The organism is Coxiella endosymbiont of Amblyomma nuttalli (assembly GCF_018107685.1).
Classification (GTDB): domain Bacteria; phylum Pseudomonadota; class Gammaproteobacteria; order Coxiellales; family Coxiellaceae; genus Coxiella.
Genome location: NZ_CP064834.1, coordinates 634,387 through 692,057, shown reverse-complemented (window position 1 = coordinate 692,057; position 57,671 = coordinate 634,387). Strand labels below are relative to the sequence as shown.

Below are 57,671 nucleotides of genomic sequence, written 5' to 3'. Positions count from 1 at the left end.
ATCATCGAAAGACTCCGTTTTTATGATAGGGTGATTATAACCGAAATTTCTTAAGATAGGAGAAATGATGGTCTGTTTAACGGTAGGTACACTAATCGTCCTTATAAAATCACCTAATTGCGTCATTGTTAATCCTTTAAAGCCACAGGGATTAATATAGGAAAATGGTGTCAGATCCATTGCAATATTAAATGCCAATCCATGATAGCTTAATCCTTTACGCACACGAAGACCAATAGAGCAAATCTTTGCTTCCTCTATATAAACTCCTGGTGCTTCCTCCTTTCCTTTAGCTGAAATTCCCCACCGTTGCAAATATTCAATAATAATGTTTTCAATTGTTCGAACAAACGTGCGTGTGTTCAAACCTAGTCGATTAAGATCACACAATAAATAAGCTATGAGCTGACCAGGTCCGTGATAGGTAATCTGACCGCCGCGATCAGTCTGGATCAGGGGAATTTTATGAGGATGTAGTATATGCTCAGACTTGCCAGCAAGTCCTTGTGTAAAAACAGGTAAATGCTCAAGTAGCCAAATTTCATCAACAGTACTGGATTGTCTAGAAGTAGTGAATTTTTGCATAGCTTCCCATAAGGGTTGGTAAGGGATTAAATTGTCGAATTGTCGAATGATAACGTCGTTCATCATAGTAGAATATTTTACTAAAGTATTATCTTACTGAGGATAAGATTAATAGACCAAACCACAAGTAAGGATAAGTACAATTCACAAGGACAATTGCCTGGATGTAAGAGACGTCCACATTAATTCAATAATTTCGTTGGAGGTCAGTAAGGAAAATCAGTTAAATGTAGAATTATTCGGAGTAAGAGATGAAAGCCAGGCACGTTTTATCATGCTTTATCATACCTCTATTATAAAGTATTGATATATTATTGGTATCCGTCGCTACTCTTAAAACAAATTAAAGAGGTATAGAGAAGCGACAAGCAAAGATTTTTATAAATCTACATCTGTTTATCTCTCTAGAGTTAGATTGTTCTTTACATGAAAGTATAGCTAATGTGAGTACAATAAATACACTGCAATTATCCTCACGAGTTTAGTAAAATATCAATAGATTATCTAAGACACCGCTTCTTAAAATGTCGTTGGTATATGCAACAACTTTAATAGCAATGAAATCACAAGGGAATTTAATTTATATTAAATCAACTTTCGTGAAGACTTAAAAAATTTCTTTAAAAAATAAAGCGATATAATCCCATATTCGCGAGAATATGTTTGCTAGAGAATCGTTTTGCAATGCAATTAACGGTGCTTGTATAATAGGTTTGCTACAAAGTGTCACAGTAATTTTTCCACAGACTTGACCTTTTAAAATAGGAGCACGTAAATTTTGATCTATCTGAAGGCTAGCCTGTAAATTTTTATAATCATTGACAGGCGTCGTAACATATAACGGATTTTCTAAGCCAAAACCAATATATCTTTCTTTGCCAAGCCAAATACGTCTTTTAGTAACAGCTTTATTAGCACTGAAAAGTAATTGTGTTTGATAGCAACGAAAACCGTAATCTAGCAAAGCCTCCGAATCATCAATACGTTCGTTATCTGTCTGAGCACCCATGACAACAGCAATTAGTCGCATGTCGTTACGTTTTGCTGACGAAATTAAAGAATAACCCGCCTCATTTGTGTGGCCAGTTTTTAAACCATCAGTTGAAGTATCCCACCATAATAATCGATTACGGTTGGGTTGTTTAATATTATTGTAGGTTAACCATTTTTGTGAAAAAAAATGATAATATTCGGGAAAATTATTAATAATAGCACAAGTTAAAAGCGCCATATCGTAAGGTGTTGAATAATGATCGGGCCGTGGTAAACCCGTGGAGTCAACGTAATGCGAATTTTTCATACCAAGATGCCTAGCGGTTTGATTCATCATCTGAGCGAAAGATTGTTCCGTTCCAGCGATACATTGAGCTATAGTAACGCACGCGTCGTTACCAGAAGCGACTATGATTCCCTGAATTAATAAACTAATAGGAACTGCTGATCCTTCCTTCAAGAACATACGTGAACCACCTGTGCGCCATGCTTTAATGCTAACAGTTGCTTTATTATCTAAATGAATTTGACCGCTTTTGAGTGCCTGGAAAGCAATATAAAGAGTCATCAGCTTGGTTAAGCTGGCTGGTTGGAGTCGTTGATTCATATTTTTTTCAGCAATAACTGTGCCAGAATTAGAATCCATTAATATGTAGCCTTTGACACCAATGTTAGGAGGAGGAACAACGCAAGGTGGCACTGCGAATTGTTGTGTAGTACAGTTTATCAGTGCTAGATTTTGCTGACCGGTATTTGCTGCATCAGTTGTTAATACACTGATGAATCCCATACAAAAAAATAGTGTGGTAATGGACTTCATTAGTTTGTTCCGCAACAGGTTGCCATGAAGATCGAGTTTTAGTTGATCGTATCGTAGATAGCTTTATAAAAAAAGATGTTACTAGACTTTTTTGTTACACACATTTTTCTCAAAATCCATATGGTACACTGATTATGTTTAAGAATAAGGATACAATAGCAGATAAGATCGCTATTTTATATTCATGACGTCAATATATAAGCTCTTAATTTCGTAAGTTGCGAATGATGCATACGTATTCTGTATATTTTTATTTATTTGATTGGGAATTCACGTGAAAGTAGCAGAATCAGTGGGGGAGGTAACAGTAATCAACACCAAAAAGCACCGAATAGTGTCCCAGGAATAGTCTAACAATGTTAAACGAACCTAGTTATGGTTGTCAAAATGATTGCTAGTACAAATGGAAAGTGATATGGTTTTCTTTTTTATGAAAGTTTTCTCTGAAATGAATCTATCCGTAGTAAATATAGTAAATAAGATGGGCGATAATAAAGAGTGGTAGAGTATTTCGTCCTGAAGAAGGAAGAAAATCTTACAACTAAACCAGTGCTCTTATTCTTAATTAACGGTAACTATATCAATTAATTTGTTCTATTACAGCATCTAAAGTAACAACTAGAAAAAATAAGATCAAATGTTGTTTGTGCTTGATCCTCGAAAATGCGTTATCATCTTAAAGGAACAATGAACTATTAGTAATCTATACAAAGATTCTAACGAGATAAAATATTGTAGAACTTAATTAGGTTAACTTTCTACAATAGGAACCAAAATGAGTACCATTAGGTGTAGATATGGATTAACTTTGTGGGTATACAGATAATCGGTGTTTTAATCTTGATAAATGAGGATGTGCAATGGCTATTGAGCAAACATTGTCGATTATCAAACCTGATGCAGTTACTAAAAATATTATTGGTGATATTTATTCCCGATTTGAAAAAGCAGGTCTTAAAATTGTTGCCGCTCGCATGCAGCGTTTGACTATAACACAAGCAAAGGTATTTTACGCGATCCATAGAGATAGACCTTTTTACAGCAAATTAGTTGAGTTTATGACGCAAGGTCCAATTATGATTCAGGTTCTGGAAGGTGAAAACGCCATTACCAAAAATCGAGAATTAATGGGAGCGACTGATCCTAAAAAAGCTGTTCCGAAAACAATTCGTGCTGACTTCGCTGAGTCTATTAGTGCTAACGCTGTTCACGGTTCTGATAGCCGTGCCACGGCAAAAAAAGAGATCGCTTTCTTTTTTAAATCAAAGGATATTTTTAGGTAGATGAGCATTCATTTAATGAATTTTATAGAAAATTATCAGGCGCGTATTAATCAGAATCTTCGAGGATTTTTGCCTGATCATACGCGAGAGCCTTGTCGATTACATGAAGCGATGCATTATGCGGTAACATCGGGAGGAAAAAGAATTCGACCGTTATTAACCTATGCTACAGGACTTTGTTTTACAGGCGATCCTGTAAAAATGGATAACTCAGCTGTTGCTGTGGAATTAATGCACTGTTATTCGTTAGTACATGATGATTTACCTTGCATGGATAACGACGATTTTCGTCGTGGACAACCAAGTTGTCATAAAGCGTTTAATGAAGGAACAGCCATTCTAGTAGGTGATGCATTGCAGTGTTTAGCATTTGAAATACTAACTCGAGAAAATAATCCTCGATTAATTGCTATTTTGGCACGCGCTGGAGGATCTTGTGGTATGATAGGAGGTCAGCAATTGGATTTAGAGGCTAAAAATAAAACGATTTCGGAAAAGCAAATCAAAACTATACATCGCTTAAAAACAGGCTCTTTGTTTAGAGCAGCCGTTGAACTGGGTGCGCTTTCAGTGGGTTATGAGGAGGAAGCTATACTTTCTTATTTGCGTGAATTGGGTACATTAATTGGGCTAATTTTTCAACGGAAAGATGACATCGAGGATCAGGCTATCGGCGAAATAAGAGTGCAAGCTACTGTCTCAAAAAATCTTACTCATTTATTCAAACAAACAGAATCATTATTAGGTAAAATAGAGGGGAACACCCGATTTTTTAATTTAATTATTGATTTTCTTAAACCTACTTATACAGGACATCTTACTTAGATGCAGTGTGTTATTTTGCTAGATTTTGCTAGCACTAAATACAAGATAATTAGTAACCTTACGATGCTCCCATCAATGTTTTTTTTGTAATTTTGCGTTTTGTTACAATGTACATCGCTCACTTTAACCTTAATTCGGGAACATTATCTTTAGAAATATTTTTGTAATTTTGCGTTTTGTTACAATGTACATCGCTCACTTTAACCTTAATTCGGGAACATTATCTTTAGAAATACTACTGCTACGAATAGGTATGTAAGGAGTTGCCTCTGCCTCCGGAATTAATAAATTTTTCCCAATACCAATCATATCACTTTTCAATTTATTTATACGACGAATCTTTGCAATACTAGTGTGATAACGATTGGCTAAAATACTTAATGAATCACCAGAATGTACACGATGATATGCCCATTTCTCCAAAAGTCGTTTGTGATAACGACTGGCTTCTAACTCTACAAGGCTTTGCTCTAAATGATTTGCTTTATCTAGTGGTACCAAGAAATTGTACGCATCATGAAGAAAAGTGGTTGAGCGGCGAAAACCGGGGTTTAATCTACGAATGAGATTTAATGTAGAATCCGATAATGTAACCAACTGTCTTAAATTCATTCGAGTTTTTAAGGATATCATGGTAAAAAAAGGACCATTTTTAACTGGATTTAGTTGTAAACCATAATACTGGTGATTTTTAATTACATCAGCTAAAGCTAGCAATTTAGGTACGTATTCCCGAGTCTCGTAAGGTAAAGGTAGAGACCAAAAATCTGTAGGACGTCTATGAAGGCGATTATAACGAATAGCGACTGCTACAGTTCCTTCACCCGCATCGTAAGCAGCGATTGCCAAAAGCCAGCTGTGAAAATAATCATGCAGATACTCGAGATAATTCAGTGCAGCATTAGTTGACGCAACTACATCACGACGCCCATCGTACCACCAATTAATAAGAAGACTAAATCCGGTCGCTGTTCCCGGCATCAATTGCCAAAGACCAGTAGCTCCCCGTTTTGAATAAAGGAAAGGATTGTAATTGCTTTCAATCATCGGTAAAAGCGCAATCTCAGGCGGGATACCCCGTTTCTTTGTTTGTTGAAAAACATAATAAATATAAGGTCTTGCATTTTTAGTTAGCTCAGAAAGATAATATTGTTGCTGACAGAACCACTGAATTTGTTTACGTACATAATAGTTATTTGTGTACTGCTCTGCAAGAACAAACTGTTGGCTGATTGCTGTCCAAAAATTCTGTTGATGATGAGACAAGAGATCGCCGGTATTCCACGTTCCACCTCGAGAAGTGGACATTGCGATGGTGGTAACACTAATAAGATAAAAAGCTAGTAGTGCAATGGCTGTGTTAAATATCCATTTCTGCATTGGACGGATATTACGGATAAATGGCTTGAGAAGCAAGAAAAATTGATCAAATATTCATCATTATATTCTATAGGTGTATGTACACAGCTAATTAACATGACTAAATAAACGCCAAAAAACGTCAAATAAAGTGATTTGAAAAAACCTTTAACTTCTCATCCTAAGTAAAAGTAAGAATCTGGAATGCAGCACAACTTTTCCGCTAATTCTGGAAAAAATTTATCTTATGATGATAAGAATTATTAATTTTAGTGTACTAGTGGTTACAACAATTAAGTAGATAAAATAGATCAAAATATGAATTGTTACAAATATATGTAAGATGTTTGTTCCTGTTCCAACTTAATCAATTGGAAAAGCAATTACATATTGAAGCAGTTTGGATAGCGGTCCGTGTAAAAAACGATATTGGATGCAACTAGCGATAGAGCTAAAGCCGCTTTAGTTGTCTTAGTGAAAACTCATTTTTCCAACACCTCAGAGCGGTAAAAATAGCAATGATATCAGTTAATGGATAGCCACAATATGCTTGTACACGTTTCTGGACACTTTTTTCATGACAACGAAGAAATGGGTTAGTCTCAAGTTCTAGTTGAATAGTCGAAGGGGGCGTGGGCTGATTGCGACTTAATTTTTGTCGGGTTTCAATAATACGCTTTTTGAGCTTAAAATTATCCGGCTCTACTGTCGCTGCAAATTGCAAATTTTGGTCTGTATATTCATGACCACAATAAACTTTGGTCTGTGGATCTAATGAGGCCAGTTTCATTAGTGAATGATAAAATTGCTCTGGAAAACCCTCAAAAATTCGGCCGCAGCCAGCCATAAATAGGGTATCTCCTGTATAAACCCATTGGTTTCCCCAATAAACAATGTGGTCTAGGGTATGTCCTGGTATCTCTAGTACTTTAAAAGTTAGCTCTATCTCTGACAATTCCACCGTATCTCTATCACGGACAGAATAATTACAAAAAGGAATTGTATCTTTCGAAGGGCCATAAATAGGAACAGAATATTTTTCTACTATTCGTCGAATACCATTGGTATGATCCCAATGATGATGTGTAATCAGAATTGCGGTTAAGATAAAATTTTTTTGTTCGAGGAAGTGAAGGACAGGTTCAGCTTCTCCTGGATCAACGATAACTGCTCTCCGATTCTTTGAATGTACGATGGTCCAAATATAGTTATCATTAAGAGCAGGGATGGCAAAAATATTGTGAAGCATTAAAAAAACATTTCCTCGATAAGATTAGTTAACCGAGCTTCGGGCAGTATAAAACAAAAAGGTATAATTTGCGATATGGAAAACCGTTTGGAAGTCATGCAAAAGTGGTATCAGCGGGCCTCTGATTCGTGGGTATTAACGTTAGAAAGTAAAGAAGTAAACCACCGTATATTAAAAAATATTAAAGGTGTTTATTTGGTGTAAATGAGAGGATCTTTAGATGTAACGCATTCTGCAAAAAGTTTGATTTTTACACATATTCGATTAACATCACAATTTATTAATGATTCGATATTGTCGATTCAAACGAGTTGGCGCGAATTACCATTGTTACCTAATAGCATTGATGTTATTGTGCTCGTGCATCTTTTAGAATTTATCGATTATCCTGTTAAATTACTACGGGAAGTTTTTCATGCACTAAAACCTAATGGACAATTAGTTATTTTAGGTTTCAATCCCTGGAGTTTATGGGAAGCAAGAGAAACTTTTGTCCAACGTATTCCCTGGAAAGGAAAATTTTGGTCACGTGCACAAGTTAAACGATGGTTAACTAATTTCAATTATTCCATTCTATAATAGTAAAACCTCCTATTATGGTTATGGATCGCCCTCTCAGAAAAAATTAGGACGACAAATGCCGAGTATTTATTGAAACAGCAGAACAGCTGGCTTTCCCTGCCAGTGGAGGTATTTATTTATTGGTGGCAAAAAAATATATTCCCCAATCCAACCAGAAATTCTATGGGTAAAAAGATATTTCTTGGTGCAAGGGTGATTGAGTCAATAACAAAAATGTAATGTGATTGAAGATATAATATGGGCAAGGAAGAAAATATTGTGTACCTATATTGCGACGGTGCTTGTCAAGGGAATCCAGGACCAGGTGGATGGGGGGTGTTGTTGCGTTACAATCAATATGAGCGCCACCTCTATAATGGCGCTGCGAACACAACCAACAATCAGATGGAAATAACAGCTGCAATCGAAGGATTAAAGGCATTAAAGCGTCCTTGTCATGTGATCGTGACTACTGATTCTCAATACTTATATCGAGGTATCACGGAATGGCTTCCCGTCTGGAAGGACCGACAATGGAAAACTAGTAATAAAAAATCTGTTAAAAATAGGGCACTGTGGGAAGCACTTGAGTATGAAATTAAGCGTCATACTATAACTTGGTATTGGGTAAAGGGCCACAGTGGTCACGTTGAAAATGAAATTGCTGACCAATTAGCCAATTGCGGCATGGATACAATTTTAGAAAATTTTACTAAGACAAATTTATAGAGTAGATAGGAAAAGAAATAACAGTGCGACAAATTGTTTTAGATATAGAAACAACAGGACTAGAACTTGAAAATGGACACCGTATTATCGAAGTAGGTTGTTTAGAAATGATGGATCGGCAATTGACGGATAATCATTTACATTTTTATATTAATCCTGAACGTTCCATTAAACGTGATGCTGCTCAAATTCATGGTATTACCGAAAGTTTTCTGATGGATAAACCTTTGTTTACAGATATTGCAACTGATTTAGTTGCTTTTCTAAAAGGTGCAGAATTAATTATCCATAATGCACCATTTGATATCAGTTTTTTGAATCAAGAATTAAAATTGACAAAACAACCTTTCCAAACTATTACTGATTATTGTGCAGTTATTGATACATTAATTTTAGCCCGTCAAAAACATCCGGGCCAGCATAACAATTTAGATGCACTTTGTCGCCGTTATCACGTGGATAATTCCAATCGTCATTATCACGGAGCTTTGTTAGATGCTAGATTATTGGCCCAAGTTTATTTGTTGATGACTGGCGGTCAAGTCGGGTTATTTGAGCCTCAAAGTTTTTCTACTGTGAGAGAATCTGTTCGAATCCGCCGTCTCGACGTTAATCGCGCTCCTTTACGAGTAATTACAGCTAATGATGAAGAAATAAAATCCCACCAGGATTTTTTACAAGCCTTAAAAGAAAATGGTACTTGTCTTTGGTCTGATAGTGGTGATTAATAAGAAATAAAAAACAATATATCTGGACTGAATATCATTATCACACGCTCAATATATCAAAAATAACACTTATAGTTTAGTTGTTCATGGTCTCTTATAGAGGCTAGAGATTAAATGCATCAGTTAATTATATATTCATTGACGCACGATATAGAATTGATTGTCTTGACTCTTCTGCACCTAAAGTGTTCAAAAGTAACGGCTACTGATTTTGAAATCAATCAAATCAAAACTTATCGAGAGTTCTGAAAAATTCAACTTACGGTTCTCACGAAGATGTATCTTATCCTTGGTTATTGTTTATTGAAAACAACTATCTATGTAACAGCAGTGTGCAATATAGTCGACGTGCACTGCAATCGTTAATCCGAGTTTTTTTATGCGCTATGCGAAGGTGAAATCGAGAAGCAGATAAGGTAATGTAAAACGTCAGCTTCCCAACCTTCGCTCTGGATCCTATTCGAGAGATCGTTTTTTAATTGTTGATCGGAGTGTGCATTAACATTAAATAGTCTAACAATAACCAATATCCCGTCGATAATAACAACTTTGCCAATTAATTTTTTTAACTGTTTGGTAAGCTTTTTGTCGTGCTTCATGTAAATCATTCCCCAAAGCAGTGATAGAAAGAACGCGCCCACCATTGGTAACAATGGTGTGATTGTTTTTCCGCGTGCCCGCGTAAAAAATTTTAACATCGGCACTTAACGATTGATTCAATCCCTCGATAATATTTCCTTTTTCATAATGGTTGGGATAACCACCAGCTGTCATAACTACTGTTAAAGCTGTGCGGGAATCCCAAATACTTTTCGTGCGATCTAATTTACCAGAAATCGCCGACAAAATTAATTCTCCTAAATCAGAACGCAAACGCATCATGAGTGGTTGGGTTTCTGGATCACCCAGTCGTACATTAAACTCCAATACTTTCGGTTCATTATCTGCTGTAATCATTACTCCTGCGTACAAAAAGCCAATATAAGCAATGCCTTTTGCTTTTAATCCTTCGATAGTAGGGCGCATAATCGTTGTCATTATTTTTTCTTGTAAGGCTTTAGACAATTGAGGAACAGGAGAGTAAGCACCCATACCGCCTGTGTTGGGACCGCGGTCATTGTTATCACGTCGTTTATAATCTCGTGAGCTAGCCAGTGGTAAAATATATTCACCATCAACCATAGCAATAATACTCACTTCTTTACCTATTAAAAATTCCTCAACAACAATTTCCTCGCCTGCCGTTCCGAATTGTTTCTCTTCCATCATCGCAACAACAATCTTTTTCGCTTCATTTAACGAATGTGCAATGGACACGCCTTTTCCACCTGCTAAACCACTTGCTTTAATAACAAGAGGAAAAGATTGTTGTTTAATATGCAGCAGCGCTTCGTCTTTATTTTTAAATGTAGCAAATTTCGCAGTAGGAATATGATGGTGCTGCATAAAAGATTTGCAGAAACTTTTAGAAGTTTCTAATTTGGCAGCAACTTGAGTGGGTCCGAAAATATTTAAATTTTCTTGATAAAATTGATCAACAATACCCGCATCTAGTGGAACTTCAGAACCAACGAGCGTTAAACCAATATCATGTGTTTTAACAAATACAATCAATGCATGAATATCGGTAGAGTCAATAGCAATATTCTGAGTTTTATTTTCAGATGCTGTTCCTGCGTTTCCAGGTGACACCCAAATTTTTTTGACGCGAGACGACTGGGCCAATTTCCATGCCAATGCATGTTCTCTTCCGCCATTGCCAATAATAAGCACGTTCATACCACCATACTCATACTATTGCAGTTGCCCTCCAGTCGTCCTTACTCATCTATTGATAGATTGAAGATTAAGTAACTCTATTTCGAGTTTTCACAATGTGCAATAATTTATATAAACTAATAGTTATTTTATATAAAAAGTTGATAATTGAGCTCGTTTTAATTTTCTTGACATATTTTGCTTGCTTTTTAAAGAGTTCGTCATATATATTCTTCTCGTCGTTTTTAATGAAAGACAGTTAAAGTGATTGTTAATCGGACCTATTGAACCTATACAAGATAATACTTGCAAAAGGAAAAGAAGTGCAGTTGCATTACTTATTCCTTCCGCACGTATTGGAAGGAGAATACAATGATTTCTTATCCCGCATCGAAAAAAATTTATTGTTATAGTCAGCGTTTTCCTGATGTTCGAGTGGGTATGCGTATAATTCAATTAACAAATGGGGATTCATTAGCATTATATGACACATCAGGAGCTTATACGGATCCTGCAATAATAACAAAAGTACCTTACGGACTCCCTCCATTGCGTGCTTCCTGGATTAAAAACCGACAAACAATGACGCAATTAGCTTTTGCAAAGCAGGGTATTATTACGCCGGAAATGGAATATGTTGCTATTCGAGAAAATCAACGACAGGAAATAAGCTTTGCGTTTAATCAGGAACGCGAACAACGTTTGCAAAGCATCTCGTTCGGAACACAACTACCCTGTCAAATCACCCCTGAATTTGTACGTGAAGAAATTGCGTGTGGGCGAGCCATTCTCCCTGCGAATATTAATCATGTGGAGTGTGAGCCAATGATTATTGGACGCAATTTTTTGGTTAAGGTAAATGCGAATATTGGTAATTCAGCTATCAGTTCTTCTATTGAAGGAGAGATAGAGAAATTAATTTGGGCAGTACAATGGGGTGCTGATACTGTTATGGATTTATCGACAGGAAAACACATCGAAAAAATAAGAGAACTTATTCTGCGACATTCACCTGTTCCTATTGGTACAGTTCCTCTTTACGAAGCGTTAGAAAAAATAGACGGAGATATTTCTCAACTTAATTGGGATATTTTTAGAGAAGTATTAATTTCTCAGGCAGAACAAGGCGTTGATTATTTCACCATCCATGCAGGTGTTTTACGACAATTTATTCCTCTAACTGAAAAGCGGGTTACCGGAATAGTCTCTCGTGGAGGTTCTATCATAGCTAAATGGTGCGTGTTACATCGACAAGAAAATTTTCTTTATACACATTTCAGAGAAATATGCGAAATTATGCGTGCTTATGATATTAGCTTTTCTTTAGGTGATGGACTGCGTCCAGGTTCTATTGCTGATGCAAATGATGAAGCTCAATTTGCAGAACTAAAAACTCAGGGAGAATTAAATCGTATTGCCTGGCAATATAATGTACAGGTCATGAATGAAGGGCCAGGACATATTCCTTTACATCTTATTCAAGAAAACATGGTCAAACAAATGAATTATTGTCAGGAGGCACCTTTCTATACACTAGGTCCACTAGTCACAGATATCGCCCCCGGTTATGATCATATTGCCAGTAGTATTGGTGCAGCGTTGATTGCATGGCAAGGCTGTGCACTTTTATGTTACGTCACACCTAAGGAGCATCTTGGATTACCAAATAAAAACGACGTTAAAGAGGCCTTGATCGCTTATAAAATTGCAGCGCATGCTGCAGATTTAGCTAAAGGACATCCAGTAGCACGATTGCGTGATGATTTATTATCATGCGCACGATTTGAATTTCGCTGGGAAGATCAATTCAATTTAGCCTTGGATCCAGAAACAGCATGCGCCTTTCATGATGAAACGCTGCCGAAAGCAGCAGCAAAACACGCGCATTTTTGTTCATTGTGTGGTCCTAAGTTCTGTGCTTACAACATTAGTCAAGATGTTCGCGATTCATTAAAAACAGAACGTTTAAGAACGGATGTAATATAAGCATGCGAGCGGGAATTGTTGGCGCTGGATTAATAGGGCGTCTGTTAGCTTGGCAATTAGGTCTCGCAGGTTGGCACATTACCCTGTTTGATAGGGGGGGGAAAGACGGACGGAAGAGCGCGGCCTATGCAGCCGCAGGTATGTTATCGCCACTGGCCGAGTGTGAAATGTCGAATCGAGTTATTTTCGATCTAGGCACATATGCTTTAAAACAATGGCCGTTATGGTTATCTTTATTGTCACAGCCTGTTTATTTTCAGCAGAGAGGCAGCATCGTAATTGTTCATTCCAATGATAAGATGGAAAAAGAACGTTGGAAGAAACAAATACAGCATAAAATACAAGTAGCTTATATTAAGCAATTGTCCCGGTCTATTCTTCAACAACTCGAGCCAGAATTAAATTTTGCAGAAGGGTATTTCTTACCACAAGAAGCCCATTTGGATTCACGTGCACTTTTAAAAGCACTAGTCAAAGATTTAAAAAAGGTGCAGTGGTATGAAAGAACGTTTGTAGAAAAAATAATACCTTATCGCGTGTCTACAGCAGAGAGACAATATTCGTTTGATTGTGTGTTTGATTGTCGTGGTATCGGAGCTGGTGATCGATTTGATGATTTGCGTCCGGTACGAGGAGAATTAATTTATCTATACGCACCGAACGTTAATTTAGATCACCCCATTCGATTGCTGCATCCCCGCTACAATGTTTATATTGTTCCACGTCCTAATCATAATTATCTTGTCGGTGCGAGTGAGATTGAATCGGAAGATGATTCCCCTATTTCAGTTCGTACATGTTTAGAATTATTATCCGCAGCTTATAGCGTTCATTCTGGATTTGCGGAGGCAAGAATTTTAGAAACAGTAACGGCTTTACGTCCAGCACTGTCTGACAATTTACCGCGTATTTATTGCGAGCCAGGTTTAGTAGCTATTAACGGTTTATATCGTCATGGTTTTTTGCTAGCACCTGCTGTAATTAGTGAGGTTATGCGAAAACTAAAAGGAGAGGTGAAATGAAAATGAAAATGATTGATGTTTTTTTAAATGGGAAACAACAGATGATTACATCAAAAATGACGTTACAAGCATTATTATCTGAAAAAAATTTCACCGGTACCTTTGTGGTGGCAATTAATGAAACAATAATCAATAACACCAATTATGAAAAAATTATCGTTCAATCGGGCGACCGAATTGAAGTGATTACTGCTATGTGCGGAGGTTAATCATGTGGACTATTGGTGAAATCCAACTAGATTCAAGATTACTTTTAGGCACTGCGCAATATCCTTCTCCAAAAATCATGTGTGAGGCCATTAGTGCATCAAAAACTGAAGTGATTACTGTATCACTGCGCCGGCAGTTATCCACACAAAAAAAGAACTATTTTTGGCAGTTACTACAATCGCTAAATTGTTATCTGTTACCCAATACAGCAGGATGCTATTCCGTGAATGAAGCGGTACTGACAGCACAAGCGGCCCGAAAATTATTTAATACCTGTTGGATTAAATTAGAAATTATTGGTGATGAATATACTCTGCAACCGAATCCGTTTGAACTTATCAGAGCTGCCGATATCCTGATTAAAGAGGGATTTGAGGTATTACCATATTGTACGGAAGATATGATTTTATGTCAACGTCTGGTAGATGCCGGTTGTCGTGTTTTAATGCCATGGGCTGCTCCTATCGGAAGCGGGCGCGGGTTAGCTAACCCTTACGCATTATATCTCTTACGAGAAAGATTTCCTGATATCTCATTGATTATCGATGCAGGTATTGGTAAACCATCGCATGCGACAAAAGTCATGGAAATGGGGTTTGATGCAGTGTTATTAAATTCTGCCGTCGCGTTAGCCTGTGATCCTGTTTCAATGGCCAAAGGATTTGCCCATGCTATTAAAGCAGGCCGTTTAGCCTATAAAGCTGGAATGATTGGGCCTAGAAATGTTGCAAAAGCAACAACACCACTACTAGGAAAACCTCTCTTGATAAAAGAAAATGAGTAAAAAACCGGTCGTATGGTCTATTGGTGGATCGGACTGTTCTGGGGGTGCGGGGTGTCAAGCTGATATCTTGACTTGTCAAGATTTTGATGTGCATGTAGCAACCGTTTTAACTACCATTACCGCGCAAAATGCAAAGACTGTCTTTAAAGTTAGTTATTGCGATTCTGAATCCATTCAGTCTCAAATTGCAGCATTAAAAACACTACCGCCAACGGTTATTAAATTAGGTTTACTCGGAACCAAAGCCACCATCTTAATCGTTACTGCTTACTTACAGAATTATAGTGGAACAGTTATTTGTGACCCTGTTTTTAATTCGACTTCTGGTGTTTTTTTGAATCAGACTGGGATTATTGATATCTTAATAAAAATGGTTTTTCCACGATTGAGTTTGCTTACCCCTAATATTCCTGAAGCTGAGATATTAATTAATAGAAAAATAAATTCATTAGAAGAAATATCAGTGGCCGCTCATGAGTTGTTGAAATACGGTGTGAATGCTGTATTGTTAAAAGGTGGACATCTAAACTATCAAAAAGCTTGTGATTTTTTCACAAATGGCAAAGAAGAGTTCTGGTTAGTACATGCTAAAATGAATGGAATCAATGTACGTGGCACAGGTTGTGCATTAAGTTCAGCCATTAGTAGTGCTCTTGCGTTAGGCTATTCATTGAATGATGCGTTAGTAATAGCAAAAATGTACATTCAACAGAGCATCCGGAATCATTTTAAAATTAATACAAATATACTACTTGGGCGAAACGGATTTCCAAAGAATGTGATCGATTTTCCATGGGTAATGCCAAAAATACATTTTCCCCGAGTGCCTTTTTTACATTGTGGCAGATTAGGTTTTTATCCGATTGTTGATACTGTTGAATGGGTACGACAATTATTATCTTGGGGTGTTCATACCATACAGCTGCGCATTAAAAATGGTCAATTATCCGTGGTGAGAGCCGCTATAATAGAGAGTGTTCGTTTAGCCAAAGAATATCGAGCAAAATTATTCATTAATGATTATTGGCAACTCGCAATTGAAGAAGGTGCTTATGGTGTTCATTTAGGGCAGGAGGATTTAGAAACAGCTGATGTTTCAGCTATTCGTAAAGCTGGCTTACGATTAGGAATCAGCACACATTCGCTTTATGAACTGGCTAGAGTCCATGCGATTCAACCATCTTATATCGCTTTCGGCCCCATTTATCAAACGACTTCTAAACCTATGATTTTTTCACCGAGAGGTTTGTCTTGGCTTCAATATTGGTGCAAAATTTCCCCTTATCCCGTAGTAGCTATAGGAGGAATTAATTTAGAGCGATTAGAAGCTGTTTTGACTGCTGGAGCAGAAAATATATCAGTTATCTCAGCCGTGACGAAATCAATAATGCCACAAAAAACTGTCTTTTCCTTCTTAAATAAGTTAGCCTGCTATGTAAATAGCGCTTAGACTCATTTTTCTAATAACTCTAATAACCTATGGAATAAATATAAAAATAAATTTCCTACAACGTTTATAGTTTAGTTGTCTTTGTGCACTTGTACTACCGATTACTACGGAAAATTCTCTAGTGAATTTGGGTATTAAAGAGAAAGTTCTCGGTACTGCGAATTATAGGTACTTACACCATGAGATTTTTGATCGGCTATTATGTTGAGAATATTGATGCAACGATATTGTTTCAATGATTCCAATACTATATTCGTACATTAAATTTTTTTAGGAATCTGAATAGAATTAAGAATGTTATTTATGAATGGTAAAATGAAATCTATGACTATGGATATATAGGATTCGACTTAGTATATAAGCTTGTGGGTTATTTAGTTGTGCACTATTAGGATTGATTGGTGATTTCTTTTTGAATATCCCTTATCACACGTTTGAAATTTCGATCACATGTTTGGAATTTCGTCACCACATCTTTGAGAAATGGTGGTTTTATTGAATTAACTAACTATATCATCAAGACATCACTTTTTGGCGGATTATTATTTTTCTGTTCATATTTATACTCGATTTAACGTTAGATACTTTATCACTAAGCGATACAATCAAGATTCTATGGATTTCAAACCCCGTCGAGCAAATCCCAATGTCAAAAAGGATTATGGCAAATTCAATTGAGAAATAACTAGAACACTATACTATTGAAAATAAATTCATCCTATTTTTGTGATGTTAGTCGGTCTTGCAGTAATTTTCAAACAAATTACATGGATACGCATACTATCCTCTTAATTATATCTTACCATTTTACGATAATCGGCTTCTATATCGGTAAAATAGCTGCTATGCTCGACATGACTGATACTGGATTGATTGACTGATACGCACTTTTATTGCATTTGTTAACTTCATTATGATATCAACAGCTTGTTTATTTTTAAGCAGTTGTCTTTATCATAGAATTCATAGAAAACATATCTCCACATGCTTACACAAAATTAGAATTGTGTTTAGTGAAATTTTTCTATTCAAAAGTGCACTTAAAATTCAGAATTTCTAGTTGTATACATTAGGCTTCCAATGCAATGGAATTTTGTATTTTTACTATTTTGCTTTTAACCGATTGTGTAATTTTTCGGCAAGTGCATGTTTTCACTTATTATATTGTCAATATTATCACATTACTTTAAACCTCTATGGTCTGAAATATGATCTGACATATTAATCTACAATAAAATTCAACAATTGGTAGTGTGCCATCTAATTTGTGAATTTGAAAAATTAAACAATCACATACAATAAATTTAGACTTTCCAGGTAAATGCACGGAGCGACATTGCTCAATAAACATGATCAGTGGTTTACATCACGGTCGGTATTTTTATAAAATAATGATCTCGCTATAAAGTCATGATTACATGTTAAGTGAATATAGAAATTGATTGTGCTCTGATCATATATTCATACATAAAAACTACATATGCTCATCACGTTACGATTCTTCGGCGGCATGTATACGTTAACTGTGACGTTAGTTGTAGCAACAAGCAAGCTACAACTAGAACTAATATGGAACAGTGATTAATTTCCATTTGCAATACATGAACTTATCCTTTACATTATTTTAACACTTTGGAGAATTAAGCAATTTTGATTAAATTATATCCAAATTATCAATCTCGCTGGATTTATTTCATGTACAAGCGATATTAACACTTTAGATTATGACTTATTCATTACCATTAAAATCATCAACTTATTAGAAATAATTAAATAAATGTAACCAACATTGATTATCGAATTACTTTCTTTGATCCTCATGTAGTATCGACACAAAATTTCCCCATCCATACAGATTGTTTAATCGTTTCTTTAGTGGGGATATATGAGATTAATTGAAAGATGGTAGTCTTACAAATGAACGGATAACTACTGGCCATTATACTAAACAACAAAAACAAAACAACAAAAACAAATCAGAATTTCATTGATGAATCAATTTTATATCTCAACAGGACCATTTGTGAAATGATAAAGCTACTTTCTCAGCACTTAACTTGAAAGCTACGTCGCCAAACTTTTTGTAACAATTTCATAAACATTTGTCGAAAGTCTCCGTGCTTGGGAAATTCGAGTGATTTCTGCTTTCATTAATGTTTGGTGTTTTTCATCCATGATTTGCCAGCGCGTCAATGGTTGCAGAATTCTTGCTGCGACTTGTGGATTCATGGAGTCGATCTTCAAAACATAATCTGCAATTAAACGATAACCTTCCCCATTGGTATCATGAAAACGAATAACGTTAGCACTAAAAACAGCCAGTAAAGAATAAACATTATTAGGATTTTTAATATTAAAAGCAGGATGTTGAGTGAGTTTTCTCACTGTCTCGAATGTCGATGGTAAGGTCGATGAAGCTTGCAAAGACAACCATTTATTGACAATGAGCGGTTGTTCTTTCCATTTTTGATAGAATTCCTTCAATATCTGATCACGTTCTTCACAATCGTGATTGATCAACGCTGAAAAAGCACCTATCGTATCTGTCATATTATCGCTATTTTTAAATTGTTCATAGGCTAGCTGATAATACAGTTTATCGTTAGTTTCTGTTAAATAATTCAGACAACGATTTTTTAAAGCGCGTTTCCCTACATCAGTATAATGATATTTATAACATACTGATTGATGACTTCTATAAATGCTTTTTAGGTCATCGACAAGCACTGTAGCTAATGCTTTTTTCACAAATTGACGAGACGTAAAAAGCGCCTCAATATCCATTTTTTTAATACACTGCATTAGATAAGATTCACTAGGTAACAAAAGCAAAGTCGCTGCGTACCAAGGATCTTTATGAGACCATTCAATGATTTCCTGAAAGATTTTTACGAAGCGATCGTCCATTTTTAGTGGTTTTTTTTCATGATAATCATCCATCAATTTAAATATGAGTCGTTTTGCAAAGAGTTGCTCTGCTTCCCAACGGGCGAAAGGATCGATATCATATTGCAACAAATATAATAATTCCTCGTCGGTATAAGGATAATTTAATTGTACGGGTGCAGAAAAATGACGCAGCAATGATAAAATTGGTTTATGTTTTACATTGATAAATCGAAATACAGTTTCTGACTTTTTAATTTCAAGCACTCGTGTGCTTGTCATTGCTTTGTTTTCTCCTTCTAACTGTGTAGGCATGTCTCCACATGCAGGCCCCACAAAACCTAGAGACAAAGGAAGATGAAACGGCAATTTTTTAGATTGATCTGGCGTAGGTAGACACGTTTGTTTCACTATCAAGGTCAATGTTTTGTCTTTTGCATGATACTCGCTATTAATTTCAAGTACAGGAGTCCCAGACTGATCGTACCACCGCTTAAATTGTTCAAGATGTTTACCAGAAGCATCTTCCATCGCTTGAATAAAATCTTCCGTTGTTACCGCCTGCCCATCATAAAGCGAAAAATAAAGGTCCATTGCTTTACGGAAAGTTCCCGATCCTAATAAAGTCTGGAGCATGCGGATAACTTCAGCGCCTTTGTTGTAAACTGTAGCTGTATAAAAATTATTGATTTCAATATAAGAACGTGGGCGAATAGAATGCGCCATTGAAGATGCATCTTCCAGGAATTGCACATCACGCAAAATCTTAACAACGTTAATGCGCGATACACTTTTGGAAGTAACATCTTCACTAAAAGCTTGCTCCCTAAACATTGTTAGTCCTTCTTTTAAAGTAATTTGGAACCAGTCACGGCAAGTTACTCGATTGCCAGACCAATTGTGAAAATATTCATGTCCAATAACTTCTTCAATACGAATATAATCATCATCAGTCGCTGTCTTTGCATTAGCCAAAATATTTTTGGTATTGAAAATATTTAGCCCCTTATTTTCCATCGCTCCCATGTTAAAATCGCTAACCGCTACCATATTGTAAATATCAAGATCGTACTCACGACCGAACTTCTCTTCATCCCACCGCATGGATTTTTTCAATGCCGTTAGTGCGAACATTCCCTGGTCTTTGAATCCCTTTTCCAAATAAAGTTGTAATGCCACTTTTCTACCCGAACACGTAATAAAATTATCTTTCAAGACATCAAAATCACCAGCCACAAGAGCAAATAAGTAAGAAGATTTTTTTGAAGGATCCTGCCAACATGCACGATGCCGTTTGTGGTTTAATATTTTTGTTTCAATTAAATTTCCGTTTGACAATAAGTAAGGATACTTAATTCTATCAGCTGTAATAGTAGTAGTATATTTTGCCATAACATCAGGGCGATCTAGAAAATACGTGATTCGTCGAAAGCCCTCCGCTTCACATTGCGTGCAAAAATTACCACGTGACTTATAAAGTCCATTGAGTTGCGTATTTTCCTGTGGTTTAATCACAACTTTAGTGTCTAATACGAATTGATTAGGGACAATAGGAATAGTTAATGAAAATCTATCAATCATGTAATCTGATGGTGGTAGTTCGTACCCATTGATAGCTAGACTTTTTAATATTATATCTTCGCCATCGAGAGTCAACGGAGCTTCTATTCTAGTCGAGGCTGGATTACGTCTAACATTAAGAACAGCTCTAACGTACGTTTCTTCTTCGAAAAGATCAACATAAAGATGAACGGTATCAATTAAAAAATTAGGCGGGCGATAGTCTTTAAGATAAACGGGTTGCGATTTTCTCTCATGCATCACCAAATCTCCAAAAGGGATATGGCATTGTAATCTCAGTAGTAAGACATATCAAGATTCATCTACCGATTGATTAATTTGCTTCTATTTTTAGCTTTATTTTATCAATATTTTTGCTCAATTTATCGCTGTTTTCCTCTTGAGCTTAAAAATTTCGGTGTTTATAATGAGTAGCTAGAACTTGATAGAAAGGATTTTCCCACACTACATTATTCATAAAGCAACTGTATAAGAGTAGTAAGGCCTTAAAGGAATTGTAACTATGGAGCCGATATGCTAGTACAAGAACCTGAAGTTAGACCGATCAATACTAGTCAGTTCTTTGCGTCCAGTGTGCAACAATCACTACAAAATTATTTTGCGCAGCTGGACGGTGAAGATCCTGCGAATCTTTATAATATGATCTTGGCTGAAATGGAACTGTCTCTTTTAAAAGTAGTAATACGCCATACTAATGGAAATCAAAGCAAAGCAGCTAAGCTTTTAGGGATTAACAGAGGTACATTACGAAAAAAACTGGCTATCTATCAAATCTATGAACCTCGCCGATAACGTTAACGTCAAACTACCGGTTAAGCGTGCATTAATTAGCACTTCTGATAAAACTGGCCTTATTGAGTTTGTTTCGCAGCTCGTTAAGCGTGGTATTGAAATAATGGCGACCAGCGGTACAGCGAAATTACTTAGAGAACATCAAATTTCGGTTATTGATACCGCGCAATATACCGGCTTTCCTGAAATTATGGGTGGACGTGTGAAAACGTTACATCCAAAAATATATGGGGGTCTATTAGCTTGGCAAAATGTTGACAATGAAGCGCTTAATCAGCATGCAATTAAAGTTATCGACTTACTGGTTGTTAATTTATATCCTTTTCATAAAATGATAGCAATGCCTTATTGTTCAATTGAGCAAGCTATTAAACAAATTGATGTGGGTGGACATAGTATGTTACGAGCTGGCGCAAAAAATTTTTCGGCAGTGACCGTCATTATTGATCACGATGATTATTCATTGATTTTAAAAGAAATGGAGATGAATGAAGGTTCAACTCTGCTTTCCACTCGTAAGCGGCTCGCGCAAAAAACATTTGAACATCTTTCTCGTTATGATGCTCAGATTTCAGCTTATCTTTCGGAAAACGAAAGCGAATTATTCCCATCTCAATTATCACTTTCTTTTCAAAAGAAAACTCGTCTTCGCTATGGGGAAAATTCCCATCAATCAGCAGCTCTTTATAGTATTATACCGCCTGTATCTTCTAGCCTAACCGAAGCAGAGCTTATTCAAGGCAAACCGCTCTCATTCAATAATTTTTTAGATAGCGATTGTGCTTATCGTTTTGTTTATGAAGGTACTGAAATGATGCCTACATGTGTTATCGTTAAACATGCCACCATTTGTGGTGCTGCTTGTGCTAAAACGCAATTATCCGCTTATGAAAAAGCTTATGCTACGGATCCTCTCTCTGCTTTTGGAGGTGTTATTGCTTTTAATACTTTGCTTGAAAAAAAGACCACAGAACAAATCCTATCACGACAATTTGTCGAAGTGATCATTGCACCCAGTTTTTCTAATGAAGCACTAGTACTGTTGAAAGCAAAACCGAATTTACGCCTATTAATCGGAAAATCACTGGAAAACACAAAACTCAGTTATTCTTTTTATTCTATTAGTGGTGGACTTCTTGCGCAGGAAACCGATATTACTACCTTTGATCCCACAATGATTCATGATGTCAGCCAACGCCACCCAACAAGAGAAGAATTACAGGATCTCTATTTTGCATGGCAAGTGGTAAAATACGTCAAATCCAATGCGATTGTTTATGCGAAAGATAAGGCCACTTATGGTATTGGAAGTGGTCAAACCAGTCGAGTGTTTGCTGCAAAAATTGCCGTAATAAAAGCTGAGAATGCTGGTTTATCGTTAAAAAATGCCGTAATGGCTTCAGATGCTTTTTTCTCCTTTAGTGATGGTATCAAAATAGCAGCAGAAGCGGGCATCACCGCTGTAATTCAACCCGGTTGTTCTGTGCGAGATAAGGAAATTATTAAAGCTGTCGATCAAGCAGGTATGGCGATGATATTCACATATCAAAGACATTTCCGACATTAACGTTCTCTCATATCCACCTATTCTTTATTCATCAGACAAGTCGTTGGATGGTTAGTAATGATGATAATAATTGGTAGATGGTATGATAATGAAAGATGACAAAACTCGGGAGATGTGATACAATTACGAAAATGAGAGAGCTAGGGAAGTCTACTAAACCAGTGTGATATCTAAATGTGATATCTAAATTAGAGTGTTCTGCTAAATCAGAAGATAGTAGTGACTAAGATGTTTGATCACATAGCTTTGTAAAATAGGCAAGGTAATTAACTGAAACATCGCGGCTTAAATTGAATTCGTTTTTAAATGGGTGGTATTGAATACCAGTAAGATCTACTAATCGCAACTGAGCAGTCTGCGCCCAATAGGTTAGCTCCGATGGACGAATAAATTGCGCATAGCTATGTGTACCTTTAGGTAACCAGTGCATTATATACTCTGCACCAACGATCGCAAATAAATAGGACTTGACATTACGATTAATAGTGGAGAAGAAAAGTTTTCCTCCAGACTTAGTAAGGGTTGAACAAGTTTGTATCATCCTTAAAGGATCAGGAACGTGTTCAAGTAATTCCATACAGGTAACTATGTCAAAACGCTGTCCTGTTTCTGCTACGGATTCGACATCTTCACAATAATAATCAATTTTTAATTGCTGTTGTTTAGCGTGATTTTTTGCAACAGCGATTAACGTTTTATTCATATCTACGCCTGTTACTTTAGCTCCGCCCGTAGCTAAAATCTCGCTCAACAACCCCCCCCCACAACCTACATCCAACACAGCTTTATTAGTTAAAGATATTTGTTGGCGGATATATGCTAGTCGAATAGGATTCATTTGGTGTAGAGGTTTCATATCACCATCTGGATTCCACCAATCGTCGGCTAGATGAGAAAATTTAGCTAACTCGCTCTCGTTCGTATTTGTATTATTCATTAACGCATGCTCTACGTTGAATAGCAGAAATATTCATAATCAACTTCTGAATTTACTTGCCTTAAGATGATCTCTAACTATTGTAGTATGGCGTAATTATAACGATTCTTCAAGTTTGTGAGATACAAATCCTTATAAATCTCAGGAATATCCATGTAACAGTAACGACAGGATCTATACAGTTTATAGATTTAATTTTCATTGCCTGTTAATTACGTTTTTTCATATACGATACTAAAATAGCAGAACGCACAAGGAGTAACCTAATAGCAAAAAATATACTAGGTAACTCCTTAGCAAGAGCTCAAATCTATTTTGTCAGTTTAAAAAACACTGGCTGGTAAATCAGGTTATCGTCATTCTCTTATTATTTATAACAAGGATTACATTCTTCGATATTGACTTCTGGTTGCAATGTGATGTGATCAATATGGTATTGATGTTTTAATATTGATTTTAACTCGAGGAGTAATTCGTCCCAAACAGCGGGATTTTTAATCGTGATATGGGCAGACAGAGCTACTACTCCTGATGAGAGAGTCCAAATATGGACGTCATGAATAGAGGTTACGCCTTTTGAATGAGTAATGGTGTGTGAAACTTGTTTAATACTAAGATGAGCAGGTACTGCTTCCATAAGAACTGTCATAGATTCCCATAATAATTGACTACTTGAAAACGCAATTAAAACACCAATACTAATAGAAAGAAGAGGATCAATGACAGCATACTGACTAAAAAAAATAATAATTCCAGAAAGAAGAGTCACACATGTGCCAATAATATCGCTGATGACATGTAACAAGGCCACACGAACAGTTAGAGACCTTTCTGTATGAGATAAAAACTTTGCGATCAGAAGATTTAATAAAATACCAAATGTAGCGATAACCATAACTGGTATACTATGAACATCTACTGGTTGATGGATTCGCTCGATTGCCTCTATAATGAGGGCGATGGAGATCATAAACAGTAGCAAACTGGAAATCCATGTAGCGATGACTTCAACTCGTCCAAAACCGTAGCTGTGTCTGTGAGAAGGAGGGCGAAGCGCGATCCAAGAAGCAAAGGCAGTAACACCTAGAATCAGCGCATCGGATGCCACATGTCCAGCATCTCCAAGCAGAGCCAATGAATGAGCAAAATATCCTCCGATGGCTTCGATGATAGCGAAGCTTAAAGTTAAAAAAACCGCCCACCCTAGTAAACGATGGGGCATTGGGTGATGACGATTATGTCCATACATAGCGACCATTTTACCTTGAACAAAGAAATGATTGAAAAATAAGCTGTGATGGATGGCGCCTCCTTCCATGCCTCTTTTCTCTCTCATTTTTATTTTCGTGAGATCGTCTATCTGAACAGCTCAGAGGTATTCACAAGCCTATCATAAATTTGACCCACACTTTGCGAGAGTCGCTTGCCTAATGGGCGTTTTAATTTATATTGCATCTCGAAAAGAACATATTGCTGACTTGCTGTCAATAAATAATCATCGCTTGTTTTCAGTTCATCAACGAGTTTTAGATGGATGGCTTGAGAAGCAAGCCAACATTCTCCTGTCGCCACTCGATCAATGTCAACCACTTTACGATGCTGTTTAATAAAGGTTTTAAATAAAGCATGTATTTCTTCCACTTCCTGCCGCACTTTTTCTCGATCTTTGTCGGTATTTTCACCGAATAAAGTCAGTGTCCGTTTATATTCACCTGCAGTAATTTGTTCAAAGTCAATGGATTTTTTTTGCAGGAAACGGTGAAAGTTAGGTAGTCGAGCTAATACACCAATAGAACCAATAGCCGCAAAAGGAGCAGCAATTATATGATCAGCTACACAAGCCATTAAGTAGCCACCGCTCGCAGCAATTTTATCGACAGCGACAACTAAACGGATATTGGCCTCTTTAATCCGTTGCAATTGCGAAGCAGCTAAGCCGTAGCTATGGACCATTCCCCCACTGCTTTCTAAACGAACGAGGACTTCGTCTTTTTTTCTAGCTACGGTCAACAACGCTGTAATTTCTTCGCATAGAGCAACTACGTTTGAAGCTCGAACATCACCATGAAAATTAAGCACGAAGATGCGTTTCTTAGGCTTTTTTGATTCTAATTGCGCTTTTTTTTCTCTTTTTTGTTGCTTTAGTTGTAGCCTAGGTCCATTTTTTTTTTTAATAGCTTGAGAAAGAGTACGATAATAAGCTTCGTATTTATCATTTAATTTGTAGATATCGAGTTTGCCTTTAAATTTCCCTTTGGCATGGATCATAAAGCCAAAGAAAGCAAAGAAAATTACCAAAATAGTGATAACAACACTGAGCAGCTTAATTAAAAAGAGGCCATAACTTATAAGAAATTCCATGCGCGGATTCTATCATTTGTGATTAATATGTGCAAAGCAGTTTTTGAAATGAATAACATTGTCTAATTGTATAACAACTTCTTCAATTGCGTAACCCAGCATTACATATATCAGACAGGTAACTTTATCAATAATGAACCCGAAATTAAATTATGCTTAACGATTGTGTATAAAGTATATAAATTATCGAATTACCAGCAAAGTAATTGTAATTATTAAAACAATTTGTACTATAAAAAAATTTATAATTTTTTGATATATAATTTATTTATTTTATTGATAATTATACTATACTTTCCACGTCTTTCAGATTTGTAGGATTGCTATCCAGCGATCCTTACTCAACAAGAGGCTATACCTGTTTATGACAAATGCTTGAAATGCTTGTATAGTAGGAAATAAATTCTTTTTCATGCATAATAGGTGGTAGGTTAGATATATGTTTTCTGGATCGTTCCTATGCTTATAAAAAAGATGATAGCTCAATTTTTATTATTTTTGAATAAATCCAAAAAAAGATTTGCCTTCTGAGGAGATATTAGTAATAAATGGGTGACTACATCTATGATTAGCATTAGCTTGTTAATGAAATTATTGTCGATTTAGGATAGTTGTCCGTTCTTAATTTTGCGACCTGTTTTGTGAGGTTTTCAGAAGTTTTTACTTAGGTACTGAACACTAGTAAATGGTATTGATTACAATAAGTTGTGAAAATTAGGTAGTAGTTGTTTCATTACTGGCGGGTCGATCTCGTTACTTATGGCTAAGTTTGGTCTATTAGCCGACTTTATGATGGCACGGTAATATGGATTTCCCCAATTTCTATCGGGCATAGATTGAGACACTGGTATTGCTGGGTTATTTCAGATTATAATGAGATATCTATAATGATCCACCGATCTCTGAATATTGTGTTTGCCAATATTTAAATAATTGCTAACAAAAGTCAGATGATTGTGTTTATAAGACCATCCGCTAGTGATTGTAGAAATTACATTGCAAAATACAGTGAGCCGATGAATGAGGTACGGTATTGCCCCACTACAACTGAGACATCACTACAATTAAGATACTTGTTAGCAGCGACAAAACTGCATAGAAAGAAATTGTTAGTATGAATCGAGTAGAGGAGTCTTGCCTGTCCCATAATATTTTAGTAATTTGGCAGTATCGATTAAAATTGTTAAACCGAATATCGAGAATCTGCATGCGCTGCAGATGGTAATTCTAGTAGGTAATTCTAGTAATGATATTTATTGTCGATTGAAGAAAGGAAAATTTCTTATTTGATGATTTCCTCAAATGAGATGGCGATTAATAGAGCAAGTGCCAACTGATAAAAAGAGATAATAATTTCAAAGGGATAGTTTTTTTTCCAGTAGGAAAATCCGTACAATACTTCTCGGTTATATATGCCCTACAGCCCTGCAGTATTTATCGGAGGAAAAATCAGAACAAATACCACTTTCATTTTTACACTTTCATTTTTAAAAATGTATTTTACTCAAATCATAAAAAGATTGCACTAGATGGATGGAAACTTATTTCTTTCCAGAAAGAAGAAAAACAACAGTTCGATAATAAATCCGCCGACACCAATAAATTTCCAAGAGAAGACAACTAACATGGTCATTTTATCCCAATATTGTTTTCAATATTCTCCTAAAAATGAACATGAGCACGACAAGCAAATTTAAGGTATATCCTCTCCCATCATAAGGCATCCTGGAAAACGACACCATTTTTCTAGCGCATTTTGTCCTTTAACCTAACGAAAAACATTTCTTCATCAAATCCTCTGGAATATGCTAGTATTTCTTTGATGTCACCGCTAGTCAAAAAATAAAAAACCATGAGTTTCCGTAATCATGACTTTACGAAGAATACATGATTCCCTACCCAGATAATATCATCCAGCAAAGTGCAATATAAATTCCTAAAGCGTAACACCCACCGTCAGTTTTTGATTTTCTACAAGCAGTTCACCACGTAGATAAAAGGTGCGCGATACTGTACCATATTTTGTCGCGTCCATTCTAGTCGCTCCTCGAGCAATTTTGGTTATCTATACAAATTCTGAAGGGCATAATACAATCTTCTCAGACTAATAAAAATATGGACCGATACAAATTCTATGGATTAAGTTCGTTCCAAAGAGATACCTTTCATTTCTGGTACGAAAAAAGTAACAAAGATACCTAGCAAGGAGGCAATAGAAACAAAAATCATTGTAATAGGTAACCCCTTGTTATTTAATAATAATGGCAAAAAGAAGGCACCCATAAATGCTCCTATTTTACCAATAGCAGCGGATAAACCGTGAGCCCTAGCACGGATAGGAGTAGGATAAATCTCAGAAGGAATTAAGAAGGTAGTAGCATTAGGTCCAAAATTAATGAAAAAGAAACTTATGCCAAATATACCTATAAATAAGGGTAGGATATCCCGAATACTGGGGATGCATGCGATGGCTAAATAACATAAGGCCATGATAGTAAAGCCAGTTATTTGTAAAAATCGCCGGCCAATTTTATCAACATATATAGCAGCGAAGACATAGCCAGGTACAGCAAAGCAGAGAAAAATGAGGGCCGATAATAACGTGTGATTTAAGAGCGAAGCATGGTAATTAATGGCGTTCATAATAAGCACAGAGGAAACACCGTTCCCATACAGTGCTACATCTAATAAAAACCAAGCACCAGCTGTTCCGATCAAACATTTAATCCATTTAGGAGAAAACAATTTTTGTGGAGTGTGGATAGTGGTGGTACTAGCAGCATTGTCCTTATGACCCGCTAAATCGCTTACTACACGGCTGACTTCCAGTGGTGACTTGCTAAGTAGAAAGCGCGGCGTTTCAGCTATTTTTCTCCGTAAATAAAAGACGGAGGCAGCAGGAATTGCACCAAAAGCAAGCAAAATCCGCCAAACAAGATAATTAGGGACATTGAAAAACATTAATAAAGAAGCAAAAAGCGGTCCGATAATTAATCCTACCGCTTGCATTGCAAACACGAGTAACACTAGGAATCCTCTATTTTTTCGATTAGCATATTCACTGGCAACCACAGCACTGGTTGGATAGTCACCTCCAATACCTATTCCTACTAAAATTCGCGAAACCAAAAGCCAACCGAATGAGGGGGAAACTGCCGAAAGAAGAGCGCCAATAAATAAAATGAACACTTCCACACCATACATTTTCTTTCGACCAAATTTATCTGCAAACGAACCAAAAATCACTGCTCCGCAAGCAGCTGAGGCTAGTGAAGCGCCGTTAAGAAGAGCAATTTGTGCGTCGGTTAAGTGCCAGAAAGAGGTTAGTAGAGCAGTCACAATACCAATGATAAATAGATCATAAGCATCTGTAAAAAATCCCATTCCTGCGGTGATTACTATGTGCCAGTGGGGTCGGCTAATTTTTTGTTCATCGAGCATTTTAATTGATAAATCACAGGCTTGATTGCTTTCCATAGATGGCATCCTCATTGTGGTTATAAGGTTGTAGTGTTTGAAACACTTTAACATTCTATTATGACAATTTAGTGACAGAAAGATTGGACTTAAATTTAATCTACCCAGATTGGGAATTTTGTAAATGCAGTAATTAATATGAAGCTAAGATTAATGTTTCCAAGCTGGTGAACGCCGTGCATAGGTTGGAAAATAGCGATTGAAAAAGCAGGAAAGCCAACAACAAAGTTGGTTCCGATTACATAAGCAAAATAAAAACGAAAATCTAGTACAGTGAAGGACGGAATATAAAGTGATATTGATTTTAACGTGCCATTGCTTAGCAACATCCCTAGTTTATTTAGTAGAAAAGAATTCATACATGTATTTTTATAGTAGCTATATGAGGTATCTTCTATTTTATCCAAAATATTTATCTAAATGAATACCACCTGTATATTTGGTAATAACTCCACTAATTTGAAACTAGAAGTTCACAGTCTTCACTAATTTGATGAAAAAAGATAGCTTTCTAAAGCTGCTCGTCGCAGTAAAACATATTATTGTCATAATACCATTTAATGATAAATTTACTTAATCATCGTAAAATTTTTTTGAATCAAACGCCCATTATACGGGTATAACTAAGGTATTAGCGAATCTTTGATCAGTAGCTATGAGTAGATCTTAAGGTGGTATTTATTTAGAGCATATTAGTATTGTAGTGGTTTATAAAGGTTTCATCAATGAGATTTATTTGTGACTGGTAAGGGAAATTTGCAAGCAAAGGTACTACCCTTACTAGGCTCGCTGTCGATGTATAAATCTCCATGATGACGCATCAATACGTGCTTCACGATGGCTAAACCAAGACCTGTTCCGCCACTTTCACGTGAACGTGCTCTGTCGACACGATAGAATCGTTCAGTAATTCTGGGAATATGTTCTTTAGCAATACCAATACCTGTATCTAAAACACTAAATATGGCACGACTGTTATCTTTAAACCATGTTATGGTTATACAACCTTTGGCTGGTGTATATTTTATGGCATTAATAACAATATTAGAGAATAAGCTTTTTAATTCTTCTTCGGAACCATTGATACATAAATTGGGATCAGCTCGTAATTTAATAATATGCTGTTTTTCTCCACTGATTCTTTCTGCATCCATACATAACGTTTTTAAAATCTTAGCTACATCAACGCTGATCATTTCGTCTGGCAAATAATCTTCGCTTTCAAGGCGAGACAGCAATAAAAGATCATCAATAATTGCTTCCATTCGAGTGCTGTGTTGATACATTTGATCTAAAATTTTTTGATAGGGTCTAATGCCTTTGTCTTTTTTTTTCAGTAGTATTTCTAAATAGCCACGAATTACTGTCAATGGTGTACGAATCTCATGAGAGACATTAGCTACAAAATCGCTGCGAATACGCTCAAGTTGATTAATATGTTCCCTTACTGCTTTTGGTAGAAAGCTTAAATTTAATTTATCACTCTTTTGTGTCATATGTATCATGGGTCGAAAATTGATAACCAGTGCCTCTTATAGTTTTTATTAAGTGATGATGATCATATTTTTTTAATTTATTACGTAGTCGTCGTATTTGTACATCTACAGTACGATCGTCAATATACTTATTTGCACCCCAAATATAAGTAATTAATTGGTCACGCGTATAAGTTTTGTCAGGACGCTTCATAAAAAAATGAAGCGTTTTATATTCGGTTGGAGAAAGTGCAACAGTTTTATTTTGAATGGTGACGATATTTTTTGCTGTATTAATGACGATATTACCGTATTTAATTTCGTGCGATAGTGAGATTAATAATCCTCTACGTAATACAGCCCTGATTCTTGCAATTAATTCATCTGGGGAAAAAGGTTTCGTGATATAATCATCAGCACCTGTAATAAGGCCTTTAATTTTGTTTTCTTCTTCCGCTTTAGCGGTCAGCATAATAATGGGAATATCTTGTAATTCTTCTTTTTTTCTAATCCATTTAATAAATTCTATCCCGTTTTTTCCAGGTAGCATCCAATCGAGTAAAATAAGCTGAGGAAAACGATCTGACAATCGCTGTATTGCTTTGCTAACATCTTCCGCATCAGTTAACTCAAATTCATCCGGTAACGAAAAGCGAATCATATCTCGAATCGCAGTTTCATCTTCAATGACTAAAATGGTTATTTTTCTTTTGAACATGCTAAGCTATTTATCTTGAGATAGAGAGTCAAAACATTGATGTTAACATCAGCGTTATAATTAACCAAGTTACTTTATATCGATGAATATAAATTTGATAAAAATAAGTTGAATGTTTTAATTATTAATTAATTTTTTAATGCAACCAATACAATTTTCATTACGACGGTCTTAGATTAATGATGATCCATAAAAGAGCGCGAATTCAGTAATTGATATCCTACAAATTCAACATTTATTGAAAATTTATAGGTGCTATGGACATTAAATTTTGTGCTGAATCATCGTTTACTGGTGATTAAAATAAAATATATAACACTTGCTATTGATTTAAAACAAAAAACTGATTACAGGTATAAATCAGAAAATCCTAACTAAAATAATCATCAAAAATATCTTCGTAGTAAAAGATGGTATAATGCCTAAAACAATCTTTTTCGAGCATAGTTTTTATCTGATTGTCATAGTTTAGAAGGTATGTATGGTAGTGCAAGTTATTCGTGGCAAGCTAAACACGGCTCTATTGCAGATGATAAAATTCATTTGATTCAGTTTGAAAGATATTACAGCTACTTTATTGTGCATGATAACGAAAAAGAAGAGGTATAAAAAGTCTATTCTATACAGTGGTCACGATATGACGCTAGTACTAACAGGTATAGTGATCATTAATGGTACAGTTTATTTTTGGAGAATTAATAAGTAATAGACTTTAAATTTGATTTATAAACAAAGAAATCGGAAAATGCTTTTTTCTAAGGACAAAGAAAAATAATTCAGAGTATAGAGTGCACTTGAAAGTAGGGAGATTTTGACAATCGCGTTGACTGTATTAAGTTAAAGAGTAGTCAAAAATCAAAACCTAAATCTCAAAACTATCCAAAGTCAAAAAGTTAGTACTTAATTATGGTCTTGTCTTCTATATATTCTTTCTAATTGAAACAACTCTCAATTAAAAAATAAAACTCTTAAAATGTACTTTTTAACACCTCATGTATCTTGTGTACTTACATAGGATTTATCATGACCACTTCTCATAAGCTCCACTGACGTACTACTATTTTTTCATGCCAATCATATCAACCATATAAAGACTTTCAAGATCCTTGTATTGGTCAGTCCAATAATAGTCTATTTATATGGAGTAACTTTTTTATTTAATGATATACGTTATTTAGTAATACACGATTCTTGCTTTGATATTTCTTTCCAACCAGGATAAAGCCTCACTATCTCTCAACTTATTCATTAAAGCTAATGAATTTGTTGACGCTAACATCTAAAGACTCTGACAACATAACCTAAGGTTTAACAGAAAGTATGCTGATGATTGTCACGTGTGGTTTTAGGATGTAACCATTTATTCGAACCCTGCTTAGTTTGATCGGGGTGAGAGGATTTGAACCTCCGGCCACTGCCTCCCGAAGGCAGTGCTCTACCGAGCTGAGCTACACCCCGTTTCGTAGAAAAATCACTAAACTACTTCCGTTAACAGGCTTACTGAGAAAAAGAAAATTAGAAGAAAACTAGTACGGAAAGTTTACTGGATGGTTGCAGGTATCGCAATGTCAATAGCGTCGGTATATTACAAATTTCGTTAAAGATTCTAAAGCATCTCTATAAATCGAGAGAGGTAGCGCTTGTAGATGGGTTCGTGCTTTTTCTGCCTCTTTAATTGCACATTGTTGTGTATACTTTCGAGCTTTCGTTTCATCAATGAGTTGCATGATGATCTTCAAATTATCCAGACCACCTTGTTTAATCGCTTCTCGAATAAGTTTTGCTTGTGCTGGTTTGGTCTTTTGTTTGGCATAAATTAACGGGAGTGTGGCCTTCCCTTCTGCTAAGTCATCACCGACATTTTTGTCTAGTTCAGAAGCATCTTCGCTGTAATCTAAAAGATCGTCAATAATTTGATATGCGAGGCCAAGATGTAAACCAAACGCGGTCATCGCTTTTCGTAAAGACTCCTCTTCTGTACTAATGATGGCTCCAATTTCAGTCCCTGCCGAGAATAATTGGGCTGTTTTTCGGCGAATAACCTCATAATAAATACTCTCATCAACATCGGGATCATTCTGATTCATTAACTGCCATATCTCGCCTTCGGCGATCTGATTAGTGGTATTGGCCAAAACTTTCATCACTGGAACATTGCTACGTCTTGCTAAAATTTGGAATGCGCGAGAATATAAAAAATCTCCTACGAGAACACTTGCTTGATTGCCCCAAATAGCATTGGCTGTCTTTTCGCCACGACGTAAATCAGATTTGTCGATGACATCATCATGAAGTAGAGTGGCAGTGTGAATAAATTCAATAATTACAGCAAGTTCTTGATGTTCAACACCGTTGTTGTAGCCACAAGCATGAGCTGTCAAAAGAACTACTAAAGGGCGTAACCGTTTTCCGCCACTATGCACAATATGATGAATGATAGTTTGAACCAGTGGGACGTGCGAAGAAAGCTCACTTAAAATAAGTGCGTCTATTGCCTGAAAGTCATTTTCCACAGGTTGCCTAAGGTTTTCAATGGTGGAAGAGGTTAAAAAGACAGTTTTAGAAGTTTTCATGACTTGGCATGCTATGAGGAAGCTGTAGAAACTGTCAAGTATCAGTTTTACTTGTCATATACTGAAAGATTTCATAGAATACGACCCTCTAGGTTATTTAGATTATTTGTAAGAGATTTTGTGAAGATTTTCTGATGTATGCAATCATTAAAACTGGCGGAAAACAATACTGCATTACTGAAGGGCAAATCTTAAAGGTAGAAAAACTGGCAGGTAATATTGGTCAGACTGTACAGTTTGATAATGTATTGATGGTGGCAGCTGATGGCAAGTTGCATTTTGGCTGTCCATACGTACAGGGCACAAAAGTAATAGCTAAAATAGCCAGTCATGGGCGTGGATATAAGATCAATGTTATTAAATTCAAGCGTCGTAAACACTATCTTAAACGGATAGGACATCGTCAGAATTTTACCGCAATTAAAATTATAAATATTCTGCTAGATAAAAATAGGTAGAGGTGATGATAAATGGCGCATAAGAAAGCTGGCGGTAGCACTAAGAATGGTCGCGATTCAAATCCTAAGATGCTAGGCGTTAAGTGTTTTGGTGGTCAGCATGTGCTTGCAGGAAGTATTATTGTTCGACAACGAGGTACCCATTTTCATCCCGGCAAAAACATCGGGATGGGACGTGATCACACTTTATATGCTTTGATTAAAGGTAAAGTGAAGTTTACTTGCAGTGGACTAAGAAAACGTAATTCTATCTCTATTGAGCCGTTTGAAGATGACTGATCTTCATAGTTTGATTGTTTTCATCTTAGATTCTAAATTATCCTGCGACGTCGATTCGATTTCTAAGTTATATCTAGAGCTATCACCCTTAATTTGTGTGTGATAATTAGTCACTTTGAACGTAGGATAATCAGAAGATCATAAATAACCTTCAGTTATGATCAGAATATGCAATGGAGTTAAAAATCATGCAATTCGTCGACGAAGCATTTGTGTGTGTAGAAGGAGGAAATGGTGGGCATGGTTGTCTTAGTTTTTGTCGTGAAAAATTTACTCCCCATGGTGGTCCGGATGGAGGTAATGGAGGTAACGGGGGAAGTATTTATTTCATCGCTGATAATTCACTAAATACTTTAGCTAAATTTCGTTATAGACGCTTATTACGAGCTCAAAATGGCCAATCTGGTATGGGACACCTTTGTAGCGGAAAAAAAGGTGAGGATTTACTGATCACTGTGCCTATAGGTACCACAGTATATGATAAGGTAACTGATGAATTGATTGGAGATTTAATTAGAGCCAAAGAAAAACTTTGTGTAGCTCGTGGTGGTCGGCATGGATTTGGGAATGCTCATTTTAAAAGTAGTACCAATCGAACGCCACGAAAAACTACGGCTGGTGAAGGAGGAGAACAGCGTGAACTGAAGCTGGAATTAAAGCTTTTAGCTGATGTTGGATTGATAGGACTACCAAATGCTGGCAAATCCACTTTTATTACTGCAGTCTCAAATGCAACCCCCAAAATCGCTGATTATCCCTTTACCACTCTTTATCCTCATTTAGGTGTAGTACACGTCGAAGAGTTTCGGAGCTTTATTATTGCAGATATCCCTGGCTTGACAAAGGGGGCCAGTGCAGGATCGGGTCTAGGAATGCGATTTTTGAAACATTTAGAACGAACACAATTACTTTTATACATTGTCGATATTGCCCCTCTGGATGGTTCAAATCCCGTAGAAGCTATTGAAGCGATCTTAGGTGAGCTTAAACAGTTCAGCCGGAACATATTAGCGAAGCCCAAGTGGTTAGTCTTTAGCAAAATTGATTTGCTGCCTGCAGATAAAGTAGGTACATGTTGTCAAACAATGATCAGGCAGTTGGGATGGTCGGAGCCTGTATATCAGATTGCGTCCATCAGAAAAGAAGGAACAGAACAATTATGTTATGATTTAATGAGATTTTTGGAAAAGATTCGAGGTCAGGATTAGAAACATCATCTTTCTAAATAAATCTAACTGGCTCCTTATTGGGGAGCTATATGTTAAACTGACCCCCTCCAACTCTTCTTATCGTTCCAATTAACCATGAAATAGTACGACAACAATCAAACCAAATTTTTCAATTTCTGATTTAATCGACTTTTTAGTCGACCTGCTTTATTTGGATGAATGATACGTCGAACAGACGCTTTATCTAAAGTACAAACCGCTTTTTGAAAAGCGGTTTGTACTGCTTTGCGATCATCCGTCCGGAGAATTTTTAACACCTTTTTAATAACAGTACGAACGGCTGAACGCTGACTTGCGTTGTGAAGTTCGCGTTTCTTGTTTTGTTTGGCACGTCTTTTTGCTTGCGATGAGTTTGGCACCATTTTCTCAAATTGTTCTTTGCTTTAAATACGCCACTATGACGTTTTATATAAGGTTTGTCAATAGAATAAGGCTGCGATATCCTAAACCTTTTATACGGCATCATACTGGTTAATGAATAAATTATGAGCCGAAAATTATTTAGATCTACACTGATCGTATCGAGTATGACTCTCATATCTCGTCTTCTCGGTTTTGTTCGTGATGTAATATTAGCAAGTGTTTTTGGGGCCGGACCTGCTTTTGATGCTTTTGTTGTTGCTTTTAAGATCCCTAATTTTATGCGCCGCTTATTTGGTGAAGGCGCTTTTGCACAAGCATTTATACCTATACTATCTGAGTATCACTCTAATCGAACAACAGAGGAAATATGCGAGTTTATTAATCGCATAGCAGGAGGTTTGAGCACTACTTTGTTGCTATTTGTAACATTTGTAGAGATTACAGCACCAGTAATCATTATGATCTTCACACCTGGATTTATAGGAGATCCTGTCCGCTTAATCTATGCCACTCATATGTTACGCATTACAGCCCCTTACTCATTATTGATTGCCTTAACAGCTTTCGCTAGTGCTATCCTAAACACTTTTAGTCGTTTTGCAGTACCAGCTCTTATACCAGTGTTGTTAAATATAGTTATGATTGTGCTAGCATGGTTTTGGGCGCCTTGTGCACTAACGCCCATTTATGTATTAGCGTGGGGTGTGTTAATAGGTGGTATTTTACAATTAGTGATTCAATTTCCTTTTATGTACCGTTTAGGAGTTTTACCGATACCTCAATGGAAGTGGAACGATCCTGGTGTGCTTCGAGTATTAAAGCTGATGATACCAGCATTATTTGGTGTTTCAGTTACTCAAATTAGTTTATTAATTGACAATCTTTTTGCTTCATTTTTACCGGTAGGTAGTATATCGTGGCTGTATTATTCCGACCGACTGACTTATTTGCCTTTAGGCGTTATCGGTGTTGCATTAGCAACGGTAGTTCTACCAGATTTATCACGCCAATATAGTACAAAATCCCCTGAAGCCTATACAGCCATATTGGATTGGGCCTTAAGAATAGCGATATTGATTGGTGTGCCATCTGCAGTCGCCTTATTTATTTTAGCAGGTCCTTTATTGGCAACATTAATTTATCATGGTGCATTTACGGCACATGATTTTATCATGACACGTAAAAGCTTGTGGGCATTTTCAGTAGGGCTTCCAGGATTTATTTTAATTAAAATTTTAGTGTCAGCCTTTTATGCTCGTCAAGATGTTAAAACACCAGTCAAAATCGCAATCCTAACGGTAGGGATCAACCTTATTTTGAATGCGTTACTCATTCACTCATTGGCGCACGCAGGACTTGCCTTAGCTACTTCATTAGCATCATCGTTTAATGCAATTTTATTATTATATTTTTTATTACGACGCTCGATTTATGTTCCAGTATCTAATTGGAGAAAATTCATTTTTCAACTAATAGTTGCTAACGTTGCGATGGCCTCCATAATTGCATGGTTTTCGGGAGAAATGAATTGTTGGTTAGCATGGTCGATCAACAAGCGTGTTTGGCATTTGGCGATGATTATTTTATCAGGATTCATAACCTATCTGGTAACTTTAAGTATTTCAGGACTTAATATTTACGATCTTCGGCCACCTGTTAATATTGATTAATACCATGGAATTAATACGTGGAAAACATAATTTAGTGGATCGTTTACATAGTTGTGTGGCAACATTAGGTAATTTTGATGGTTTACATTTAGGTCATCAAGCACTACTGACAAAACTGAAACAACTTGGACAGAAACTTAATCTTCCTACCGTTGTTATTATCTTCGAACCACAGCCCAAAGAATTTTTTGCAAAGTACAAAGCAGGTGCTCGATTAATGCGATTCCGTGAAAAATGGTGTGCTTTGGCTAAATGGAAAATCGACTATGTGCTATGTTTGCGCTTTAACCAAGCATTAGCAGATTTACATCCAGATGATTTTGTGCAACAAATTTTGATTGATCGGTTATACGTGAAAGCCATTGTTGTTGGAGATAATTGTCGTTTTGGTGCTAAACGTGTAGGCAACTATGCAGTACTAAAACGATTAGGAAAACGATACCGTTTTAAAGCAATTGTAATGTCGCCTGTGCTTTACGAAGGTGAACGTGTGAGTAGTACTCGGGTGCGAATAGCGTTGCAAGCCGGTAATATATCATTGGTTCAAGCTCTGTTAGGAGGTCCTTATAAATTAAGTGGCAAGGTCATCCTAGGTGAAAAACGCGGTTATGAATTAGGATTTCCAACAGCGAATATTGATTTGCATCGAGACGTTCTACCGTTATCAGGTATTTTTGTAGTACGTGGTTATTTAAACAATAAAGTTTATCCGGGTGTAGCAAGCTTAGGTATCCGTCCAACTTTTAAAGGAACTCGTCCTCTATTAGAGGTTTATTTATTTGGTTTTTCTCAAAACATTTATGACTGTTATTTGAAAGTGGAATTTCTACACAAACTGCGATCGGAAGCACGATTTAAGACGATAGATGCTTTACTTGAACAGATGCGCCAAGATGTTCTCAAAGCAAAGGAATATTTTCAAAAAATCGGTGGTTGACAGCATTTTGATAGATTGTAACGAAAGAACTTCCTGGCTCTATATCATACATGTAGTCAGGACGATATATCATAAATTTGTCTAAATTAACAATAAATAGCGTAGATTGAAATCATAAATTAACTGAAACACACCCTCACCTTTTTAAGATTGCATGCTGCTCATTACGACGTTTTGATGATCTGTCGTTTTGTATAATTGATGTAGAGAAGTGGACAAAGTGAAATTTACATAAGCTAAGCGCGTAAGATTCGCTTTCGTTTGGGCATTTAAGACAGCTAGAGGTGATACAAGTGCTAGTTATAGTTAGTGAAAATAACAATGATGTAACGAAGGTGTTATTACAGTAACATTGTTCAGGCAAATACAAAGAGAACTAACGCGAACGTTTACTGTGTTATGTTTATAATATACTATACTTTTAAACTACTTTCTTAACCATTCCATTTTTGAAAATGGAATGGTCTAAGAAGATTCTCCGATGTATCTTAAGATGTATCCAAACTTGATAAGGATGTAAAGTCAAGCAACGGGCTTAGAACTTTGGTGTGCTTATTACCTTGTTGGGGCTACATTAATATTCAAGGTAAAGGGGATATGCATATGGCTGACTACAAAAATACACTCAATCTTCCTCGAACTGAATTTCCGATGCGAGCCAATTTACCTGAACGAGAACTCTTGACGTTATCTCGATGGCAAGAGTTAAATCTCTATCGACAAATCCGAGAACAGCGAAAAGGCAAACCGGAATTCATTTTACATGATGGCCCACCTTATGCTAACGGCTATCCTCATTTAGGTACAGCATTTAATAAAATTCTCAAAGATATAATCATTAAATCGAAAACATTGGCAGGTTTTGACGCACCTTTCATTCCCGGGTGGGATTGTCATGGATTACCAATTGAGTTTATTGTTGAAAAACACTTGAGGAAGGTAGAAGAAACTTTGTCAGGGAATGATTTTCGTCAAATCTGTCGTAACTATGCTTCTTCTCAAATCAAATTACAAAAAGAAGATTTTCAGCGGTTAGGAGTGCTTGGAGATTGGCAAAATCCGTATCTTACCATGGATTTTCTTTATGAAGCGAATACAATTCGTGCACTTAGAAAAATTGTTATAAAAGGACATTTGCTTTATGGAAAAAAGCCTGTTTATTGGTGTACTGCTTGTAAATCAGCGTTGGCCGAAGCAGAGGTGGAATATCGTGAAAAAGTGTCTCTTGCGATAGATGTCGCTTTTGAAATAGTAGAGGCTGAAAAAGTACGAGCACTTTTTGGTGTTAGACACGCAGAAACTCGAGTATTAATACCCATCTGGACAACAACACCATGGACTCTGCCTGCTAATGAAGCGGTGGCTGTCAACCCTAATTTGCATTATGTATTAATGAAATGTGAATTGCAGAATCTGGCAACTTATTTAATTTTAGCAGAAGAATTAGTTGACAGCGTGATGAAACGTTATAGCGTCGATGATTATGAGGTACATGGTCATTTAAATGGGAAAGCGCTGGAAGGTGTTCAGTTGTACCATCCTTTTCTTGATTACACCGTACCGGTCGTTTTAGGTAAACACGTAACGACTCATACAGGAACAGGTAATGTACATATAGCACCAGCGCATGGATTAGAAGATTATCTTGTAGCTGAAAAATATCATTTACCTATTAATACTCACGTTGATGAACGTGGACGTTTTACCAAAGGAATATTAGCCATTGTCGGTCAATCGGTGTTTAGAGTAAATGAACTAATTGTTGTTATGCTGGCGAATAATGGTCATTTGCTCCATTCAAAAATGATTCAGCATAGTTATCCGCATTGTTGGCGACACAAAACACCATTAATTTTTCGGGCCACTCCACAGTGGTTTATTGGTATGGATAAAAAAGGATTACGTAAAATGGCATTACATGCTATTGAAAATTCAAGATGGATTCCAACGTGGGGGAAAGTCCGCATTAGTAAAATGATTGCTGACCGACCAGATTGGTGTATTTCACGACAGCGATTGTGGGGAATTCCTATTCCTCTATTTGTACATAAAAACTCCGGTGAATTACATCCTGATACACCAGCATTAATGGAAAAGGTTGCACAGTTAATTGAAAAAAACAGTGTTGATGCTTGGTTTGATATGGATGCCAAAATGTTATTGGATAAGGAGGCTGATTATTATGAAAAAGTAACTGACGTTTTAGATGTTTGGTTTGACTCTGGTGTGACTCATTTTTGTGTATTGGAAGAACAGTATAAATCACGTGTGCCGGCAGACCTTTATTTAGAGGGATCGGATCAGCATCGCGGTTGGTTTCAATCATCTTTATTAACATCACTCGCCATTCGCGACGAATTACCTTATAAAACAGTATTAACGCACGGTTATGTAGTTGACGGTCAAGGTCGAAAAATGTCCAAATCAATTGGTAATGTTATTTTGCCGATAGAAATTGTGAAAAATATGGGGGCAGATGTATTGCGTTTATGGGCAGCTTCGATGGATTATACAGTAGAAATTAATGCTTCCATGGAAATTTTAGGTCGTATTTCCGATGCTTATCGGCGAATTCGCAATACTGCACGGTTTTTGTTATCCAATTTATATGATTTCGATGTAGAAAAAAACAAAGTCGCACTAACACAGCTGGTTGAGTTAGACCGATGGGCAATCGTTACTACGAGACAATTACAAGAAAAAATTATAGTAGCGTACGAGCATTATCGTTTTCCTATCATATATCAAATGATTCATAATTTTTGTACAGTGGAAATGGGGAGTTTTTATTTAGATATTATTAAAGATAGACTTTATACCAGCAAAACAAATGGTTTACCTCGTCGTTCAGCACAAACGGCATTGTATTATATTACAGAAGCTTTTGTCCGCTGGTTAGCTCCCATCCTCAGTTTTACAGCAGATGAAATTTGGCAGTCTATGCCAGGCAATCGGGAGGTTTCGGTATTTTTGACACATTGGTTTTCTGATCTTCCAACAGTGATGTTATCTGAAGAAGAAGCTCGGCAATGGAAATTACTTTTTCAAGTACGCAATGAAGTGAATAAAGCACTAGAAATGGCTCGCGATGAAAAAAGAATTAGATCTGCATTGGTAGCTGAAGTATTAATATATGCAGATGAAAGACTATATCCGGTGATTACAAAATTAGGTGATGAGTTACGTTTTTTTTTAATTACCTCAGAAGTTAAAGTTTTTGCAATAGAAAAAAAGAGTAGGACGGCTTGTGAGACTAATCTTCTAGGTTTAGCGTTAGAAATCAAAGTAGCTCGATTTGAAAAATGTGCCCGTTGTTGGCAATATCGAGCATGTGTGGGATATATTGAAGAGCATGCGGATTTGTGTGAACGTTGTGTAAACAATATATTTTTTGATGGAGAAGTACGGAATTTTGCTTAAGTGAATATTAAATGACAAAAAAAACGCAAAAAGCATCATCATGGTTCTGGTTGAGTATGTTAATGATTGCTTTTGATCAAAGCGCGAAATATGCGATTATTCACCATTGTATGATAGGTGAATCTATTAAAATTCTTCCTTTTTTAAATTTTACATTAAACTATAATACCGGTGCTGCATTCGGTGTTTTAAGCACTGAAAGCGGTTGGCAAATCTATTTTTTTGCGGCACTTTCTTTGGCTATAGCTACTTTGCTTATCGCTTGGTTAATACGTATACGTCGTTCAGATTATGTGATAGCTATTGGACTTTCTTTGGTGATCGGTGGTGCATTAGGTAATCTCATTGATCGTATTCGTTTGGGATATATTGTCGATTTTATCGATTTTCATATCAAAGATTGGCACTACGCCACATACAATCTTTCTGATACTGCTATTTGTATAGGTACATTTTTGTTGATGATTCATATAGTATTCATCCGAAAACAATAACATTACCAAAAGATATACGAATTATTTTCCTACAGGAATCCTGCTATAAGGATTCTGGATGAGGTAATTTGCTTCGTTCAGATATACTAAATCAAAAACTATGATAATATGATGCTTTATCTTTCGCATGTAGTTAAATGAAAGTAGGGCCTTCATTAGGTTGTGTTTTGGTTACAAAATTTGGTTATAAAATCCATCAACCAGATAGTGTTTCCATTGATTGCTTCTGCTCATGCCTCGATGTTTTTTTAAAACAGACTGTTGGCTCATTATGAACGATAATAACAAGATCATACTACCATAACTTTTCATTAATCGATTACTTAGAGTTATCTCTTGATATTTCACTAAAAATAGTTATTATTGCTGATCTTATAAGTATGTAAATCTGAGTGAGGGTCGTTAGCTCAGCCGGTAGAGCAGCGGACTTTTAATCCGTTGGTCGACAGTTCGAATCTGTCACGACCCATTCTACAACAGGTAACCACCTACATTACTTATTTGTTAGGGCTGCATTATATTTGCTCCCAATCATATTGGGTTACAAGTCTTCGTTGAATTGTTGCTATTACTGTTCACAGTTGTTGGTGTTTATTAAATTAATGATCAAGTAACATGGGGTTACAATAGCGGCACGCTTACAGATAAAATTATAATTATTAGTTTAAGTTTATTCTTGGAAAACTAAGTGCAAAAAATTTGTTAGTTATCGCAATTTTGGATATTAACCTTTTGATGATAGAATGCTACCAGATGGTATTATCTCTCAAGCAAATTAAGAGGATTAGGTTAGATTTTTTTAAAAATTAAAAAAAAAAGAAATGAATGGAAATATTTTGCTAATAAATTGATTATTCTATATATTTTCTATAATAATAGCATCCGGTGTAGGATGAAAAATCCAGAGTTTCCATGAAGAGCAAGGTTAACGAGATTAATAAAATTCTGTTATAAAATTCTGTTCGTGAGATAGTGGGATAGTGAGATAGTGGGATAATAATAGGATAATGTAGATAGATATACTATGTTACATTGAAATTATTTATAAAGAGAAATGCAAGATGTAGTATGTGAAGCTGGTTACCAAAATTCAGTGTGGTGGGGGTACTTGTGTAATGATTCTGTTATTTGTGCCATATTTTATGTCGTTTATTACTTGGTTATTACCTTAATTTTTCGTGGATGTCGAAATATAGACTGTCATCGATAGAAAATATAACTCACAAACACTACAGTGAGATATTTAAGTTGATTGCTGATGTATTTTCGTGTCGAACTATATGGATAGTTGGTTATCTAGCATTGATACGTACGGTGTCTTTTTGCTATTTTTTGCTACTATATATTTTTTCAGGTAAGCTAACGAGTAAGACAGACTTAGGGCTTAAGAATGACATGCTGTAGGTGATGCTAGAGGGTGAGTGTATTTTATTTAGTCTGGACGGTATGTTGCCGAATAACAAATTGTTAAAATAGTAAGTAGTATTTTACCTAATTGTGTCGATCTCTTTTTCTAACTATCAATAACCATCCATAATTAACATACAACAACTAACATGCAAGGTATATTTGCCAACTCTATGCCTCTTTCTCTTTTTTAGTTGCTGCTTAGCCATTGTTTATTGTTTCTAATGATTGATTTTCTCTGTCAGCTTATATCTTACTTATGTTATGATTATGGGTGGGGTTTTTATATTTTTATATCATATTATGGTATCTTATTTAGTACTTCATAATGCTGCTATACTCGACTGATAAGTCAAATTATAGCAATTTTATTTTTAGTGATACCTTTTCCGAACCAATTGTAATGTTCATATGGTTGTTCAGCTTGCGTAGTTATTTTAAACGAAATATAGAGAGAGTTACAGTTAGCTCAGATATCTTTTGACCTAATTATTTGATTTAATACACAAGCGCCTATCTAGTATGTACCAAAGATAAGCTCGAGGTACATGAAAGTAAATAAACAAGCGGAAGAAGACAACTTTCGCACTATGATCGGATCGGTACACTGATCTCAACATGTTTTTACTCTTCAGCGATTTTTATGGCATACTTTTACGAACTATTCCCATAAATTTTTCGGACTTTTTACAAAGTGGTAAAAATCCATTAGATTGCATATTCCATAATTTTGAAAAATGACCACATTGGGATAATAATTCTTGTTGCGATCCATCCTCAATAATTTTTCCTTTATCAAAAACTAGAATGCGATCTACATTTGTTAATGTAGAAAGTCGATGTGCAATAATAATAGTTGTTTTATCTCGCATTAATTTCGAAAGACTATCATGAATTAATTTCTCAGTAATTGTATCTAGTGATGAAGTTGCTTCATCCAATAATAGTATCGGCGCGTTTTTTAGCGTTGCACGTGCAATAGCAATACGCTGCCGTTGACCACCTGATAGTCTGACACCTCGCTCCCCTACTAATGTGTTATAACCTTCTTCTAACATCATAATAAAGTCGTGACAGTAGGCTTGTTTAGCCGCCTGAATAACTTCCTCATCGTTAGCTTCTAAGTTTCCATAACGAATATTCTCCATTAAGCTACGGTGAAATAAACTGGGATCTTGCGGAATCATAGCAATATATTGACGTAAAGAATCTTGAGTAACTTCGGCGATATTCTGATGATCAATTGAGATGCTTCCACTTTGGATATCATAAAACCGTAACAATAAATTTACAAAAGTAGATTTTCCAGAACCAGAAAAGCCTACTAGACCTACTTTCTGCCCAGAAGGTATAAAAACACTTAATCGTTTAAATATCCATTGATCTTGGTAATAAGCAAAATCTACGTTGTTAAATAAAATTTCACCTCGACTAAGCACGAACGTTTTAGCATTAGGTTTATCTATAATGTCATGCTGATGTTTAATTAATCCTATTGCGTTACTAACGGTTCCTGATTCCCGAATAAATACCGTAAGCTGATAACTAACATACCAAACCCATCCTAAAAGCCAAAAAGACTGCATAGAAATTTGAGTAAAATCGCCCAATGTTATTCCTCTTTTGCTCCAACTATACAAAAGAGTAAAAAGTATTCCGAAAACGAGAAGTAATCCGCTAGTTCCCATGCCCATGCGTATGTATTCAACTAACCACATGGCTTTCTTTGATTTGATAATTTCGTCTTTCTGAAAATGTTTGAGATACTGTGATTCAAAATGACTACGGGCAAACAAACGAACATTCGTGATATTCATTAATATGTCAATCATTTTCCCGCTTAGTATCGCTACTGCATCTGCATGCTTTTCCCAACGTTTATTTCCGAAATGAATCAGAATTGACGTTAAGCCGAGGTGCAAGATCAACCAAGTAACAATAATCCATGCAAACAGAGGCTTAGTATACCACATCATACCTAATATAATGAGCGCTCCAATTGCCGTTGTGACAAATGTAAAGCAGGTAATTTCCATGATAGCTTGACAACTCATCGGTAAATCAGCTAGTTTTTTTGCAATATTGCCGGAAAAATTATTGGTGAAATAATGATGCGAATGTAATTTGACGTAGTCAAATGTAGCTTCGCGAATATTGGCGCGAAATTGAGGAAAAGTATAAATTGAAACGATTCCTTGCATTCGTAATAAAAATTCATTAAGTAACCAAAATACGATGAGTAATGTTGAAAAAAACCAGACGGCTCGAAAAATTCCAGAGGGAGGACCTTGATAATCTCGTGCGGTATTAATAATACGCTTTAAAAAATAGGGATAAATTGTGTCATTAATACTCCAAAAAATAGCTGTTAAAATCAGGAAACTAAACTTTACTCGCTGTTTTAATAGAAAATACAGAATAAATTTGAAGTTTTGTTTTGGAATAACCATCATAAAATAGGCCAACTAGTAATTTTGAAAATCACTGCACTCTAGATGTATTAATGGTTTTAATCCAAACGTGTACATTTGAATCAGAAATGACCACTTGTTAAGGAGTAAAACTTGGAAGTATTGTTTATTAACCAAGGAATCAAGGATTAGATTTTTAGAACATTGGTGTAGTAAATAGCATAAAATAGATGCGCCAATAGTAGATCTTTTTTCACTCCTAGATAGCTTCAATTTTACTGAATGTTGGTAAATCATAGTTACTAATTTTTGTCAAAATAGTTGGATATCTATACAACACAGAGAATTTCGTGTCCTCATAATATAAATCATTAAGGGGTGTTCATCATATTTTCGACTAGAAATTTATTTTTGTCTATAAATTTGATGAATTTTACGACCCTTTAATTAATTCCAACTTATGGAAGCATTATAAGGTAATCAAACAGCAAAAATCACACATCAACTTTCAATTTTTATAAGCAGTTATTACAAATTATCCACCTCACTGATAATGATACTGCTAGAAAGAGAATCTGCATTATGATTTTTTACCGACGTTCAAACTAAATATCATCGAAAAACCATGCTTTCTATATTTTAGAAACTGAGATAGTTATGTTATGTCATTACTTTATTTTTTATTAAATGAATACTAAGCCTATATTAAGAATAGAATTGAAAATATCTACTTCTATTTCTATGGATAATTGAAACTTTAGCACGAACTGTAATAGTAGTCATTTGTTTGTAGCTCGCGACTATTTGTACATAAAGCTCTTAGGAACTAAGTAAATCTCAAAACTATATATACAAACAATAACACATCTAGATTCATAATATAATTCCATATGACATCTTTTAATTGAGCAATGATTGAGTATTCTTGCTTATAAGGAATATACCTGCAAATTATCATTAAACAAATATCCTTACTCTATTAAGGTAAAATTACAATAAAACGCAGATGATCGGTGGTAAGTATGAAAATCCTCGTCATAGCTTATACATAATTAAGATTTTTATCTTGACTATTATGCTATTCTATCATAAATCCTCTTTAAGATCTTTTAAATCAGATCGATGATTAAATGTTGTATACAAATAGTTTCTATCTCATGAGATAGGAAGAACACGTATTAATGAATATGAGCGTTTGTATCCTTGTAAATCTTTTTTCTGGCAATCGGAAAATAATAAATCTTTATTATAACTAAGAGTATTAGATGAAAGCCATTGGCTAAAAAATTGATTGTAATTATTCAAGAAGCATGATGAAATTGTCATGTTTACTACAAATAAATTGTTTGTAAAAATAAAGCGAAGAGTACTGTTAATAAAGACAAAAATATAAGAAATTTAATGTACAAGTTTTGAAGATAGGTTAAGATAAATGCTAAAGATAAAATGAATCCTTAGTAACTCGCTAATTAGGTGTCCAAATTTCGGTGAACATAAAACACCACGTAAGATAAGCACCATTATCTAACCCGTCCCACAAATAATTATAGCCAAAATCTATCGGCTAGTACTAACAACAGAAGTAGATAGACACCCCCTATGTGAGCAATGATTACAATAATGACAGATCACTCTTTGTAAAGTCATCAGAAGTAAAGTCATCAGAAGTTTTGAGAACAAAAGTAATAATAACTTTAACCTCGAAAAATAGGAGTAGGGAGATTTATCCATCCATCTATAAAAACATATCCAACTCTAACGGATTCTAACATAATCTTTATATCCTTATAAGAACATCACTAAATTTTTTCTTAAAAGACGTTATATACTATATAACTTATGAGACTTCCACAATTACAACGGATAGTTATTAATTGTTTTAATAAATTCCGGAAACAAAAGTCGTTTTATTTTTATAGCATTAAAAATGGTAGTAATTAAAATTTACCACGGCGGTAACATTGTAAGTATTTTGCTTATTTATTTTTAGCATTGTTATATTTTTTCAATTTATCTACCCTAACAGTTTTGACATTTTTTATCAAAAATTAGAATTTAGGCAAAACGCGGGTAATGGAGGCAAATTCTTTTTTTCTATCGAAGAAGTTAAGTTAGAAATAATCCTATTTTTGTTAACAACTCACTTTTTTATCGCTTTTCACATTTTTTAGAAAAAATATATTCAATACAATCTTGATCCAAATTAGATTCAAGATACAATCGCGTAACACTGTTAAATATTAACGTGCCGACTACCAACCAACATTCATGTTTTGAAGAAACATTTTCATCAAATAAAAATAAATAAGAGCATCCTACTTATTTTGAGTCTATATGACAGATATCTCACTAATTATAGTGTAATTCAGGGAACAGTGACAAATCGATAAGTCTAAACGTGTTGGCTATCTGATCATGTTTTTATATAATAAAAATGATTAACCAATTGTTTAATCAGATATTTGTAAGTAACAGTCTGTCGCAACAGTTTTTAGTAAAAAATATAGTAGTAAAATGATTATCTGATTTTATCATTATTATATAGAGTTTTTATATAAATTTGATTTAACCAGCTGTTTTTTACCTACATATTCCTAACAAAAACTCTTTTATTCTTCCACAAATAGAATTGAAAATATCTTTTGTTTTGAGAGAGAATAGAAGAATCTAAGAAGAATCTATAGGACTGCAGATTCGATTTTCCCTTTATTTTCCTGAAACTATAGCAGTCGATTAAAAGGAATGGCTTATATGGCTTATGCAGTCATATTTTCTGCTCAATCAAAATGTGCTTCCATAATACATAACATAAACTTAGAATAGGAGGCTCAGATATGAGTGAAGTGACAGGCGGGATTATAGGCACTGTAATTATTATATTTTTACACGAATATTAATAGATTTTCCAGAATTAAAGCGCTTAAATGATATTACATAGTTATGGGTAATCATGAAGAGTTTTACATGTATGTTAAAATATCCTTGTAATCTTAAATCTCAAATAAACTAAATTATTTTTATTTTCAAATATACATAAGAATCTACTAGTACTGATAATAGCTGATAGTAACTAGCTGATTTATTTGATCAACAATTTTCCTAACGACATGAGATTCTATGAGCTAAATAAACTAAATTGACTACCGGTAATAATTATTTGCTGAACGACTTTTTAACCAGATAAGCGTGATCGATTTTAATTTCGTAGTATTTTCTTTAGTGCTTCAATAAGAGGAAATCAACCATCACATGGTTCCATAAAGATAGACGCAATTGTAAGATGACAGTCTTCAACTGAATCAGTGAATAATTTTTTAAATTGATGAATTGCATCAATATGCGTATATATCAAATTTAATTTTGTTGATTTTATTAGTAATTTTATGCCAGCTCTAATTAATTTCGGCCTTAAAAAGAATAATGTAGTTTTAAAAAGTAATTGCGACAAATTATAGAACTAAAATTACAGAACTAACGGTAATCTGAGTGGTTTTATCCAGATCTATTCTGTTTCGTAACACTAATTTGAAAACACATACCTTATCCGAAAGGTATGTTGAGATGCTATGATAGTAAAAGCACAACAGAATAATTCATCAAATATATCATACCATATAAGAATGCCTATGCCTTACATGAAGGAAAAAATCATTGTTTTACTTCTAAAAACGTACATATTACAGATCACTGACACAAGAATCAGCTTTTCTGAGCTAGGTTGATACGTATGTGAAAGATGAAAAACTGATTTCACCGTTTCAAACGGTGTAGCTATTATAAAGCAGACGTGACTATTATAAAGCAAAAACGTTATCACACAGATTACCTAAAATACATAGGTTTCAAGATATTCTCTATTATGTTATTGCTAAGATTTACCACAGCAAACTCGTATATTTATAACGAGATTTAGCTTCGTCAGCATCATTGCATCAATGATGCTCTAATTAATTATAGAAAAATCCTTTTTATGTGATTTTTACATAAAAATTTTATACAACTAACATTTAACAACATCTCTTAAGTAAAACAAAATTGTCTATTAATCGAATGTTACCAATACGAACAGCTGCAAAACGTCGATCGTCACAATCCTCAATATATTCGACTTCGATTCCTCTTCGCAGAAGAGCTTCCTTAATTTCATCGCATGAAGCATGAGAATGAAAATTTTCTGAAAAATATTTTGCTAATTGGAATTCTTTTGGTGTTAATCGATGATTTCGTGAGCTTAATGGTAAACCAAATTCATTACGAATTGTTTTACAGGGAACGATTTTGGTATTTAAAAAGAATGCCTTTACTAAACCTTCTACCAATTGTAGTTGTTGATAATCTTTTTCCCCAAAATAAGCGTGCGTTGGTTTAATCAGAATCAATAATTTCATTACAATTGTTAACACACCATCGAAATGGCCAATTCGAAAGGTAGCTTCTTGTGACTGATGAATCGTATTAATTATTCTATAGGCATAACGATCGGGATAAAGCGCTTCATAGGTAGGCGTTAAAACATAATCAATACCATAATTATTTGCCATAGTAATATCGCGATCTAAGCTGCGTGGATAATTTTTAAAATCATTATTGTCATTAAATTGAGTAGGATTAACAAATAGACTTAGGACAGTTATTGTATTTTCTTGTTTTGATCGCTGCAGTAAACTGGCATGACCGATATGTAGATTGCCCATAGTCGGAACAAAGCCAATAGTCTTCTCTAATTTTTTTCTAATGATCTGCCATTCAGCAAGTGAATTGATTACTTTCGTCATTTTTTACTCAATAACAATGCATTTTAATATGAGGATAAACGGTCGTTTTTACTTCATTATCAAACATGTTTAACGCATTTTTTATATTATCAAAACCATTTAAAAATTTCTTAAGATATTTTGGTTTGAATTGATCATTCATACCTAGAAGATCTTGTAATACAAGCACTTGCCCTGAAGTGTGAGGTCCTGCTCCGATACCAATGGTAGGGATGCTAATTGCGTCAGTGATTACTTTAGCTAATTCACTTGGAATACATTCCAGCACCAGAGCAAAGCAACCCACCTTAGACAAAGTTTCAGCATCTTTTTTTAGTTTTTCAGCAACAGCATAAGTCTTTCCTTGCATTCTAAAACCACCGAGCGCATGAACAGATTGAGGCGTTAATCCTATATGACCCATGACAGGAATGCCAGATTCCACAATATGACAAATTAACTTTACATTCCCATCGGCACCTTCTAACTTAATTGCCTGGGCACCAGCTTGCATTATTTTTTCAACAGTATTCATACTTGTCGTTAAATCTTTTCGATAAGAACAAAAAGGCATATCGCCAATAATAAATTTATTGGAAGCTCCCTTTACTACTGCTCGAATATGTTGCGACATCATTTCCACTGTGGCTGGTAAAGTATTTGGATGACCATACATCACCATTGCTAAACTATCGCCGACTAATATGGCATCAATATGACTCTGAGAAATGATGTAAGCAGACCAATAATCGTAACAGGTTACCATACTAATTTTTTCATTATTTTTTTTCATCAATTGAAAATTAGAAATATTCATGATTTTCTCTACAAAAAATTAAACAAAAAGCATCGAGGCGAACAAAGCGATTTAAGCTAGTAGGAATAAAGTGAGATACTTGACACATAGATCAGACCTTCTTAAAAAATGGAAAACTAGGATAGCTTTAAAAAGGAACTCAATCAAGGTTTGTCATTCATATGAATGAAACAGTGCCCGTAAAAAGAAAAAATGACTGACGTTGATTTCTCGAATCTTGTTGGCTTGATCAGAGAGGGTACAGAGAAAAGAAATAACTAAATACTTTTAGGTTTCTCCCATTTTTCATTTTCATAATAATGATAGAATGGTAGCTCTAAAAATTGTCGTAGTGAGCACAATCATTGAATTGGTAAGAATGAAAATTTACGCTAAAATAAAAACGGATGAGGAGAGCATGAATATCTTAGGAGTACGTAATCTTATTGATTCTCCTTGTATTGGTATCTGCAGTGCTACTGCGTTGGGGGATGAAATTTGTGTCGGTTGTGGACGCACCTTTGAAGAAGTTTACCGGTGGAACATGTTACCTGATAAAGAAAAAGTAGCAATCAATCGACGACTACAAAAAAGAAAAGAAATAATCATTGGTACATAAGTGATTGCGTGTTATGATAATGCCTGATTCTGTAGGAATTATGTTAGAAATCAAAGTATTAAATGGAAAACTCAGCGATTTAAAAGTGCGATCTGACGCCCTGCGAGATGTTTTTGAGCTAGAATCTAAAAAGGTCCGACTTCTAGAAGTCCAGCGTGAATTAGAAGATATAACTATTTGGAAAAATCCTGAGAAAGCCCAATTACTTAGTCAGGAACGATCTAGTCTAGAAACACTTATTCAACGATATGATCATCTGCAGCACGTAATTAGTGATGGCATTAAGATGGTTGCTCTTATCGAACAGGAAAAAGATACTGATCTGCTTAATGAATTGAATGGCGAAATAAACCGTATTGAGAATCTCATTATAAAAATGGAGTTTCAACGCATGTTTTACGGAGAAATGGATATGTGTAATGCTTATCTTGATATTCAAGCTGGATCAGGCGGGACAGAAGCACAGGATTGGGCTGAAATGTTACTGCGAATGTATTTGCGTTGGAGCGATAAACGTGGGTTCATGACAACATTACTTGAGGTTTCTGCAGGTGAAGTAGCAGGAATTAAAAGTGCTACGATCCAGTGTAAAGGCGATTATGCTTATGGATGGTTACGCACGGAAACAGGTGTTCATCGTCTTGTACGAAAATCTCCTTTTGATTCAAGTAATCGTCGGCATACTTCATTCACTTCTATATTTGTATCACCTGAAATTAACGATGATATTATCGTTAAAATCAATCCCGCGGACTTACGAATTGATACTTATCGAGCCAGTGGTGCGGGTGGTCAACACGTTAACCGAACAGATTCAGCTGTTCGTATTACACATATACCAACAGGTATTGTAGTTCAGTGCCAGAACGATCGTTCGCAGCATAAAAATAAAGCTCAAGCCATGAAACAGATTAAAGCTAAACTGTATGAGCTTGAAATGATTAAACAACGCGAGAAACAAGCAGTGCTTGAAGCTTCCAAATCGGATATTACATGGGGCAGTCAAATTCGATCTTATGTATTAGATGCTTCTCGTGTAAAGGATTTGCGAACTGGTGTTCAAACGAGTGATACGCAAGCAGTGCTAGACGGGAACATTGATTTATTTATCGAGGCTTGTTTAAAGCACAGAACAGTGTAGATGTTAATGAATAAAAGTGATTGGAAGGTTACTATTAGATGTTATTGATAATCATATTAGCTTCAGAGAAAGTTTGGTTCGTCGTTAGTTTGTGTTAGTGTATGCAAAATCTGAGTGGTGCTTTTGTGTTTTGTTTACCCTAACACCTAAAACTTTTCAAAGCGGTAGGAAAAAAACGATTGTCAGACATCGGCGTCGTAGCATGACAGGATATGTGAACATTTGCACCATCATCCAATACCGTGAGCAAAAAATTCAAAACTTGTCATGTTAGTAGACACAATGAACCAGATGGATATATGCCAAAGGTGCCAGCTCCTAACCCCCATCTAAGAGGGAACGATTCTTTAAAATTAATAAATAAAATTTAAAAACCTGTCGTTATCTTTCTCTAACACAAGAGTCTAGCGAGAAATATGATTAAACGCTGGCCACTAGACTCATCCTTAACCGGAGGATATCTCCGTGTGGATGGAAACCTGACATGACATGAAGCTATTTGGAAAACTTTACATATATCTATAAATAACGTAACCATAGAATATAGTAATTATTAATGATGTGACTGAATAGTTATTACTTATGCATAATGATGAAACGTGAAATGACATTACCTAAAAAAGTATGCTATAAAGGGCGCCATTATAAGTCATGAAATAATACTGAAATTTTGGTTTGGTTGAGTTGAAGAGATTATTATTTCTTTTGAAAATTTTGTTAACGTTTAGTTTAAACAAAGTAAAAGTTGGATTGAGAAATAGCAGTTACATTGTATAAGAGTTTAGAGAAAGCAATTAGTGGAGAATATATAGAATGGGAAAATGGCGGCGTGTAACTGGCCTTAATCATCACATTAAGTCAATTTTCACGCCATACTTATCAGGATCTCTAAAGGTCTTTACTCAAGACGGTTACACGCTTAGTATTTTTATAAATGATACCAAAAAACAGGAAAACCATAAGCCTGGACTAATTGAGGAGATATTTTGTTGTTTCCATTTATTACGCTTAGAAGATTTGTATTACCAAGAAATCTCCATTGGTACATATCAAATGCTCTATACTTATAATTCTATCAAAAACTCGAGTTATTTACGAAGACTTTTTTCAATGCGTCGATCATCATTACAATACAATATTATTCGACGTTTTGATCGGTTTTCTTAAAGAAATGTTATTTTTGATCAAGAGTCCGCAGCGAAAGAAATTAACTATTTGAAAAGATACAACATTTCTGAGGTGACAATGCAAGAAAAAGAACGCATTTATCGGATCATTTTTTCTCACGAAGAAAAGACTTATGAAATTTATGCAAAATATATTTCTGAAGAAAGTTTAATGGGATTTATTGAAATTGAAGAATTAATATTCACTGAACCTACCTCGTTAGTAGTTGACCCCTCAGAGGAAAAATTGAAGGTGGAATTTCAGGGGGTAAAACGAAGTTATATTCCTATTCACAGAATATTGCGTATCGATGAAATGGAAAAACAAGGATCAGCAAAAATAAAAAACTCTATGCTAACAGATAATGTGCATCATTTTCCAGGACTCTTTAAAAAGCCAGTAAAAGATAGGGAGTAAGTAATTTTGATCTTAATAATCGTTGTTCTTGTAAAAAAGTAAAAGATTTTTGTTGGAAAGGCAAAAATTGCTTCAATACTCCACTGTGGTAGGCACTATCTTGTTCAGTTAGACTTAAAGTCCTTTGCAACTTTAGTTCTTTAATTGCTCAAATTCACAATTTTCTTCTTTATTATTAGCTAAAAGGGGTTATGTGTAATGGCAAGAAAGAGTTATCACAGAGCACTGCAGTATTGACTTGCAGAGAGTTATCGTCAAACATTTTTTTAAAGTCACGGTATGCTGGACTCCGGTAGTAGGTAAGTATCTTATTGAATATATTTATAGTGTGGCAGTAGATTCCTATCAATCTTTGCTTGTCGATCAGGTTGACTAAGAGATTTTAGTATTATGTGATTTGCTTCCGTTTGCGATCTATTAAATTGAATACGATTATGTATACTGCTTATGTAGTTACGCTTTTAATGCTAGATTAGCGGATCTTACTTGTTATTTATTATAGAATATGCTCTGACAACAAATTTAGATCCTTATAAGACGTAACGTTAATGAGGATTCAGTGTGCTTGGTAGGAGAGAAAGTGTAATAGAAGATCATGTAATTAATGATATTGTAGAGGTACAATTTCAACTCGACGTTGTGGACGTCTTGAGATATTGGGGTTCTGTAATTGATTTTTCCACTAAGGATGCGTAGGTATTTTGCGACGAGATGATAATTTGTTGGGATTGTTTTTCCGATTGGTGATTGGATGCACTTTTCGAATCAAGAAATTGCAAGAAATATGGAATATGTTATATGGTGCTTAACATGTATTTTATATCCTAAGCAAGTGCCGCATTGTACCCAAGGTATTTTACATTTCATTGCCAAACACCTTTACGGATAATTCATCGACATTTGTAACCATTTTTGGCGTTTGTTATTTTGATAATAGTAAGATTCCACAGAAATGGTCAAAGCGATGGAAGAAATTTACATAATTATTCCTCTATTGATTCTATCCAACTGTGTTTGTTAATTTGTTTGAATTAATCTCTTTTTCGCTCCAGATTTTGGTTTATGCTTTTACTAAAAACCGATTGGAAAAACTTTCAGACTGTTCAGCAAGAAATACTTTTAAAATCGTTGCATTGTTCCAAGTCTTAACTCCAAGTCTTAATTTTAAGACATGGTGTGCTTGCCACAAGCAAATCGTTTATACATCTGAAGGGTATACTTTATATAATTAGTAAAAAGAAACAACAAAAAGTGAATATTTTTCTTGCAGGAATCGTGAAAAGGACGGAATGATAAGGACGGCATGATAATGCTCTCATCTGAACATATTCGCGAAGTGTTTGCAAAAGCAACTTGCTTGTATTCCAAAGCAGAAGTAGAAGCGGCACTCGATAGAATGG

42 protein-coding genes and 2 tRNA genes (3 of these 44 cut by a window edge) are annotated in these 57,671 nt (G+C 35.4%); 25 read left to right on the top strand and 19 right to left on the bottom strand.

Going from position 1 to position 57,671, the window contains the following annotated elements:
- Nucleotides 1-5, bottom strand: partial view of a lipoyl synthase gene (gene lipA, locus CEAn_RS02540; protein ID WP_211923656.1) — the beginning only. It extends 955 nt beyond the left edge of the window; the window shows 5 of its 960 coding nt (coding positions 1-5); the start codon lies at nt 3-5; its stop codon lies beyond the left edge, outside the window.
- Nucleotides 1-648 carry the 5' portion of a lipoyl(octanoyl) transferase LipB gene (lipB, locus tag CEAn_RS02535; protein WP_211923655.1) on the bottom strand. It extends 3 nt beyond the left edge of the window, so the window shows 648 of its 651 coding nt (coding positions 1-648); it begins with the start codon at nt 646-648; its stop codon lies beyond the left edge, outside the window. Before lipB ends, lipA begins: the two co-directional genes overlap by 8 nt.
- 544 nt (nt 649-1,192) lie before the next feature.
- The gene (locus tag CEAn_RS02530) at nt 1,193-2,398 is read right to left on the bottom strand and encodes a D-alanyl-D-alanine carboxypeptidase family protein (RefSeq protein WP_211923654.1); all 1,206 of its coding nucleotides are present in this window, start codon (nt 2,396-2,398) and stop codon (nt 1,193-1,195) included.
- An 860-nt stretch (nt 2,399-3,258) separates the two neighbouring features.
- On the opposite strand from CEAn_RS02530, the gene ndk reads away from it, so the two are divergent.
- Both ndk and CEAn_RS02520 read left to right on the top strand, forming a co-directional pair.
- Nucleotides 3,259-3,681: a nucleoside-diphosphate kinase gene (gene ndk / locus CEAn_RS02525; protein ID WP_211923653.1), complete on the top strand. Its 423-nt coding sequence runs from the start codon at nt 3,259-3,261 to the stop codon at nt 3,679-3,681.
- Between the two features lie 15 nt (nt 3,682-3,696).
- On the top strand, nt 3,697-4,506 hold the full coding sequence (locus tag CEAn_RS02520) for a polyprenyl synthetase family protein (RefSeq protein ID WP_211923652.1): 810 nt from the start codon (nt 3,697-3,699) through the stop codon (nt 4,504-4,506).
- A gap of 195 nt (nt 4,507-4,701) precedes the next feature.
- Here CEAn_RS02520 and CEAn_RS02515 read toward each other — a convergent pair whose 3' ends face one another.
- Both CEAn_RS02515 and gloB read right to left on the bottom strand, forming a co-directional pair.
- Complete coding sequence (locus CEAn_RS02515) at nt 4,702-5,886, bottom strand: transglycosylase SLT domain-containing protein (RefSeq protein WP_211923651.1); 1,185 nt, start codon at nt 5,884-5,886, stop codon at nt 4,702-4,704.
- A gap of 430 nt (nt 5,887-6,316) precedes the next feature.
- Nucleotides 6,317-7,114: a hydroxyacylglutathione hydrolase gene (gene gloB / locus CEAn_RS02510; protein WP_211923650.1), complete on the bottom strand. Its 798-nt coding sequence runs from the start codon at nt 7,112-7,114 to the stop codon at nt 6,317-6,319.
- Nucleotides 7,115-7,189: 75 nt separating this feature from the next.
- On the opposite strand from gloB, the gene CEAn_RS03695 reads away from it, so the two are divergent.
- The 4 genes from CEAn_RS03695 (at nt 7,190) to dnaQ (ending at nt 9,132) form a co-directional block, all read left to right on the top strand.
- Nucleotides 7,190-7,318 (top strand): hypothetical protein, encoded by a 129-nt coding sequence (locus tag CEAn_RS03695; protein WP_256435122.1) that lies wholly within the window; start codon nt 7,190-7,192, stop codon nt 7,316-7,318.
- Nucleotides 7,319-7,693, top strand: a complete 375-nt coding sequence (locus CEAn_RS03665) for a class I SAM-dependent methyltransferase (RefSeq protein ID WP_244670049.1) — start codon at nt 7,319-7,321, stop codon at nt 7,691-7,693.
- A gap of 240 nt (nt 7,694-7,933) precedes the next feature.
- Entirely contained in the window at nt 7,934-8,404 is a 471-nt protein-coding gene (rnhA, locus tag CEAn_RS02500; protein ID WP_211923649.1) for a ribonuclease HI, read from the top strand.
- A 23-nt stretch (nt 8,405-8,427) separates the two neighbouring features.
- The gene (gene dnaQ, locus CEAn_RS02495; protein ID WP_211923648.1) at nt 8,428-9,132 is read left to right on the top strand and encodes a DNA polymerase III subunit epsilon; all 705 of its coding nucleotides are present in this window, start codon (nt 8,428-8,430) and stop codon (nt 9,130-9,132) included.
- A gap of 513 nt (nt 9,133-9,645) precedes the next feature.
- Here dnaQ and purD read toward each other — a convergent pair.
- Nucleotides 9,646-10,911 carry a phosphoribosylamine--glycine ligase gene (gene purD / locus CEAn_RS02490; protein ID WP_211923647.1) on the bottom strand — a complete coding sequence of 422 codons (1,266 nt, stop codon included), beginning with the start codon at nt 10,909-10,911 and terminating at the stop codon, nt 9,646-9,648.
- 351 nt (nt 10,912-11,262) lie between these two features.
- Here purD and thiC point away from each other — a divergent pair, with 351 nt between their 5' ends.
- From thiC to thiE, 5 genes are read left to right on the top strand one after another with little or no spacing between them, the layout of a single operon-like run.
- Nucleotides 11,263-12,876, top strand: coding sequence for a phosphomethylpyrimidine synthase ThiC (thiC, locus tag CEAn_RS02485; RefSeq protein WP_211923646.1), 1,614 nt, complete (start codon nt 11,263-11,265; stop codon nt 12,874-12,876).
- Nucleotides 12,877-12,878: 2 nt separating this feature from the next.
- On the top strand, nt 12,879-13,898 hold the full coding sequence (gene thiO, locus CEAn_RS02480; RefSeq protein ID WP_244670048.1) for a glycine oxidase ThiO: 1,020 nt from the start codon (nt 12,879-12,881) through the stop codon (nt 13,896-13,898).
- Nucleotides 13,895-14,107 (top strand): sulfur carrier protein ThiS, encoded by a 213-nt coding sequence (thiS, locus tag CEAn_RS02475; protein WP_244670047.1) that lies wholly within the window; start codon nt 13,895-13,897, stop codon nt 14,105-14,107. The genes thiO and thiS overlap by 4 nt, the downstream gene beginning before the upstream one ends.
- A gap of 2 nt (nt 14,108-14,109) precedes the next feature.
- Nucleotides 14,110-14,892 carry a thiazole synthase gene (locus tag CEAn_RS02470; protein WP_211923645.1) on the top strand — a complete coding sequence of 261 codons (783 nt, stop codon included), beginning with the start codon at nt 14,110-14,112 and terminating at the stop codon, nt 14,890-14,892.
- Nucleotides 14,885-16,342: a thiamine phosphate synthase gene (gene thiE, locus CEAn_RS02465; RefSeq protein WP_211923644.1), complete on the top strand. Its 1,458-nt coding sequence runs from the start codon at nt 14,885-14,887 to the stop codon at nt 16,340-16,342. The genes CEAn_RS02470 and thiE overlap by 8 nt, the downstream gene beginning before the upstream one ends.
- 2,064 nt (nt 16,343-18,406) lie before the next feature.
- Here thiE and pepN read toward each other — a convergent pair.
- On the bottom strand, nt 18,407-21,049 hold the full coding sequence (gene pepN, locus CEAn_RS02460; RefSeq protein WP_211923643.1) for an aminopeptidase N: 2,643 nt from the start codon (nt 21,047-21,049) through the stop codon (nt 18,407-18,409).
- A 273-nt stretch (nt 21,050-21,322) separates the two neighbouring features.
- Between pepN and fis the strand changes: the two genes are divergently transcribed.
- Together fis and purH are read left to right on the top strand one after the other, a co-directional pair.
- Nucleotides 21,323-21,601: a DNA-binding transcriptional regulator Fis gene (fis, locus tag CEAn_RS02455; RefSeq protein WP_211923642.1), complete on the top strand. Its 279-nt coding sequence runs from the start codon at nt 21,323-21,325 to the stop codon at nt 21,599-21,601.
- Nucleotides 21,585-23,168, top strand: a complete 1,584-nt coding sequence (gene purH / locus CEAn_RS02450) for a bifunctional phosphoribosylaminoimidazolecarboxamide formyltransferase/IMP cyclohydrolase (protein ID WP_211923641.1) — start codon at nt 21,585-21,587, stop codon at nt 23,166-23,168. Before fis ends, purH begins: the two co-directional genes overlap by 17 nt.
- Before the next feature lie 223 nt (nt 23,169-23,391).
- Here the strand turns inward: purH and ubiG are convergent, their stop codons facing one another.
- The 8 genes from ubiG to CEAn_RS02410 all read right to left on the bottom strand — a co-directional run bounded on the left by ubiG (nt 23,392) and on the right by CEAn_RS02410 (nt 34,709).
- Entirely contained in the window at nt 23,392-24,105 is a 714-nt protein-coding gene (gene ubiG / locus CEAn_RS02445; RefSeq protein WP_211923640.1) for a bifunctional 2-polyprenyl-6-hydroxyphenol methylase/3-demethylubiquinol 3-O-methyltransferase UbiG, read from the bottom strand.
- A gap of 367 nt (nt 24,106-24,472) precedes the next feature.
- Nucleotides 24,473-25,441 (bottom strand): cation diffusion facilitator family transporter, encoded by a 969-nt coding sequence (locus tag CEAn_RS02440; protein ID WP_244670046.1) that lies wholly within the window; start codon nt 25,439-25,441, stop codon nt 24,473-24,475.
- A 20-nt stretch (nt 25,442-25,461) separates the two neighbouring features.
- The gene (sohB, locus tag CEAn_RS02435; RefSeq protein WP_211923639.1) at nt 25,462-26,466 is read right to left on the bottom strand and encodes a protease SohB; all 1,005 of its coding nucleotides are present in this window, start codon (nt 26,464-26,466) and stop codon (nt 25,462-25,464) included.
- A 2,139-nt stretch (nt 26,467-28,605) separates the two neighbouring features.
- Nucleotides 28,606-29,943 carry an MFS transporter gene (locus CEAn_RS02430; RefSeq protein ID WP_211923638.1) on the bottom strand — a complete coding sequence of 446 codons (1,338 nt, stop codon included), beginning with the start codon at nt 29,941-29,943 and terminating at the stop codon, nt 28,606-28,608.
- Between the two features lie 722 nt (nt 29,944-30,665).
- Complete coding sequence (locus tag CEAn_RS02425; protein ID WP_211923637.1) at nt 30,666-31,439, bottom strand: ATP-binding protein; 774 nt, start codon at nt 31,437-31,439, stop codon at nt 30,666-30,668.
- Nucleotides 31,423-32,136, bottom strand: a complete 714-nt coding sequence (locus CEAn_RS02420; RefSeq protein ID WP_211923636.1) for a response regulator — start codon at nt 32,134-32,136, stop codon at nt 31,423-31,425. The genes CEAn_RS02425 and CEAn_RS02420 overlap by 17 nt, the downstream gene beginning before the upstream one ends.
- A 1,384-nt stretch (nt 32,137-33,520) precedes the next feature.
- Nucleotides 33,521-33,594, bottom strand: a tRNA-Pro gene (locus tag CEAn_RS02415).
- A gap of 110 nt (nt 33,595-33,704) precedes the next feature.
- Nucleotides 33,705-34,709, bottom strand: a complete 1,005-nt coding sequence (locus CEAn_RS02410; RefSeq protein WP_211923635.1) for a polyprenyl synthetase family protein — start codon at nt 34,707-34,709, stop codon at nt 33,705-33,707.
- A gap of 134 nt (nt 34,710-34,843) precedes the next feature.
- Here CEAn_RS02410 and rplU point away from each other — a divergent pair, with 134 nt between their 5' ends.
- From rplU to cgtA, 3 genes are all read left to right on the top strand, one after another.
- On the top strand, nt 34,844-35,167 hold the full coding sequence (gene rplU / locus CEAn_RS02405; RefSeq protein ID WP_211923634.1) for a 50S ribosomal protein L21: 324 nt from the start codon (nt 34,844-34,846) through the stop codon (nt 35,165-35,167).
- 12 nt (nt 35,168-35,179) lie between these two features.
- On the top strand, nt 35,180-35,446 hold the full coding sequence (gene rpmA, locus CEAn_RS02400) for a 50S ribosomal protein L27 (RefSeq protein ID WP_211923633.1): 267 nt from the start codon (nt 35,180-35,182) through the stop codon (nt 35,444-35,446).
- 188 nt (nt 35,447-35,634) lie between these two features.
- Nucleotides 35,635-36,654 (top strand): Obg family GTPase CgtA, encoded by a 1,020-nt coding sequence (gene cgtA, locus CEAn_RS02395; protein WP_211924167.1) that lies wholly within the window; start codon nt 35,635-35,637, stop codon nt 36,652-36,654.
- 116 nt (nt 36,655-36,770) lie between these two features.
- On the opposite strand, the gene rpsT is transcribed toward cgtA, so the two are convergent.
- Complete coding sequence (gene rpsT / locus CEAn_RS02390) at nt 36,771-37,034, bottom strand: 30S ribosomal protein S20 (protein ID WP_211924166.1); 264 nt, start codon at nt 37,032-37,034, stop codon at nt 36,771-36,773.
- A gap of 126 nt (nt 37,035-37,160) precedes the next feature.
- Here rpsT and murJ point away from each other — a divergent pair, with 126 nt between their 5' ends.
- The 5 genes from murJ (at nt 37,161) to CEAn_RS02365 (ending at nt 44,028) form a co-directional block, all read left to right on the top strand.
- Entirely contained in the window at nt 37,161-38,708 is a 1,548-nt protein-coding gene (gene murJ, locus CEAn_RS02385) for a murein biosynthesis integral membrane protein MurJ (protein ID WP_211923632.1), read from the top strand.
- Nucleotides 38,709-38,712: 4 nt separating this feature from the next.
- A complete protein-coding gene (gene ribF / locus CEAn_RS02380) occupies nt 38,713-39,645 on the top strand; it encodes a bifunctional riboflavin kinase/FAD synthetase (protein ID WP_211923631.1) in 933 nt (310 codons plus the stop codon).
- A 603-nt stretch (nt 39,646-40,248) separates the two neighbouring features.
- Nucleotides 40,249-43,065, top strand: a complete 2,817-nt coding sequence (gene ileS, locus CEAn_RS02375) for an isoleucine--tRNA ligase (RefSeq protein ID WP_211923630.1) — start codon at nt 40,249-40,251, stop codon at nt 43,063-43,065.
- Nucleotides 43,066-43,076: 11 nt separating this feature from the next.
- Nucleotides 43,077-43,559 carry a signal peptidase II gene (gene lspA / locus CEAn_RS02370; protein WP_211923629.1) on the top strand — a complete coding sequence of 161 codons (483 nt, stop codon included), beginning with the start codon at nt 43,077-43,079 and terminating at the stop codon, nt 43,557-43,559.
- Nucleotides 43,560-43,955: 396 nt separating this feature from the next.
- Nucleotides 43,956-44,028, top strand: a tRNA-Lys gene (locus tag CEAn_RS02365).
- 1,579 nt (nt 44,029-45,607) lie between these two features.
- Here CEAn_RS02365 and CEAn_RS02360 read toward each other — a convergent pair.
- The 3 genes from CEAn_RS02360 to panB all read right to left on the bottom strand — a co-directional run bounded on the left by CEAn_RS02360 (nt 45,608) and on the right by panB (nt 52,948).
- Nucleotides 45,608-47,416, bottom strand: a complete 1,809-nt coding sequence (locus tag CEAn_RS02360) for an ABC transporter ATP-binding protein (protein WP_211923628.1) — start codon at nt 47,414-47,416, stop codon at nt 45,608-45,610.
- Nucleotides 47,417-51,384: 3,968 nt separating this feature from the next.
- Entirely contained in the window at nt 51,385-52,152 is a 768-nt protein-coding gene (gene panC, locus CEAn_RS02355; RefSeq protein WP_211923627.1) for a pantoate--beta-alanine ligase, read from the bottom strand.
- 7 nt (nt 52,153-52,159) lie between these two features.
- Entirely contained in the window at nt 52,160-52,948 is a 789-nt protein-coding gene (gene panB, locus CEAn_RS02350; RefSeq protein WP_211923626.1) for a 3-methyl-2-oxobutanoate hydroxymethyltransferase, read from the bottom strand.
- A 307-nt stretch (nt 52,949-53,255) separates the two neighbouring features.
- On the opposite strand from panB, the gene CEAn_RS02345 reads away from it, so the two are divergent.
- The 4 genes from CEAn_RS02345 to CEAn_RS02330 all read left to right on the top strand — a co-directional run.
- A complete protein-coding gene (locus CEAn_RS02345) occupies nt 53,256-53,546 on the top strand; it encodes a DUF1289 domain-containing protein (RefSeq protein WP_244670044.1) in 291 nt (96 codons plus the stop codon).
- 40 nt (nt 53,547-53,586) lie between these two features.
- Nucleotides 53,587-54,687, top strand: a complete 1,101-nt coding sequence (prfB, locus tag CEAn_RS02340) for a peptide chain release factor 2 (protein WP_211923625.1) — start codon at nt 53,587-53,589, stop codon at nt 54,685-54,687.
- A 1,245-nt stretch (nt 54,688-55,932) separates the two neighbouring features.
- Nucleotides 55,933-56,271: a DUF1820 family protein gene (locus CEAn_RS02335; protein ID WP_211923624.1), complete on the top strand. Its 339-nt coding sequence runs from the start codon at nt 55,933-55,935 to the stop codon at nt 56,269-56,271.
- Nucleotides 56,272-57,580: 1,309 nt separating this feature from the next.
- Nucleotides 57,581-57,671 carry the start of a hypoxanthine-guanine phosphoribosyltransferase gene (locus tag CEAn_RS02330; RefSeq protein WP_211924164.1) on the top strand. 470 nt of this gene lie beyond the right edge of the window, so the window shows 91 of its 561 coding nt (coding positions 1-91); it begins with the start codon at nt 57,581-57,583; the stop codon falls past the right edge of the window.

Excerpts from the sequence above, each read along its gene's own strand:
- CEAn_RS02530 (WP_211923654.1), bottom strand. The coding sequence starts at position 2,398 with ATGAAGTCCATTACCACACTATTTTTTTGTATGGGATTCATCAGTGTA.
- ndk (WP_211923653.1), top strand. The coding sequence starts at position 3,259 with ATGGCTATTGAGCAAACATTGTCGATTATCAAACCTGATGCAGTTACT.
- CEAn_RS02520 (WP_211923652.1), top strand. The coding sequence starts at position 3,697 with ATGAATTTTATAGAAAATTATCAGGCGCGTATTAATCAGAATCTTCGA.
- CEAn_RS02515 (WP_211923651.1), bottom strand. The coding sequence starts at position 5,886 with ATGCAGAAATGGATATTTAACACAGCCATTGCACTACTAGCTTTTTAT.
- gloB (WP_211923650.1), bottom strand. The coding sequence starts at position 7,114 with ATGCTTCACAATATTTTTGCCATCCCTGCTCTTAATGATAACTATATT.
- CEAn_RS03695 (WP_256435122.1), top strand. The coding sequence starts at position 7,190 with ATGGAAAACCGTTTGGAAGTCATGCAAAAGTGGTATCAGCGGGCCTCT.
- CEAn_RS03665 (WP_244670049.1), top strand. The coding sequence starts at position 7,319 with ATGAGAGGATCTTTAGATGTAACGCATTCTGCAAAAAGTTTGATTTTT.
- rnhA (WP_211923649.1), top strand. The coding sequence starts at position 7,934 with ATGGGCAAGGAAGAAAATATTGTGTACCTATATTGCGACGGTGCTTGT.
- purD (WP_211923647.1), bottom strand. The coding sequence starts at position 10,911 with ATGAACGTGCTTATTATTGGCAATGGCGGAAGAGAACATGCATTGGCA.
- thiC (WP_211923646.1), top strand. The coding sequence starts at position 11,263 with ATGATTTCTTATCCCGCATCGAAAAAAATTTATTGTTATAGTCAGCGT.
- thiO (WP_244670048.1), top strand. The coding sequence starts at position 12,879 with ATGCGAGCGGGAATTGTTGGCGCTGGATTAATAGGGCGTCTGTTAGCT.
- thiS (WP_244670047.1), top strand. The coding sequence starts at position 13,895 with ATGAAAATGAAAATGATTGATGTTTTTTTAAATGGGAAACAACAGATG.
- CEAn_RS02470 (WP_211923645.1), top strand. The coding sequence starts at position 14,110 with ATGTGGACTATTGGTGAAATCCAACTAGATTCAAGATTACTTTTAGGC.
- thiE (WP_211923644.1), top strand. The coding sequence starts at position 14,885 with ATGAGTAAAAAACCGGTCGTATGGTCTATTGGTGGATCGGACTGTTCT.
- pepN (WP_211923643.1), bottom strand. The coding sequence starts at position 21,049 with ATGCATGAGAGAAAATCGCAACCCGTTTATCTTAAAGACTATCGCCCG.
- fis (WP_211923642.1), top strand. The coding sequence starts at position 21,323 with ATGCTAGTACAAGAACCTGAAGTTAGACCGATCAATACTAGTCAGTTC.
- purH (WP_211923641.1), top strand. The coding sequence starts at position 21,585 with ATGAACCTCGCCGATAACGTTAACGTCAAACTACCGGTTAAGCGTGCA.
- ubiG (WP_211923640.1), bottom strand. The coding sequence starts at position 24,105 with ATGAATAATACAAATACGAACGAGAGCGAGTTAGCTAAATTTTCTCAT.
- CEAn_RS02440 (WP_244670046.1), bottom strand. The coding sequence starts at position 25,441 with ATGAGAGAGAAAAGAGGCATGGAAGGAGGCGCCATCCATCACAGCTTA.
- sohB (WP_211923639.1), bottom strand. The coding sequence starts at position 26,466 with ATGGAATTTCTTATAAGTTATGGCCTCTTTTTAATTAAGCTGCTCAGT.
- CEAn_RS02430 (WP_211923638.1), bottom strand. The coding sequence starts at position 29,943 with ATGGAAAGCAATCAAGCCTGTGATTTATCAATTAAAATGCTCGATGAA.
- CEAn_RS02425 (WP_211923637.1), bottom strand. The coding sequence starts at position 31,439 with ATGACACAAAAGAGTGATAAATTAAATTTAAGCTTTCTACCAAAAGCA.
- CEAn_RS02420 (WP_211923636.1), bottom strand. The coding sequence starts at position 32,136 with ATGTTCAAAAGAAAAATAACCATTTTAGTCATTGAAGATGAAACTGCG.
- CEAn_RS02410 (WP_211923635.1), bottom strand. The coding sequence starts at position 34,709 with ATGAAAACTTCTAAAACTGTCTTTTTAACCTCTTCCACCATTGAAAAC.
- rplU (WP_211923634.1), top strand. The coding sequence starts at position 34,844 with ATGTATGCAATCATTAAAACTGGCGGAAAACAATACTGCATTACTGAA.
- rpmA (WP_211923633.1), top strand. The coding sequence starts at position 35,180 with ATGGCGCATAAGAAAGCTGGCGGTAGCACTAAGAATGGTCGCGATTCA.
- cgtA (WP_211924167.1), top strand. The coding sequence starts at position 35,635 with ATGCAATTCGTCGACGAAGCATTTGTGTGTGTAGAAGGAGGAAATGGT.
- murJ (WP_211923632.1), top strand. The coding sequence starts at position 37,161 with ATGAGCCGAAAATTATTTAGATCTACACTGATCGTATCGAGTATGACT.
- ribF (WP_211923631.1), top strand. The coding sequence starts at position 38,713 with ATGGAATTAATACGTGGAAAACATAATTTAGTGGATCGTTTACATAGT.
- ileS (WP_211923630.1), top strand. The coding sequence starts at position 40,249 with ATGGCTGACTACAAAAATACACTCAATCTTCCTCGAACTGAATTTCCG.
- lspA (WP_211923629.1), top strand. The coding sequence starts at position 43,077 with ATGACAAAAAAAACGCAAAAAGCATCATCATGGTTCTGGTTGAGTATG.
- CEAn_RS02360 (WP_211923628.1), bottom strand. The coding sequence starts at position 47,416 with ATGGTTATTCCAAAACAAAACTTCAAATTTATTCTGTATTTTCTATTA.
- panC (WP_211923627.1), bottom strand. The coding sequence starts at position 52,152 with ATGACGAAAGTAATCAATTCACTTGCTGAATGGCAGATCATTAGAAAA.
- panB (WP_211923626.1), bottom strand. The coding sequence starts at position 52,948 with ATGAATATTTCTAATTTTCAATTGATGAAAAAAAATAATGAAAAAATT.
- CEAn_RS02345 (WP_244670044.1), top strand. The coding sequence starts at position 53,256 with ATGGTAGCTCTAAAAATTGTCGTAGTGAGCACAATCATTGAATTGGTA.
- prfB (WP_211923625.1), top strand. The coding sequence starts at position 53,587 with ATGTTAGAAATCAAAGTATTAAATGGAAAACTCAGCGATTTAAAAGTG.
- CEAn_RS02335 (WP_211923624.1), top strand. The coding sequence starts at position 55,933 with ATGCAAGAAAAAGAACGCATTTATCGGATCATTTTTTCTCACGAAGAA.